We start from the raw sequence: 56,336 nt of genomic DNA on the forward strand, positions 1-56,336 counted from the left end.
CAGGGCGGGCGGGGACCACGTAGGCTCGGCGTACCGACATACGGACGTACCGAACCTCAGGAGTGACCGTGATTCCCGGTGGTGGTCAGCCCAACATGCAGCAGCTTCTCCAGCAGGCCCAGAAGATGCAGCAGGACCTCGCCCAAGCCCAGCAGGAGCTCGCGGCGACCGAGGTCGACGGACAGGCGGGCGGCGGCCTGGTCAAGGCGACCGTGACCGGCTCCGGCGAGCTGCGCGGCCTGGTCATCGACCCCAAGGCGGTCGACCCCGAGGACACCGAGACGCTCGCCGACCTGATCGTCGCCGCCGTGCAGGCCGCCAACGACAACGCGCAGCAGCTCCAGCAGGCCAAGCTCGGCCCGCTGGCGCAGGGCATGGGCGGCATGCCGGGCCTCGGCTTCTGAGGCCTCCGGGCGAGGGGCCTTCCGGGCACCTTCTCCCGCGGGGCTTTCGAGGCCCCTCCTCCCGTGGGCTTCTTAGGCTCGCTTTAAGCCACTACCGTAAGAATCAAGCACTCCCTTGAAAGGGCGTTCCGTGTACGAAGGCGTGGTTCAGGACCTCATCGACGAACTGGGCAGGCTGCCCGGCGTCGGTCCCAAGAGCGCGCAGCGGATCGCCTTCCACATCCTCCAGGCCGAGCCGACCGACGTACGGCGTCTCGCGCACGCGCTCCTGGAGGTCAAGGAGAAGGTCAGGTTCTGCGTGGTCTGCGGCAACGTCGCACAGCAGGAACAGTGCAACATCTGCCGGGACCCGCGCCGCGACCTGACCGTCATCTGTGTGGTCGAGGAGCCCAAGGACGTCGTGGCGATCGAGCGGACCCGCGAGTTCCGGGGGCGGTACCACGTCCTCGGCGGCGCGATCAGCCCGATCGAGGGCGTCGGCCCGGACGACCTGCGCATCCGCGAACTGCTCGCGCGGCTCGCCGACGGCAGCGTCACCGAGCTGATCCTCGCGACCGACCCGAACCTGGAGGGCGAGGCCACCGCGACCTACCTGGCGCGGATGATCAAGCCCATGGGACTCAAGGTCACCCGGCTCGCGAGCGGGCTGCCGGTCGGCGGCGACCTGGAGTACGCCGACGAGGTGACTCTCGGCCGTGCCTTCGAGGGGCGGAGGCTGCTAGATGTATGACGACCGGGACGGCGCGCTCTCAGGGAGGCTCCTCGATGTCTGACCCCACGCTCCACGCGATCACGCAGAACCCCGACGACTTCGCGGTCCAGATCGCCGACTCCATCGAGAGCTTCATCGTCGCGACCGCCGAGGTCGCCAAGGGCGACGAGCCGGACAGCGCGGTGCCCTTCCTGCTCCTGGAGATCTCGCAGCTGCTGCTCGCGGGCGGGCGGCTCGGCGCGCACGAGGACATCGTCCCGGACGAGCGGTACGAGACGGACACGGGTCCCGAGCCCGACGTGGACGACCTGCGCATGCGCTTCGCCGTGCTCCTCGAACCGGTCGACGTCTTCTCGGAGGTCTTCGACCCGTACGAGCCCCGCAAGGCGCCCGTCCCGGCCCGGATCTCCGACAACCTCGCCGACATCGTCACCGACCTGCGGCACGGCCTGGCCCACTACCGGGCGGGCCGGACCAGCGAGGCCCTGTGGTGGTGGCAGTTCTCGTACTTCTCCAACTGGGGCCCCACCGCCTCGGCCACCCTCCGCGCCCTCCAGTCCCTCGTCGCCCACGTCCGCCTCGACCAGCCGCTCGCGGCCCTCGACGGCCTCGACACCGACGAGGACCTCACCGAGGACGACCTCGCCGAGGAGGCGGGCCGCGTGATGGCGCAGGAGATCGGCGCACCGCTGGGCCTCAGGACTCTCAAGAACTGACGGACCGCGCCGCCCGGCCCCTGCCGCTCGACCGGGACCGGACCCTGGCCCGGGAGCTCCTCCGCGACTGCCAAGTCGTCACGGGGGAAGGCGAGTTGATGGAGAACGTCCGACAACTCGCCCATGAACCTCTCCCGTCGGGGGACCGTGTCCCGCATCATGGTCGTATGGCAGCAACCGCTCCCTCGAAAGCCCTCCTCCGGAGCGGAATCGGCGTGGCCACCGCCGGAGTTCTCGCTCTCCTCGTCGTCGCCTTCGTCGACCTCGGGACGGCCGATCAGATCGCCAGCGTGACGGGTGTCGTGCTCGCCCTCGCCGGGCTGGGGCTCTCGCTCTGGGCGCAGTTCGGGCGCGGTGGTGGCACCCGCGTGGAGGCCTCCGGCGCCCGGTCCGTCGCCGCCGGCGGGAGCATCGGGGTCGTCGTCACCGGTGACGGCGCGCGGACCCCGGCGGCGCCGCCCGCCGCGCCTCCCGCCTCCCCGCCCGCCGCCCCCACCGGCGGCACGGCCCCCACCGGCGGCACGGCCCCCACCGGGCCCGTCACGGCCTCCGGCGAGCGTTCCGTCGCCGCCGGCGGGGACATCGGGAGCGTGACGACGGGGGACGCGTGAGCGGGGGCGGAGACGGGGTCGTCTCCGCCTCGGGGGACCGCTCCGTCGCGGCCGGCGGGGACATCGGGTGGGTGCACACCGGTGACCGGGTGACCGCCCTGCCGCCGGCGGCCCTGGTGCCGGTGATCTGCCCGCCCGGACTCGTCAACGTGCCCCGCAGGTCCGCCCACTTCGTGGGGCGCGACGAGGAGGGCGTCCTGCTCGACGGGGAGTCGGAGACCGTCGTGATCATCGGCCTCGGCGGAGCGGGGAAGTCCTCGCTCGCCGCCCGCTGGGCCCTGCGGCAGGCGGCGCACCGCAACCCCGTCTGGTGGATCACCGCGGAGAGCCGCCCGGACGTGGACGCCGGGCTCGCGGGCCTCGCCGCCGCGATGCAGCCCGCGCTGATCGACGTACTCCCTCAGGAGGCCCTGCGCGAGCGGGCCCTGCAGTGGCTGTCCGCCCACGACGACTGGCTGCTCGTCCTCGACAACGTCACCGACCCGGGTGATGTGGCGGACCTCCTGGCCCGGGCCGGCCGGGGGCGGATCGTCATCACCAGCCGGACGACGGACGCCTGGTACGGGATCGGGCGCGTCCTCACGCTGCCCGTGCTGCCGGCCGACGAGGCCGTCGAACTGTTCACCCGGGTCGCCACCCATGTCGGCCCGCGTGACACCACCGGGGCCGAGCAGCTCTGCGAGACCCTCGGACAGCTGCCGCTCGCCGTCGAGATCGCCGCCGCGTACTGCGGCCGCACGGCCACGAGCCCGCTCGACTACCACGCGGAGCTGGCCCGGAGCCGCGGGCTCGGCAACGCGGAGGAGGCCGTCGTCCGGGTTCTGAGAGTCACGCTCAACAGGCTCTCCGCCACGGTCGAGTACGCCTCCGGGCTGCTCCGGCTGCTCGGCTGGTTCGCCCCCGACCGGATTCCCGCGATGCTCCTGCCGCCGTTCCCCGGCATCCGGGAGGCGCTCGGGGAGCTGGCCGCGCACAGCATGATCACCCTGCACGAGGACGGTTCGGTCTCCGTCCACCGGCTCGTACAGGCCATCGCCCGCCGGCCGGCCCCCGGGGACGTACCCGGGCGGCCGGGGATGCGCGAACGCATGCGATCGCTCGCGGAGACGGCGCTCGCCCAGGCCGCCCCGCCGGACATCGGGGAACCGGCCCAGCGGGAGGCGTGGCGGGTGCTGCTGCCGCACGTCGAGGCGTACCTGCGGCACACGGACCCCGCGGGGGACGGCGAGTACCTGTTGCCGGTGCTGGCCGGCGCGGGCGCGTACCTGAGCCTGAACAGGCTGTACGAGGAGTCGGCCGCGGCGTACGAGCGGACGCTGGCCGGCTGTGAGCGGCTGTTCGGCACGGACGCTCCCGTCCTCCTGGAACTGCGCGGCGCGCTGTCCGAGAGTCTCGCCTCGGCGGGCCGCGCGGACGAGGCGATCGAGATGGCGACCGTGACGGTGCGCGGCATGACCGAGAAGCGGGGAGCCGACGACCCGATGACGTTCAAGGCGCGGTCCTGCCTCGCGACGGCCCATGCCAAGGCCGGGCTGACCCACCGGGCGATCGCCCTGAAGGAGAGCGTGCTGGGGGACATGATCCGGGTCCTGGGCCCCAGGGACCCGGAGACGCTGGCGGCCTACGCCGGGCTCGCCGGGATCTACCAGGACGCGGACAGGACCCTCGAGGCCCTCGCGCTGAGCGCGTACGCGGCGGGCGAGATGAGCCTGCTCCTCGGCGAGGAGGACCCGGAGACCCTGATCGCCCGGATCAACCTGGTCGGCCTCTACGTGGGCGTCGGGGCGATCGAGCAGGCCCGTGCCGGATACACGGAGCTGCTGTCCGTCTGCGCCCGTGTCCTCGGCGAGGACCATCCGTACACCGTCCACGTGCGCGAGGCGCTCGACGCGCAGGGGCCGGGCGACCCGCTCGGTGCGAAGAACGAGCGCACGGTGGAGTGGTGGGTGCACGGCGGAAAGCCCGGGCAGGGGCCGGAATGATCACGTGGTGAGCACCGTGTCTCACCATCCGATATCACGTAGGCGTTCGCCGGTCGCTCGTTAGACTGAGCCGATCGCAGCGCCGGCTGCGGCACACACCGAACGAGGAGCGCACGTGGGCCTTGTCGTGCAGAAGTACGGAGGCTCCTCCGTTGCCGATGCCGAAGGCATCAAGCGCGTCGCCAAGCGAATCGTGGACGCCAAGAAGAACGGCCACCAGGTGGTCGTCGTGGTTTCCGCGATGGGCGACACGACGGACGAGTTGATCGATCTCGCCGAGCAGGTATCCCCGATCCCCGCCGGGCGTGAGTTCGACATGCTGCTGACCGCGGGAGAGCGGATCTCCATGGCCCTGCTGGCCATGGCGATCAAAAACCTGGGCCACGAGGCCCAGTCCTTCACGGGCAGCCAGGCAGGTGTCATCACCGACTCCGTCCACAACAAAGCGCGCATCATCGATGTCACGCCGGGCCGGATCCGTACCGCCCTCGACGAGGGCAACATCGCCATCGTCGCCGGCTTCCAGGGCGTGTCCCAGGACAAGAAGGACATCACCACGCTGGGGCGTGGCGGTTCCGACACCACGGCCGTGGCGCTCGCCGCCGCGCTCGACGCCGAGGTCTGCGAGATCTACACCGACGTCGACGGCGTGTTCACGGCCGACCCGCGCGTCGTGAAGAAGGCGAAGAAGATCGACTGGATCTCCTTCGAGGACATGCTGGAGCTCGCCGCCTCCGGCTCCAAGGTGCTGCTGCACCGCTGCGTCGAGTACGCGCGCCGCTACAACATTCCGATCCATGTGCGCTCGTCCTTCTCCGGACTGCAGGGCACCTGGGTCAGCAACGAACCGCAAGGGGATCAGAAGGTGGAGCAGGCCATCATCTCGGGTGTCGCCCACGACACCTCCGAGGCGAAGATCACCGTCGTCGGCGTGCCGGACAAGCCGGGCGAGGCCGCGGCCATCTTCCGGGCCGTCGCCGACGCCGAGATCAACATCGACATGATCGTGCAGAACGTGTCCGCGGCCTCGACCGGCCTCACGGACATCTCCTTCACCCTCCCCAAGGCCGAGGGCCGCAAGGCCATCGACGCCCTGGAGAAGGCGAAGAGCGCGATCGGCTTCGACTCGCTGCGCTACGACGACCAGATCGGCAAGATCTCCCTGGTCGGCGCCGGTATGAAGACCAACCCGGGCGTCACCGCGGACTTCTTCCGCGCGCTCTCCGACGCGGGCGTGAACATCGAGCTCATCTCGACCTCCGAGATCCGCATCTCGGTCGTCACCCGCGCCGACGACGTCAACGAGGCCGTGCGCGCCGTCCACAGCGCCTTCGGCCTGGACAGCGACTCGGACGAGGCCGTCGTCTACGGAGGCACCGGCCGATGACGCCGAAGCCGACGCTCGCGGTCGTCGGTGCGACCGGAGCCGTCGGCTCGGTGATGCTCCAGATGCTCACGCACCACGCGGACGTCTGGGGCGAGATCCGTCTTCTCGCCTCCCCGCGCTCGGCCGGCCGCAAGGCCGCCGTCCGCGGGGAGGAGTGCGAGATCCTCGCACTGAGCGAGGAGGCCCTGGACGGCGTCGATCTCGCGCTCTTCCTGGTGCCCGAGACGGTGGCTGCCCGCTGGGCGCCCGTCGCCGCCACCAAGGGTGCCGTCGTCGTGGACACCTCCGCCGCCTTCCGGGCGGACCCGGACGTCCCCCTCGTCGTCCCCGAGACCAACGCCCACGCGGCGCGCGTACGCCCCCGGGGCATCGTCGCGAGCCCCGGCAGCACCACCCTCGCGCTGATCGTCGCCGTGGGCGCCCTGCACGCCGAGTTCGGTCTCACCGAACTGGTCGTCACCGCCCAGCAGGCCGCCAGCGGCGCCGGCGCCGGGCGGGCGGGCGTCGAGGCGCTCCGCGCGCAGCTCGGCCTGGTGGCCGGCCGCGGCGACCTGGGCACCCAGCCCGGAGACGTACGACGGGCCGTCGGCGAGAACACCGGGCCCTTCGACGGACCCCTCGCGCTCAACGTCCTGCCCTGGTCGGGCACGGCGGGCGCCGACGGGGCCTCCTCGGAGGAGGAGCGCGTCCGGGACGAGACCCGGCGGATCCTCGGGCTCCCCGCCCTGCGGGTCGCCGCCACCTGTGTGCGCGTGCCCGTCGTCACCGGGCACTCCGTCTCCGTGCACGCCCGCTTCGAGCACCCCGTGCCGCTCGCGCGCGCCAACGAGATCATCGCGACCTCCCCCGGGGTCGTGCTGTACGACGACCCCGCCGCCGGAGACTTCCCCACCCCCGCCGACGTGGTCGGAACCGATCCCGCCTGGGTCGGCCGGGTGCGACGTTCCATGGACGACGAGCGGGCGCTCGACTTCTTCGTCTGCGCCGACAATCTGCGCAAGGGAGCGGCCCTCAACGCCCTCCAGATCGCGGAATCCGTTGTCACGGCTTTGTAGGATCTGTGAACGACCTGTGAGCAAATAGGCGTCAGATACCTATTGAACTGCGGTGATGCCGTGGTCGACGATGCTCTTTGCCCTTGCTGCAACCAGCGGTTGGGTCGGGGGCGTCTCTGCGTGCACCCACTCGTCGTGTGGCGCGGGACACGCTGTGAAAGCGGGGCACCGGGGGAGAACGGTTACGCATGAGGACAAACGACTCACCGTCAAAAAGGGTGGCGTACGCGTACAACCCTGCCGGGGGGAAGCGTGTCCAACAGGCGTGGCAGAGGTACTCGACATCGCGACCATCGCCCCGCTGCGCGGCGCGGGCGGCACGGCGATGCTCCCCGCGCGGAGCGTCGGCACGGTCCCCGTACGCGGCTCCGCGGTCAGCGCGTTCAGAAGGCAGCGCGCTCTCGGTGGCATGCCGGTGATCGCCCCCGTGCCCACCGGATCCCGCGCGAGCGCGGTGGACGGCATCCCGTCGCCCCGGTCGAGCGCCGAAGGCGCCTCGACGGCCGGGACCACCGTCGACCATCTGACCGAGACCTACCGCGCCCACTACCGGTCGCTGCTCGGTCTCGCGGCGCTGCTCCTCGACGACACGGCCTCCTGCGAGGACGTCGTCCAGGAGGCCTTCATCCGCGTCCACTCGGCGCGCAAGCGGGTGCGCGAGCCCGAGAAGACGCTCGCCTATCTGCGCCAGACCGTCGTGAACCTCTCCCGGTCCGCGCTGCGCCGCCGCATCCTCGGACTCAAGCTGCTGTCCAAGCCGATGCCGGACATGGCCAGCGCGGAGGAGGGGGCGTACGACCAGCTGGAGCGCGAGGACCTCATCAAGGCGATGCGCGGACTCCAGCGGCGCCAGCGTGAGGTGCTCGCCCTGCGGTACTTCTCGGACATGACGGAGGTTCAGGTCGCCGAGGCGCTCGGGATATCCCTGGGTTCGGTGAAGGCGTACGGTTCGCGGGGCATCGCGGCGCTGCGCGTCGCGATGGGAGCGACGTCATGAGCGAGGCACCCGGCAAGGACGTCGAGAACGCCGAGCACGTCGAGCACGCCGAGAGCGCCGAGAGCACCGAGAACGCGGGGACTGGCGAGACCAACGGGACCGACGGGAACGGTGAGACCGGCGGGGACGTCGAAATCGGTGAGACCGACGGGGACAGCCAGACCGGTGAGACCGACGGGGACAGCCAGACCGGTGGGACCGGCGAGACCGACGGGGACGTCGAGACCGGCGAGACCGGCGCCCCGGATGAACGTGACGACCTGAGTGGACAGCGCATGGTGAACATCGAGCCCGGCCCCGGCGAGGGCGACGGGGACGACGAACTCGCGCTGCGGCGGCTGTTCCAGGGAGCCGTCTCCGGCCTGGAGCCCACTCCGGGCTCGCTGGAGCACCTGCGCCGGGCGGTGCCCGCGCGGCGCGCCCGCAAGCGGCAGGCCATCGTCGGCGCCGCCGCCGCCGCGGTCCTCATCGGGACGGCCGTACCCGCCTTCGTGCACGTCGCCGCTTCGGGCGGCATCTCCGCCGCCGGCAATCCGGTGAACGCCGGCCACGGCGAGGAGGCCCAGGGCGGCACCGGCACCGAGACCGGAGTCGAGGGCGGCCAGAGCTCCAAGGGGCCCGCGAGCAGCGTGTCCCCGAGCCAGGGCGCGGCCGACGGTTCCTCGGGCAAGCCGGAGCGGCCCGGACCCGGCGTGTCCGGCACCGGCCCGCGGCAGACCCAGGGCGCGGGCAGCGGTTCCCTGAGGTGCGGCGCCGAGCAGCTCGGCGTCAGCGGGGCGGGCGCCGGCGGGCCCGACGGCGAGGGCAAGGTGTACGGAACCTTCCGCATCACCAACATCTCTGGCCAGGACTGTGTCGTGGACGGCAGCGGTGTCGTCAGCTTCGAAGCCCGGGGCGCCGCCGACCCGGCGCGGATCTCGGTGATCCGGCACACCTCGGGGGACGGGGGCGGCGGGCTGCCCGACCCCTCGCAGGAGAGCTCCTCGCTCGTCCTCGGGCCGAGCGGCTCCTACGAGGTGAAGTTCGTCTGGGTGCCGAGCGAGACGTGCCCGACGACCGGCACCAGCCCGACTCCGACGACGCCTCCGCCGACCGAGCAGCCGACCACACCGCCGCCGACGGAGAACCCGACCGGTGGAAACACGGGCAACCCCGAGCCCACGGAGGGCGCGGGTTCGGGCGGTGGCGGCACCGACCCGGGGACCGGCGCGGAGGCGGGCGCGGGTGCGGACGCCGGCACCGGCGCGGCGCCCCAGCTGCTCCGTGAGGACGGCGGGCTCGCCGACGGCAGCGTCCTGGTCAGCCATGTCGCGGAGCCCGGCGGCCCGGCGGCGTCGGCGATCGTCCCCAACGCCTGCGCGGGCACCATCTACCGCACGGGGATCCTGGCCGGTTCCTGAGCCGGCCCGGCGCCTGAACGGAGCCGGCGCACGGATCCCTGATCCGGCGTACGGCTCCTGGCACGGCCCGCACGACTGGAGGGCCACCACAAGGCCCGGAAGCCGGGCCGGGCCCCCCACAGGGGCCTGGGCGAGGGCCAGGAAGCCCGGCCGGAGCCCTCACGGACCCGGTACCGGGCTCTACGAACCGCCACGGGCCCCGGCGACCCCCGGTACCGGCTCCACGACCCGGCAAGGGCTCCGCGGGAGACTCCGCGGAGCCGGCCCCTACAGGCCCAGCGCCTCGTCGCGGGACGCCTCCGCCTCGCGGCGCACGAGGCGGAACCACATGAAGAGAACGAATCCGGCGAAGACGAACCACTCCGCGGTGTAGCCCAGGTTCTGGAAGGCCTTGGCGTCCAGGCCCGTGCCCGCGGCGGCGGCGGCCGGGACCGGGGTGAGACCCGCGGGGGAGTCGGCGAGGGTGATCCAGGCGTCGTAGACGTCGTCCGTGACCACGTTCACCAGGGCCGCCGCGCTGATCATGCCCAGCTGCCCCTCGGGCAGCCCGCCGGGCCGGTGGGCACCCTTGCCGCCGCCGTTCTCCGAGGCCTGGAGCGCGCCCACCACCGTGACCTCGCCGGACGGCGGGGCGGGGACCTTCCCGCCCGTGGGCAGCCAGCCCCGGACGACCGGCAGCGACCGGCCGCCGTCCGTCCGCAGCAGGGTCAGGACGTAGCTGCCGGTCCGGCCGTCCAGATCGCGGTCCGGGACGAGGAACTGCTCCCCGAACCGGCCGCGCGCCTCCGCCGGCCGGCCGGAGGTCTCCTGGTCCACCGGGAGCAGGGAGTCCAGCGGCTCCGCCTGCCGTGTGCTCGCGGCGGGCCGCTTCTCGGCCTTCTCGTGGGTGTCGACACGATCCTCGAACTTGCCCAGCTGCCAGGTCCCCATGAAGACGCAGAACGGGATCGCCAGCAGGACGAAGACGTTGATCCCCCACCAGCGGGGCGTTCTCAGGAACCGGTACACGCCCCCACCGTACGCAAGCGGCCCCCGCCCACCGTCGGCCGGGTCCCGTCCGTCCTGATCGGGCGGGACCCGGAAACACCCCCTAGCGGGCGCCCAGGTGCTTCGCCGCGAACGCCAGGTCCAGGCCGACCTGCTTGATCCGCTCCTCCACCACGAGCGAGCCGTGGCCCGCGTCGTACCGGTAGACCTCGTGGACCGCGCCCCGGGCCACGAGCCGGTCGACGTAGTTGTCGATCTGGCGGATCGGGCAGCGCGGATCGTTGACTCCGGCCGAGATGTGCACCGGGGCCTTCACCTCGTCCACGTACGTCAGCGGCGACGAGGCCGCGTACCGCTCGGGCACCTCCTCGGGGGAACCGCCGAGCAGCGTCCGGTCCAGCGCCTTGAGGGCCTCCATCTCGTCCTCGTACGCCGTGACGTAGTCCGCGACCGGGACCGCCGCGAGACCGACCGCCCACGCGTCCGGCTGCGTACCGAGGCCGAGGAGGGTGAGATAGCCGCCCCAGGAGCCGCCGGACAGGACGAGCCGTGCCGGATCGGCGAGGCCGCTGTCCACCGCCCACACGCGGACCGCTTCGATGTCCTCCAGCTCGATCAGACCGACCCGGTGCTTGAGCGCGTCGGTCCACTCCCGTCCGTACCCCGTCGAGCCCCGGTAGTTGACCCGCACCACCGCGTACCCGTGGTCCACCCAGGCCGCCGGGCCCGAGGCGAAGGCGTCGCTGTCGTGCCACGTGGGCCCGCCGTGGACCTCGAAGACCGTCGGGAAGGGGCCCTGGCCCCCGGGCCGCTGCACGAGCGCGTGGACCCTGCCCCCGGGGCCCTCCACCCACACGTCCTCCACCGGGACCGACGGCGGGGCCTTCGGGCCGGGCGGGTCGAGGACGACGCCGCCGGCCGTGGAGCGCACCACCGGCGGCTCGGCCGCCGAGGACCACAGGTACTCCACGCTGCCGTCCGGCCGGGCCGTCGCGCTCGACACCGAACCGGCCGGGGTCTCCACCCGGACCAGGGCGCCGGTGGCGATCTCGTACCGCCACAGCTCGCTGCGGGCCTCGAAGCTGTGCACGACCAGCAGCCCGGATCCGTCCGGATACCACTCGGCCGACACATCGCCCGGCAGGTCCAGCGCGAGGTCCGTCTCGGTGCCCGCCGCCACGTCCCAGAGCATCGGCTCCCAGCGGCCGCGCCGCTGGTGTCCGACGAGCAGCCGGGTGTCCCCGGTCACCGGCGCGAAGCCGAGCACCGCGAGCCCCAGCTCCTCCGTGCCGCCCTTGGTGTCGTCGAGCTCGGCGAGCACGCTCGCGTCCGAGGCGCGCAGCACCCGCAGCGCCGAGTGCATCGCGTCCCCGTGCTCGGTGTGCTCGACCGCGATCAGCGCGCCGTCGTGCGACAGGTCGCCGACACCGGCCGACTCCCGGTGCCGGTAGATCTCGACCGGGGCGCCGGCCCCGGGCCGTACGAGATGGATCGTCGAGCCGTCCTCGTCCGTGGAACGGCCCACCAGGAGCGTGCCGTCCCGGCCGATGGCGAGCCCCGCCGGGTAGGAGGCGTCGAGCCCGGGCACGGCCGGCTCGTCCGCGCCGCCGCCGAACGGCTGCCGCATCCACACCCCGAACTCGTCGCCGTCGGTGTCCGCGAACCACCAGATCCAGGCGCCGTCCGGCGACAGCGTGCCGTCCGTCGTGCCGTTCGGCCGGTCCGTGACCTGCCGCTGCTCGCCGCTCGACCGGTCCCAGGCGTACAGCTCGTACGTCCCCGTCGCGTTCGACACGAACAGCGAGCGGTCCGGGGCCTCCTCGGCCCACTCGGGCAGGGAGACACGCGGCGCGCGGAAGCGCTGCTCCCACACGGGGGTCGGGTCGGTGAGCTCGGCGTTCTTGCTCTCAGTCATGGCATCCATGATGCTCCGCGCGGCGGACAATCGGGTCGCGTCGCCCCCAACCTGTGGATAACCTCGCCGACATGTACTCCCCGACGCCCGAAGACTGGCACGAGGCCAACCGCGCACGGTGGGACGAACGCGTCCCGATCCACGCCGCGAGCGACTTCTACGACCTCGACACCTTCCGCGCGGGCAAGGACGCCCTGCGGGACTTCGAGCTCGCGGAGGTCGGTGACGTCACCGGACGCTCCCTGCTGCACCTCCAGTGCCACATCGGCCTCGACACCCTCTCCTGGGCGCGCCACGGCGCCTCTCAGGTCGTCGGCCTGGACTTCTCCGAGCCCGCCGTCGACACCGCCCGCTCGCTCGCCGCCGACCTCGGCCTCACCCAGGACCGGGCGGCCTTCGTCGCGGCCGATGTGTACGACGCCGCCGAGGCCGTCCCGGACAGCGCGTACGACATCGTCTACACCGGCTGCGGGGCGCTGAACTGGCTGCCCGACATCGAGCGCTGGGCCGAGACCGCCGCCTCGCTCGTCGCCCCCGGCGGCTTCCTGTACGTGGCCGAGTTCCATCCGATCACCGACTCGCTCGACGACGAGACCGGCAGCCGGATCGTCCACGACTACTTCGTCCGCGACCCCTGGGTGGACACCAGCCCGGGCACGTACGCCGAGCTCGACGCCGCCACCGTCCACAACCGCAGTGTGGAGTGGGTGCACCCGGTCGGAGAGGTCGTCACCGCGCTCGCCGGGGCGGGTCTTCGGATCGAGTTCCTGCACGAGCACGACGCCTCGCTGTACCCCCGCTACGGCGCGCTCCAGCGGCACGAGGACGGCTACTACCGCTTCCCGGCGGACCGGCCCCGCATCCCGATGATGTACTCGATCAAGGCGTCCCGACCGGCCTGAACCGGCTCCGGCCGTCTGCGCCACCGGCCCGGAAGAGCCATCCGCCGTCGGCGCCCCCGCCGCACGAACCGGTGGTGCTACGGCAGTCTGATGACGGCGCGCCCGCCCGTGAGGTCCACCGTCGAGCGGTTCGGCGGGGCGCCGTCCTCCTCGTCGTCACGGAGGACCAGGGCGCTACGGCGCTCCTTGAGCTCGTTCTGCTTGCCCTGCGAGAACGTCGCGTGCAGCTGCTCGAAGCCGGTCGACGAGATCTGGCCGCCGCGCTTCCCGCGGCCGCTCATGCGCAGGATCTGGTCGGCGAAGGCCACCACGGTCAGCAGGATGACCAGACCGGGCAGCGTCACGAACACGGCGAACTCCATGCCCTCCATCAGACCATGCCCCGTCCGGGCGTGTCAGGACGCACATGGTGCGTCCTTCGCCCGTCCGGGCCGAGCACCTGGGCGCCGATCTTGTGGGTGCGCAGCGAGAGCGCGGTGCCCGCGATCCGGAGCGCCGGGGCGGCCCGTACGAGCGCCGCCGTGACGTCGTGGAGTTCGTCGACGGTCCGGAGCCACAGGGCGACGGCCAGGTTGTGGGGGCCGGTGACGGAGGTAACGAGACGGGTCTGGCGCAGCCGGCCCAGTGCCGCCACCGTCGTCGGCACTTCGAGCGGCGGTACGTCGGTCGTGACCATCGCCCACACCGGGCGTCCGGAGAACCTCGGCGCCGGCAGACAGTGGTGGTGGAGGACGCCGCCCGCGGTGAGGGCGTCCAGCCTCCGCCGTACCGTCGACTCGCTCGTGCCGCACTGCCGGGCCAGTTCGGCCGCGCTGCGGCGGGCGTCCCCCGCCAGCTCCGCGACCAGCCGGTGGTCGAGCTCCGTGAGGTTCGGCGGGGTGCCCACGCGCGCGCGTGCCCGCCGGTCCCCGCCGGTGATCTCCGTGAGGAGCTGGACCTGCCCGGGGGTGAGCTGTTCGATCCGCGACCGGTAGGGGCGGTTGTGCAGCCGGGTGACGACCTGGGTGCGGGCCCGGAGCACGCCGGGCAGCCGCCGTACCCGTCCGGCGAGATAGGCGTCGAGGGCGTACAGGTCGGGGCAGACCACGAGCAGGACGAGATCGGCGTCGCCGGTCACCTGGTGGACGCCGAGGGTGCACGGATCGCCCGAGACCTCGGTCGCGGTGGTCTCCGCGGCGCCCGCGACGCATTCCAGCTCGACCCAGGCGTAGAGCATCGCGTCGGTGCCGCTGCGGGCGGCGAGCAGTGAACTCCAGGCGTATCCCCCGGCCGTGAGGTGCTCCCAGCGCCGGGCCAGGGTGTCCGGACTCGCCCCGAGCGCGGCCGAGAGCTGGGTCCAGCTGGCGCGCGGGGCTATCTGCAGTGCGTGGATCAGCGACAGATCCGCCTCTCCCAGGACGGATTCCCCGGTACTCATTTCCCTCCCTGGTCGATCCCCGGCAAACCGCGGGTGTGGGTTCCAGGGCGCCCCAGGATGTGAACCGGAGGCATATGCATTCAAGCCGTCATGGCGCGGGTACGCCATTGACTCACGCATAACTCACACATGGGAGAGGACGGGGGATGGGGTACATGGACATCGGCAGGCCGCCGGAGGCCGGTGAACCCGCCGGGAACGGCGGGCTCGAAGAGAGCAGGGAGCCGCCCGTGACAGGGGTCGCGTGGATCGGCGCGGAGGGCACGCACCCGAGCGGCACGGAGGGGCCGTATCCGAGCGGCGCGGAGGGGTTGTACCCGAGCGGCACCGAGGGACCGTGCTGGAACGACGCGGAGGGGCCGTACCCGAGTGGCGCCGAGGGGACGGGCGGCGAACCGGTCCTGCTGTGGGGCGAGCAGGTGAGCGCCGACCAGCTCGCCGCCGCCGAGCGCGGATACGCCCGCTGCGGGCTCGCCGAACGACTCCTGTGGGAGCGGCTTTCCGTCTTCGAGGGCGCCTTCGGCCGGGATGCCGTCCGTACGGTGTGCGCCTCCGGGGCCCTGCCCCCGGGGAAGATCACGGTGGTCCTGGAACGGCTCGCTCCGCACGCCCTCCTCCCCGTCGACGACCTCTTCGACGGCGAGAACGACGTCCCCCGCTACTGGATGCCGCACCCGATGAGGGCCGTGGGCGCCCGCCGGCTCACCGAACGGGGCGACCGCCGGTCCCTCGTCCTGCGCCACCGGCGATGGTGCGTCAAGCTCGCCCGGCGGGCCGCCGACTGGTGGCAGAGCGGCCGGCAGCTCGACGCCCGTGACCTCGCCCTGCGCGAACTCCCCGACCTGGCCGCCGCCATGGACCCGACGACGGCGCCGCTCTCGGCGAGCGACGAGGCCGACGCGGCCGTCGAGATCACGGTCTCCCTCTGGTTCCTGTGGGTGGCCTGCGGCCGGGCCGCGGAGGGCCGGACCCGGCTGCGGCACGCCCTGTCCCTGCGTACCGGCCCCCCGTCGGCCCGCGCCCTGTGGCTCGCCGCCTTCCTGGAGCTGGAGTCGGGCCGTCCCGACGACGCCGACCCGCTCCTCGTCCAGGCCTGGGCGGCGGCCGTACGGGACGGGGACGACCAGGCCTTGGGCCTGCTCGCCCATCTGCGGGGCGCGACCGCCCTCTACCAGGGCCGTACGCGCGCGGCGGCGGACGAATTCCGGGAAGCCCTCGCGCTGATGGGGGAGTACCCGGAGTTCGGGCCGACCCGGCACGCGTGCTGGGTCGGCCTCGCCCTCGCCCTGTGCAGGACCGACCCCGAGGCCGCGCAGGAGGCGCTGGACCAGGGCGACCTGGACCGCGAGAGCCGCTGGTCCCGGGCGGGCCGTGATCTGTGCGCCGATGCCTGGTCGTATGTCGTGCGGGCCGAGCTCGCCGCCTGGGACGGCGAGCTGGAGCAGGCCGCCGCATACGCCCGGCGGGCGCTGCGCAAGCATCTGCGCATGGGTTCGGCCGCGGGAGCGGCCGGCGCGGCGGAGCTTCTCGCCCAGCTGCGGCTGTCGGCGGGGGAACGGGACGAGGCGGCCCATCTGCTCGGCGCGGTCGACCTGTTGCGGACGTCCGTCTTCGACGCGTCGTACCGGCCCGCGGAGTACTGCGTGACGACCCGGGCCCGCAGCGAGCGGGCTCTGCGGGCGCTGCTCGACGGCAAGGAGCTGCGGTACGCGTACGAAGAGGGTGCGAGACGTGGCCTGTTCTCCCTCGCGGGCGAGGCCTGACGGGCCTCCCTCGGGTCGAGTCCCGGCCGGTCCCGGCAGGTCCCTGACATTCACCGCCCGTTGTCGGTCGCTCTGTCTACGATGCCGTCATGTGGTTCGCCTTCGCCCTGGCCGCGGTCTTCCTGCTGTTCTTCGGCGTCGGTGTGCGGCGGGACCGGCGCCGCTTCGGCAATGCCGTGCTCCTCGGCCTCGCCGTCACCTTCCTCGGCATCGGACTGATCGCGGGGATCGACGACGCCCCGCCCGGAGTCGCCGAGACCGTGATGCTCGTCGTGCTGCTCGGCCTCGGCCTCGGCCCGGTCGTCCTCGCGGGACTGCTCACCGCGAACGGCGTGAAGATGGTCCGCAAGGAGGGCAGGAGCCCCGCCAACCTGCTCTCGCTGCTCGCCGGGCTCGGCATGTTCGGGGTGATGATCCTGGCCGTGGCGGCCGCCGCCACCGGGTCGTGGGCCCTGAACATACTGGTCGTCACCACCCTCTTCCTCCTCGGCTACGTCTCCTTCCTCTTCGTCTGCTTCGTCGGCTACGCGTTCCTCTACGGCCGGATGCGGATCCGCCGCGACGCCGACTACGTCGTCGTCCTCGGCTCCGGACTGATCGGCGGCCGCCGGGTGCCCCCGCTCCTCGCGAGCAGGCTGGACCGGGGACGGGAGGTGTACGAGAAGCTCGCCGCGCACGAGCGGCGCGACGGCGTCGCCCCCGTCCTCATCACCTCGGGCGGGCAGGGCCCCGACGAGGAGCTCCCCGAGTCGCACGCGATGGCCGACTACCTCGTCGAGCGCGGTTTCCCGGCGGAGGCCGTGGTGCGCGAGGACCGCTCACGCACCACCGAGGAGAACATGCTCTTCAGCAGGGAGCTGATGGAGCGGGAGCGGCCCGGGGCCTCGTGCGTGATCGTCACCAACAACTTCCACGCCTTCCGGGCCTCCCTGCTGGCCCGCAGGGCGGGCATGGACGGCCAGGTGGTGGGCTCGCCGACCGCCGCCTACTTCTGGCCGTCGGCGACCATCCGCGAGTTCGTCGCCGTCTTCCTCCAGTACAAGGTGGTCAACCTCGGGATCTGTCTGACCCTGATCCTGCTCGGAGTGCTCGCCTGGGCGAGCCGCTGAGGGCCCTGCCGGGTCATCGGTGCCTCCTCTCCCGGCGCCGCCGCGTGCGGCGCCCGCTCACGGGGTGACGATCGGGAAGTCGGTGTCGGGCGTCGTCACGTACGAGAAGAGCCGTGCCAGCAGGGCCGGGTCGCCGTCCATCCCGATCCCGAGCTCCTGGACGTCCCGGCCGGCGAGCAGTCCGAGAAGCCGCGGCTTGTCCAGGGTCAGGGTGAGCCCGGCGGGCGTCCGGGGTTCGCCCTCCACGGTCCGGTGGGTGAGGGCGCCGTTGTGCAGGGTGAGGCGGCGCCGGCCCTCCTCCGGGAACACCAGGTCGAGGGTCAGCTCCTCGTCCCACGCGCGCGGGCCGTCGATCCGGATGGCGATCGAGTCGATCAGCATGGGCACGGTCAGGGCCATCGCCATCTCGGGGTTGGTCATGTCGACCATCTCGCCGGAGACGCCGTGCCGGAGCTCCTGCGCGGAGGTGAGGTAGAAGTTGCGCCAGGGGCCGTTCTCGGCGCCGTACCCCAGTCGCTCGTAGACCCCGGCGAGCGCCTCCTTCGCGTCCCGCCGCACGTCGGCGTCGTCCGGCTCGGCGAAGACCAGATGGTTGAGCAGGGTCGCGGCGAACCGCAGATCGCCCCTCTCGGCGTACGCGCGGCCCTTGGCGAGGGTCTCGGCGGGGCCGCCGGCCACGGCCACGTACCGCCGCGCGAGCTCGGCCGGCGGGTGCTCCCACAGATGGGCCACGTTTCCGTCGAACCAGCCGAGGTAGCGCTGGTAGATCGCCTTGGTGTTGTGGTTCAGGGAGCCGTAGTAGCCGCGTGCGTGCCAGGACGCGGCGAGCGCGGGCGGCAGCTCGATCCGCTCGGCGATCTCCGGGCCCGTGAGGCCCTCGTTGAGCATCCGCAGCGTCTGGTCGTGCATGTACGCGTAGAGGTCGCGCTGTTCGGCCAGGAACCGCACCACGTTGTCGTGGCCCCAGGTCGGCCAGTGGTGGGAGGCGAAGCCGACGTCGTACCGGCCGTGGAAGTACTCGATCGCCTCGTCGAGGTACGCGGCCCAGATCCGGGAGTCGCGGACGACCGCCCCGCGCAGGGTCAGGATGTTGTGCATGTTGTGCGTGGCGTTCTCGGCCAGGCACAGGGCGCGGTGGTCGGGGAAGAGGAAGTTCATCTCGGCCGGGGCCTCGGTGCCCGGCGTCAGCTGGAAGACGATCCGCACCCCGTCGACCGTCTCCTCCTGGCCGGTCTCCGTGATGTCCACGGTCGGCGGGATCAGGCTGATGGTGCCGATGGAGGTGGTCGAGCCGAGCCCGGCGCCGATCTGGGCGTCCGGGGCCTTGGGCAGATTCGCCCCGTACATGTAGCTCGCGCGGCGGGTCATCGCATTGCCCGCGTACACGTTCTCGCTGACCGCGTGCTCCAGGAATCCGGCGGGCGCGAGGATCGGCACGCCCTCCTCGGTCCCGTGCGGGAGCACGCCGCGGGCGCCGCCGAAGTGGTCGCCGTGCGAGTGGGTGTAGATCAGCCCGGTGACCGGGCGGTCCCCGCGGTGCGCCCGGTAGAGCGCGAGGGCCGCGGCGGCGGTCTCCGTGGAGATGAGCGGGTCGATGACGACGATCCCGCGCTCGCCCTCGACGATCGTCATGTTGGAGAGGTCGAGCCCGCGCACCTGGTAGATGCCCTCGGTGACCTCGTACAGGCCCTGTCGGGTGCAGAGCTGGGCCTGGCGCCAGAGACTCGGATGCGCGGTGTCGGGGCAGTCCGCCTTCAGGAAGCCGTAGACGTCACCGTCCCAGACCGTGCGGCCCGCGGCGTCCGTGATCACACCCGGGGCGACGGAGCCGAGGTAGCCCCGGTCGGCGTTCTCGAAGTCGGTGGTGTCCTCGAAGGAGGGCAGGGTGTCGCTCATGGACCGGGGCTCCGTTCCGCGCGGGCGGTGATCGGCGTACCGGTCCATCTGAACACCGGGCCGGTACGGCCGCACTCCGGCGGGAAACGGCGCGGGGGGCGGGCAGGAGGCGCGCGGGAAACCGCGCCGGGTCCGCGGAAGCGGCGGGAGCCGCGGTCCGTACCTACTCTGGAGGTACGGAGGTCCCCCATGAGCCGACGGCACCACTTCCACATCGACCACCTCGGTCACTCGGTCTCCGCGACCGTCCAGACCGGGCACAGGTCCGTCGTCGAGATCCTCGTCGACGGCAAGGAGACCGGTCACACCCCGATCAAGGACGACGGGCCGGTCACCGTCCCGGTCGAGCTGCCGACCGACCCGCCGACCGAGGTGACCGTACGGGCGACCCCGGGGCCGGGCGAACCGAGCTGCCAGCTGCTCGTGCCGGACGGCGGGGAGCCGCGGGAGATGGCGCCCAGGCCGTACTGACGGGACCCGGGGGGCGGCGCCGGTACGGCCGGGCCCCGGCCGGCTCAGGAGAGCCAGGCCATCCCGATGATCAGGAAGACGACGAAGGCGATGGCTCCCGCCACGGCCGCCGTCTTGCGGGGACGGCGCCGGGAGAGCTCCGCGAGCCCGCCACCGGCACTGGACGGCTTCTCCCGCCGCCGGGAGGCGGGGGCACCGGTGGAGGTGGGTCTGTGCCCCTGACCGGGCGCGGATCTGTGCCCCTGACCGGGCCCGGACGCGGGCATGGGCGCCGACGGCGGCAGCGGCGCGGGCCGGGCCGCGGCGGCCGGCGCCGGGCCCGTGGTGCGGCCCGTGGGGTGGTGCGGCGCGTGGGGCCGGTGCTGCGCCGGGGCGGGCTGCTGCGGGTAGGCGCGCCAGGCGCCCGAGGAGAACCAGTCCGCGATGGCCTGCGCCGTCGGCCGCTGCTCCGGCTGCTTCGCCAGCAGGCTCAGCAGATACGTCTCGAACTCGGGCGGCAGCGCCACACCGAGCCGGCCCGGGGGCATCGGGGCGGTGTCGATGTGCTGGTACAGCAGGGCCGTCGCCGTGTCCGCCCGGAACGGTGGCCTTCCGGTGAGGAGCTGGTAGAGCACACAGCCGAGCGAGTACACGTCAGAGGCGGGCGAGGCGGGCTGCCCGAGCGCCCGCTCGGGGGCCAAATAGAGCCCCGTGCCCACGATCTGACCCGTCGTCGTCAGCGCCGCGGAGGGGTCGTCGACGAAGCGCGCGATGCCGAAGTCGGCCAGCTTCACCGTCCCGTCGGCGTCGACCAGCAGGTTCCCCGGCTTGATGTCCCGGTGCACGACACCCTGACGGTGCGCGGCCGCGAGTCCGGCGGCGGCGTGCGCGGCGACCACGGCGACCCGCTCGGCGGGCAGGACCAGCGGATCGGAGGGGCTGCCCGCGAGGCTGTCGCCCTCCACCAACTCCATGACGAGGAACAGCTTTCCGTCCCACGTCCCGAAGTCGAAGACGCCCACCACGTGCGGGTGGCTCAGCCGGGCGGCGGTCTGCGCCTCCAGCCGGAACCGGTCGGCGGCGGAGGGGTCGGTCCCGTGCGCCAGCATCAGCTTCACGGCGACGTCCCGGCCGAGCACCTCGTCGGTGGCCTGCCACACCTCGCCCATACCGCCCCGACCGATACACACATGAAGCCGATATCGGTCCGCGACCAGCACCTGGAGACCACCCTTTCGACGATCGATCAACTTGACGGAAGGGAACCAGCGTAGAGCCGTCGGACCACGCGCTTCGCCGCGCTCCCCCCTCCCGGCGCCCACCCGGTGCACCGCACCCCTGATGCGGGTGAACGGAAGGTGTCGCCGGGAGTTAGCATCGCGGCCCGGAGCGAGTTCCGGTGAACAGGAACGGAGGGGGTCGTGGCGCGACCTCGTGTGGGTGTGGCGGTACTGACGATGGGCACGCGCCCGGCCGAGCTGGGAGCGCTGCTCGACTCCGTGGCACGGCAGGACGAACCCGCGCACCGGATCGTCGTCGTCGGCAACGGCACCGGAACCCTCCCGGAACTCCCCGAGGGGGTCACCGGAGTCGAACTCCCCGAGAACCGGGGTGTGTCCGGCGGCCGGAACGTCGCGATCGAGACGCTGCGCGCCCTCGGGGACATCGACGTGCTGGTGGACCTCGACGACGACGGCCTGCTCGTCGACACGGACGTCTTCAGCCGCCTGGCCGATCTCTACGAGGCCGATCCGTACCTCGGCGTCGTGTCGTTCCGCATCGCCGACGAGACCGGCGAGACGCAGCGGCGCCACGTTCCGCGCCTCGGGGCGAAGGACCCGATGCGCGGCGGGGAGGTCACCACCTTCCTCGGCGGCGGCCACGGCCTGTCGATGCCGATGCTCGACGAGATCGGCGGCTGGCCGGAGGAGTTCTTCTTCACCCACGAGGAGACCGACCTCGCCTGGCGCGCCCTCGACGCGGGCTGGAAGGTCGTCTACGAGCCGAAACTGCTCCTGCAGCACCCCAGGACCAGCCCGGCCCGGCACGCCGTGTACTACCGGATGACCGCCCGCAACCGCGTCTGGCTGGCCAAGCGCAACCTGCCGGCCCTGCTCGTCCCGGTCTACCTGGGCGTCTGGACCCTGCTCACCCTGGCCCGCACCCGTTCCCTGCCGGGCCTGGCGTCCTGGTTCGCCGGCTTCGCGGAGGGCGTCCGCCGCTCCTGCGGCCCCCGCCACCCCATGCGCTGGTCCACGGTCCGCCGCATGACCCGCCTGGGCCGCCCGCCGGTCATCTGACACGCTCCCGGCCACCGGCGATCCGGCACACCGGGCCGATGCCCACCCTCGGCCGATGCCCACCCGCGGCCGCCGCCCGCCCCACGGGCGGCGGCGGCCGGGAGGCGCCCGGTCGCGCCTTTCCCCGGAAACCACTCAGGGGCCTGATCCGATGTCTCGGATCAGGCCCCTGAACTGGTCTTACGGCTGTCGGGGTGGCGGGATTTGAACCCACGACCTCTTCGTCCCGAACGAAGCGCGCTGCCAAGCTGCGCTACACCCCGATGTCGCTGCTTTGTTGTTCACGTCGCGGCGACATCGATTACTTTAGCCCACGCGCGCGCTGAGACGAAATCCGGTTTTCGGGGGGCGCGGCGCAGGTCAGGGCGGAGGCCCGGGAGGGCGAGCCGCCGGACGGGTGAGGGGGAGACCTCAGCCGCGGGACGTCAGGGTCAGGAGGGTGACTTCGGGCGGGCAGGCGAAGCGGACCGGGGTGAACCGGTTGGTGCCGCAGCCCGCCGAGACGTGCAGGTAGGACGTCCGGTCGGCGACCGTGTGGGTGGAGAGCCCCTTCACCCGGTCGGTGTCCAGGTCGCAGTTGGTGACGAGCGCCCCGTAGAAGGGGATGCACAGCTGTCCGCCGTGGGTGTGTCCGGCGAGGATCAGCTCGTACCCGTCGGCCGTGAAGGCGTCGAGCGAGCGCAGGTACGGGGCGTGGACCACGCCCATCGTGAAGTCGGCCGTGGCGTCGGGGCCGCCGGCCACCCGCTCGTACCGGTCCCGCTTGATGTGCGGGTCGTCGACGCCGGTGAAGGCGAGATCCGCCTGGGGCAGCTTCAGCCGGCCCCGGGTGTTGGTGAGGTTCACCCAGCCCGCCGCGTCGAAGGCGTCCCGCATCCCCTCCCAGGGGTTGTGGACGGCGCCGACGGCGGGCTTGTTGCCGTTGAGGCCGTGGCGGCCCTGCGCCTTCTCCATCAGATAGCGGGCGGGGTTGCGCAGCCGGGGCCCGTAGTAGTCGTTCGACCCGAAGACGTACACGCCGGGGAACTCCATCAGCGGGCCGAGCGCGTCGAGCACCTCCGGGACCGCGTCCGGGTCGGAGAGGTTGTCGCCGGTGTTGACGACGAAGTCGGGGCGGAGCCCCGCGAGGGACTGGAGCCAGGCCCGCTTCTTGTGCTGGCCGCTCACCATGTGGATGTCGGAGACCTGGAGGACCCGCAGGTCGCTCATGCCGGGAGGAAGCACCGGGACCGTCACCCGGCGGAGCCGGAACGAGCGTGCCTCGAAGCCGGCCGCGTAGACGAGTCCGGCCGCGGCCGTCGCCGTGAGACCTGCCGTGATCTTCAGGGGGATCCCGTACCGTGCGCGCATTCCCCCATCGTCGCAGACCCGGGGAGCGTAAATGCGCGGGCGGGTGGGGCGGGGGACCTGCCACACTTGGGCTCATGACCACGCTCAAGGAGAAGCTCAAGGCCGACCTCGACGCCGCGATCAGGGGGCGCGACGAACTGCGCTCCTCGACCCTGCGGCTGACCATCACCGCGATCACCATGGAGGAGGTCGCGGGCAAGTCCAAGCGCGAACTCTCCGACGACGAGGTGCTGAAGGTGATCGCCAAGGAGGCGAAGAAGCGCCGCGAGGCCGCGGACGCCTTCACCCAGGGCGGTCGCCCGGAGTCCGCCGAGCGGGAGCGGGCCGAGGGTGTCCTCCTCGACGCCTACCTGCCGAAGCAGCTCAGCGACGAGGAGCTCGACGGGATCGTCGCGGCGGCCGTCGAGGAGGCGAAGGCGGCGGGCGCCGAGGGCCCGCGTGCCATGGGCGCCGTCATGAAGATCGTGAGCCCGAAGGTGGCCGGTCAGGCCGAGGGCGGGCGGGTCGCCGCCTCCGTGAAGAAGCTCCTCGCGGGCTGACCCCCACGGGACAGGGATACGAGGAAGGGCGCCCCACTCGGTGGGGCGCCCTTCCTCGTGTTCTGGGTGTTCCGGGTGTTCCGGGTGTTCCGAAGGCTCCGAGGGTTCGGAGCGTTCGGGAGTCGCTACGGCGTCAGCGGTTTCCGCCGCGGCCGTTGTCGTCGCCGGGTCCGCCGATCACGCCCGGCGGGAGCGTGATGCCGGGGAACGGGTTGGTGTCGCCCGGCTTCCCGTCGCGCGGCTTACGGGGCTTGTTGGGCTTGTTCGGGCCCTCGTCGCCCTCCTTCTCCTTGTCCTTGGGCTTCTCGGCCCGGGGCACGGAGATGGGGGCGAAGCCCGGCGTCTCGGAGGCGTTCAGGGCGCCCGTCATCGCGATCTTCCAGATCGGACCGGGGAGGCAGCCACCGCAGACCTTGTCGTAGTACTCGCCGCCGATGTTGAGGTCGTACATCGACTTCTTCTCGCCGACGTCGTCGCCGACCCAGACGGCGGTGGAGAGGTTCGGGGTGTAGCCGACGAACCAGGCGTCCTTGCGGTCGTTGGTCGTACCGGTCTTGCCCGCGTTGTCGCGGTCGCTGAGGCCGGCCTTGGTGCCGGTGCCGTCCTCGACGACGCCCTTCAGCATCTGGTTGATCGTGTCGGCGGTGCGCTCGCTCATCGCCCGCGAGCACTTGGTCTGGGGCACGTTGAGCTTGTCGCCGTTGGCGGCCTTGACCGACTCGATGGCGACCGGGGTGCAGTACATGCCGCGGTTGGCGAAGGTCGCGTAGACGGTCGCCATGTCGAGCGGGGTGCTCTCCTGGGCGCCGAGGGTGATCGAGGGGAGTTCCTTGACCTTCTTGCCGAGTTCGCGCTCGTAGCCGACGTTCTTGGCCATCGTGATCGTCTCGCAGAGGCCGGCCATCTGCTCCAGCTTGGCGAAGTACGTGTTGATGGACTTGCCGAGGGCGCTGGTCATGTCGAAGGAACCCTCCTCCGACTTGAGCTCGTTGCCGATCTCCCAGTTGGCGTACCCGGCCGGCTTGCCGTCGCAGCGGGTGTAGTCCTGCTCCGGGATGTTGATCTTCCACGGGGTGTCGAAGGACTGCGCCGGGCTCAGCCCCTTCTCCAGCGCCGCCGCGGCCGTGATCGGCTTGAAGGTCGAGCCGACCTGGAAGCCGTACGTGGTGCCGCCCATCTTGCTGCCCACGGCGAGGTTGAGCGTGGTCTGGTTCTGCTTCTGGTCCAGGCCGTACGGGCGGGACTGGCCCATCGACAGGATCTTGCCGCTGCCGGGCTGCACCTGCACCACGGAGGCGGCGACCGGGTCGTTCTTGTAGATCTTCGCGACGGCGGCCTCGTTGGCGGCGGCCTGCGCGCGCGGGTCGAGCGTGGTCTTGACGGTGAGACCGCCCAGGTTCCACAGCTTCTGGCGCTCCTCGGCCGTCTTCCCGAAGACCGGGTCGGTGAGGATCGTCTTGCGGACGTAGTCGCAGAAGAAGCCGGCGCCGTCGACGGCGGTGATGCAGCCGTTCTTCGGGGACTTGACCTTCAGCTTGAGCGGGGACTCCTTGGCCTTGTCCGCCTCGGCCTGGCTGATGTCCTTGACGTCGGCCATCCGCTGGAGGACCACGTTGCGGCGCTTGGTGGCTTCCTGGATGTCGTTGATGGGGTCGTAGCGGCTCGGCGACTGGACGAGGCCGGCCATCATCGCCGCCTCTCCCAGCGTCAGGTCGGCGGCCCGCTTGGAGAAGTACCGCTGGGAGGCGGCCTCGATGCCGTACGCCTGCTGCCCGAAGAACGTGATGTTGAGGTAGTTCTCCAGGATCTTCTTCTTGCCCAGCTCCTCCTCGACCTGGATCGCGAACTTCAGCTCGCGGACCTTGCGGCCGATGGTCTGCTGGGTGGCCTGCGCGACCTTCTCGGGGTCGTCACCGGCCTCCTCGACGAAGACGTTCTTCACGTACTGCTGGGTGAGGGTGGACGCGCCCTGCGCGACCCCGCCCGACTGCGCGTTGCGGTTGATCGCGCGCAGCACGCCCTTGAGGTCGATCGCCCCGTGCTCGTAGAAGCGACCGTCCTCGATCGCGACGATCGCCTTCTGCATGTACGGCGAGATCTTGTCCAGCGGGACGACCTTCCGGTCCCGCGAGTACACCGTGGCGAGGAGACCACCCTCGGAGTCGAGGATCGTGGTGCGCTGACTCAGCGGTGGGGTCTTCAGGTTGGAGGGGATCTCGTCGAACCCCTCGACCGTGCCCTTCGCGGCCAGACCGAGTGCCCCGGCCGCGGGCAGGGCGATGCCCGCCAGCACGGCTCCGGAGAGCACACTGACACCGAGGAACTTGGCGGCCTGCTGGGTCCCGGTCAGACCACCGCCCGAGCGCTTCTTTGCCATGGGGGCAGCCTACGTTCTCATTCGCCGGACACACGTATATGCCTTGGCCTAAGCTGCTCCCAACTGTCACAGCAGTGTGGTCTGGCATCAAGACCCGGGTGTGACATCGACATGAATTCCCGTGACCCCGAAACATGGGGACTTCATGTCCGATTCCGGCCCATGCGTCACACGGTGTCCGAAATGGAGCCGTGAAAGAACGGCATATCTGCGCGGTATGTCCGCTATCACACGCATGTCCTTCGATCACTCCCCTGGGTGATCTGACGCGCACGCATAGTCCGTTCGGGCCATCCAAGATTGGGCCCGAAGGGGGTGTTGCGCTGTGCCCACCTTCCGTAACGTCCCAACTGGCAGCGGTGAATATGCCGCTGCCGCCGTGGGGGAGCCTCGATTCGGGAGAGGACGGCGCCGGTATGGGCTGGGTAGCTGACTGGAGTGCGCAGGCGGCCTGCCGCACTACCGATCCGGATGAACTTTTCGTGCAGGGAGCGGCACAGAACAGGGCAAAGGCGGTGTGCACCGGATGCCCGGTGCGGACCGAGTGCCTCGCCGACGCCCTCGACAACCGCGTGGAGTTCGGTGTGTGGGGCGGCATGACGGAGCGCGAGCGACGCGCCCTGCTGCGCCGCAGGCCGACCGTCACCTCGTGGCGCCGGCTCCTGGAGACCGCGCGCACGGAGTACGAGCGGGGAGCGGGCCTGCTGCCCGTGGCGATCGAGGACGACGCGACGTACGAGGCGTACGCCGCGGTGGGTTAGACCCCGGTCCGGCCCTTTCGGGCCCGGGGCGGAGCTGTTCGTACCGAGGTCGGGACTTCTCGTACCGAGGGTCGGGCTGGTCGTGCCGAGGGTCGGAGTACTCGGACCGGGAGTCCGGCTGCTCAGGCCGAGGCGGTCCGCCCGGCCGAGAGCCGGTCACCGATGGCCCGCAGCCCGGCGAGGTCGTGCACATCGCCGGGCAGGGCCGCCACTTCGGTCACCGCCACCTCGGGGTGAAGCGCGGTGAAGCGGTCACGCGTGCGCTGCTCACGCGAGAGCACCCGCATGCGCTCGGCATGCAGGTGCAGAAGTCCCGCGGTGAGATGTCGTACGTCCACGTCGGATTCCTGTGCCGGGTCGGCTGTGGGGGCAGCCTCGGGTACGGGAGGTGCGGCGGCGGTGGCGAGGTCGGACTGCTCGTGCTCGGTGGCCGGGGAGCCACTGCGCTCAGTCTTCCCGCCCCTCTGATCCACAATGCGCCCCTCCTCAAGATTTTCCGCGGCCGCTCGGGCCCGCTCGGCCGACAGCCGGGCGGCGCCACTGCCGTGGACGCGGTTGAGGACCAGACCGGCCAGCGGCATCCCCTCGGCGGCCAGCCGCTCCACGAAGTACGCGGCCTCGCGCAGCGCGTCCCGCTCCGGTGTGGCGACGACGAGGAAGGCCGTGCCCGGGGCCTGGAGCAGCCGATACGTGGCGTCGGCGCGCGTCCGGAATCCGCCGAACATCGTGTCCATCGCCGCGACGAACGTCTGCACGTCCTTGAGGAACTGACCCCCGAGCAGCTTTCCGAGGGTCCCCGTCATCATCGACATGCCGACGTTGAGGAACTTCATCCCCGCCCGGCCGCCCACCTTCGCCGGCGCCATCAGCAGCTTGATGAACTTCCCGTCCAGGAAGGACCCGAGCCGCTTCGGCGCGTCCAGGAAGTCCAGCGCGGAGCGGGACGGAGGGGTGTCCACGACGATCAGGTCCCACTCGTCGCGCGCCCGGAGCTGGCCCAGCTTCTCCATCGCCATGTACTCCTGCGTACCGGCGAATCCGGCCGACAGGGACTGGTAGAAGGGGTTGTCCAGGATCGCCCGCGCCCGGTCCGGATCCGCGTGCGCCTCGACGATCTCGTCGAAGGTCCGCTTCATGTCCAGCATCATCGCGTGCAGTTCGCCGCCGTCGGAGCCCTTGATCCCCTCGACCTTGCGCGGGGTGTTGTCGAGGGAGTCGATCCCCATCGACTGGGCGAGACGGCGGGCCGGGTCGATGGTGAGGACGACGACCCGCCGGCCGCGCTCCGCCGCCCGCACGCCGAGCGCCGCGGCCGTGGTCGTCTTGCCCACGCCGCCCGCGCCGCAGCAGACGATGATCCGGGTGCCGAGGTCGTCGATCAGCGGGTCGAGATCCAGGACGGGGACGGCGTCCAGCCCGTTCCCCCCGGGAGCCGGGTCGAGCCCGATCCCGGGCCCGGAGCCCGCCGCGGCCTTCTCCGTCACGCGCCCACCCCTTGCTTCCGCAGTTCCTTCGCCAGCCGGTAGAGCCCCGCGATGTCCGCCCCGTCCCCCAGGAAGGGGAGTTCGTACGAGGGCACGCCGATCTCGTCGAGGACCGCTCGCTGCGTCCGCTCCAGCTCCACCCGCCGGGCGTGCTCGGCCGCCTGGTCGAGAAGCGGCTCGACCAGCGTCGTGCCGCCCGTGACGCCGGCGGAGGCGAGCGCCCGCGCGATCGCGTCCCGGTGGTCGCCGGAGGCGGCCCGTACCGCCGCCTCGTCGAGGACGTGCGGCCGGACCATGTTCACCACGACCCGCCCCACCGGCAGTTCCGCCGCGCGGAGTTCCGCGATGCCGTCCGCGGTCTCCTGGACCGGCATCTCCTCCAGCAGGGTCACCAGATGGACCGCCGTCTCGGGGGACTTGAGGACCCGCATGACGGCCTGCGCCTGGTTGTATATCGGGCCGATCCTGGCCAGGCCCGCCACCTCGTCGTTGACGTTGAGGAAGCGGGTGATGCGGCCGGTGGGCGGCGCGTCCATGACCACGTGGTCATAGGTGTGTCCGCCGTGCTTCTCCCGCCGGCGGACGGCCTCGCAGGCCTTGCCGGTCAGCAGGACGTCCCGTACGCCCGGCGCTATCGTCGTCGCGAAGTCGATCGCGCCGAGCTTCTTCAGGGCCCGCCCCGCACTGCCCAGTTTGTAGAACATCTGGAGGTAGTCGAGGAGCGCGCGCTCGGCGTCGATCGCCAGCGCGTACACCTCTCCGCCGCCGGGGGCGACGGCGATCTTGCGCTCCTCGTACGGAAGGGCTTCCGTCTCGAAGAGCTGTGCGATGCCCTGTCTGCCTTCGACCTCGACGAGGAGGGTGCGCTTGCCCTCCGTCGCGAGGGCGAGGGCGAGGGCGGCGGCGACCGTCGTCTTACCGGTACCGCCCTTGCCGCTGACGACCTGGAGCCTGCTCACGCTGTCGAGCCTAACCACTGGCGGCGCCGCCCAATCAGGAGGCCGCCCCTGAGAAGCTCCCTAGGGGGAGCTTCGGGGGCCGCCTCGGAGAGCCGCCCACCGGCAGCGGATACAGTCGCCTCCATGACCAAGTGGGAGTACGTCACGGTGCCGCTTCTGGTGCACGCGACCAAGCAGATTCTGGACACCTGGGGCGAGGACGGCTGGGAGCTCGTCCAGGTCGTGCCCGGACCGAACAACCCCGAGCAGCTCGTGGCCTACCTGAAGCGGGCCAAGTCGTGAGCGGGGCCGTCGAGGCGAAGCTCGCCGAGCTGGGCCTGACCCTGCCGGCGGTCGTGCCGCCGCTGGCCGCCTACCAGCCGGCCGTGCAGTCGGGCGTGTACGTCTACACCTCGGGCCAGCTCCCGATGGTGGGCGGCGAGCTCCAGCTGACCGGCAAGGTCGGCGCCGAGGTCACCGCCGAGGAGGCCAAGAAGCTCGCGGCCACCTGCGCGCTGAACGCCCTCGCGGCCGTGAAGTCGGTCGCCGGTGACCTGGACCGGATCAAGCGGGTCGTGAAGGTCGTCGGCTTCGTCGCCTCCGCCCCCGACTTCACCGGGCAGCCGGGCGTCATCAACGGCGCCAGCGAGCTGCTCGGCGCGGTCCTCGGCGACAAGGGCGTGCACGCGCGCAGCGCCGTCGGCGTGACCGTGCTGCCGCTCGACGCCCCGGTCGAGGTCGAGGTCCAGGTGGAGCTCGTCGAGGCCTGACCCCTCGTACGCAGGTCACGCGGGCCGGTTCCGCCCTCCGGGGAAGGACCGGCCCTCGTGCATTCAGGTGGTTGCGCATAGCATCCGGCCATGTCGAATGGTCAGTGGTACCCGCCCGAGTGGCCCGACCGTATCCGCGCCCTCGCCGCCGGTGAGCTCACCCCGGTGGCCCCGCGGCGCGCCGCCACCGTCCTGCTCCTGCGGGACGGGGCCGCCGGACCCGACGTCCACATGCTGCGCCGACGCGCCTCGATGGCCTTCGCGGGCGGCGCGTACGCCTACCCCGGCGGCGGTGTCGACCCGCGCGACGAGCATCCGGTGCGCTGGGCCGGGCCCTCGCTGGAGGACTGGGCGGCCCGGCTCGGCCTCGACGACCCCGCGCAGGCCCAGGCCGTGGTCTGCGCCGCCGTACGCGAGACGTACGAGGAGGCGGGCGTCCTGCTCGCCGGGGAGACCGGGGACGAGGTCGTCGGCGACACGACCGGCGAGGCGTGGGAGCGGGACCGGGAGGCGCTCGTCGCCCGGGAGCTGTCCTTCGCCGACTTCCTGGACCGGCGCGGGCTCGTGCTCCGTTCCGACCTGCTCGGCGCGTGGGCCCGCTGGATCACGCCGGAGTTCGAGCAGCGCCGGTACGACACCTGGTTCTTCGTGGCCGCGCTGCCGGCCGGGCAGCGCACCCGTAACGCCTCCACGGAGGCCGACCGGACCGTCTGGATCCGCCCGGCGGAGGCCGCGGCCGGCTACGACCGGGGCGAACTGACGATGATGCCGCCGACGATCTCGACCCTGCGCACCCTGGAGCGGTACGGGACGGCTGCCGAGGCCCTCGCGGGGGCCTCGGAGCAGGATCTGGCCCCCGTGCTCGCGCAGGCGCGGCTGGAGGGCGACGAGCTGGTCCTGAGCTGGCCGGGCCACGAGGAGTTCACCAAGATCATCCCCAGGGGAGGTGCGTGATGAGCGACGCCGCCGCACTGCCGGGGCAGCCCCGCGGACTCGTGGTCTCGGGTCCCGCGACCGCCCGCGCCGTGAACGTCCTGGCGCCGAACCCGTCCGCGATGACCCTCGACGGCACCAACACCTGGCTCCTCTCCGAGCCCGGCTCCGACCTCGCCGTGGTCGTCGACCCCGGTCCCCTCGACGAGACGCATCTGCGGCATGTGATCGAGACCGCCGAGAAGCTCGGCAAGCGGGTCGCGCTGACCCTGCTGACCCACGGCCACCCGGACCACGCGGAGGGCGCGGGCCTCTTCGCCGAACTGACCGGGACAGCCGTACGGGCCCTCGACCCGGCGCTGCGGCTGGGTGACGAGGGGCTCGGCGCGGGGGAGGTGGTGAGCGTCGGCGGCCTGGAGGTGCGGGTCGTTCCGACGCCCGGCCACACCTCGGACTCGCTCTCCTTCCACCTGCCCGCGGACCGGGCGGTGCTGACGGGAGACACGATCCTGGGGCGCGGGACGACGATGGTGGCCCACCCCGACGGGCGTCTCGGCGACTATCTGGACTCGCTGCGGCGGCTGCGCTCGCTCACCGTCGACGACGGGGTGCACACGGTCCTGCCGGGGCACGGGCCGGTTCTGGAGGACGCGCAGGGGGCCGTGGAGTTCTATCTCGCGCACCGGGCGAGCCGGCTCGCCCAGGTCGAGACGGCGGTCGAGAACGGCCACCGGACGCCGTCGGAGGTCGTCGCCCATGTGTACGCGGACGTGGACCGCTCGCTGTGGCCGGCGGCGGAGCTGTCCGTGAGGGCGCAGCTGGAGTACTTGAAGGGCCGCGGTCTGGTCTAGGAGCGCCGGCAGGGGAGCGGCCGGCAGGGGGAGCGGCGGGCCGGTCCGGTGCGGACGGCGCCGGTCCGGTGTACGGGGCGTCACGATCCTGTCCCGAGGGGGACCCCGGCCCTGTGGAGTTCTTGACCCGTGTTTTACGCTCCGCTTACTTCTGGCCGTAGCTTTCGGGGGGAACGCCCGTGTTCGTCATCGCCATCCTGCTGCTCATCGCCGCAGTGGTGCTCTTCTTCGTCGCCCGCTCCAACGACTCGAAGGGACTGAAGCTCGGCGCCCTCGGCGCGGTGGTCGCAGGTCTCTTCTCGCTGGTCGCGAGCATGACGTACGTGATCAGCGCGTACGAGGTCGGTGTGCCGGTGGCCTTCGGCAAGGTCGGCTCGCCCATGACCTCGGGCATGCACGTGAAGTCGCCCTTCACCGACGTCACGACCTTCTCCACCCGCCCCGTCGACCTCAACCTCTCCGACAAGGACGTCGTCGAGGTCCGCTCCTCGCAGGGCGGCGTCATGTACGTGGAGGTGACGGTGAAGTGGGCCGTCGTCCCGAACAAGGCCGTGGAGCTCTACAAGCTCGCGGGCAGCGAGGACTCCATCCAGCAGCGCCTCGTCTTCCCCGACAGCCGCGAGATCGTCCGCAACGTGTTCGCCCGCTACACCAGCGAGCAGGGCTACGCCTCCGACCGCGAGAAGATCAACGCCGAGATCGGCACCCTGATCAAGGAGCGGCTGACCCCGCGCGGCATCGACGTGACCACCGTCAACCTGCGCAACGTGAAGCCCTCGGAGGCCCTCCAGGGCCAGATCGACCGCAAGATCCAGCAGCAGCAGGCCACCGAGCGCGCCACCGAGGCCGCCCGCACCGCCAAGGCGGAGGCGGACCGGCGCCGGATCGAGGCGGAGGGCATCGCCCGCGCCAACAAGATCCTCAACGACTCGCTGACGGACCGGGTCCTGGCGAACCAGTGCATCGACGCGTTCAAGGAGGCCGCGGCGAAGAACCCGGTCTACGCCGTGCCCTGCGGGAACGGTTCCTCCACCCCGGTGATCGTGGACGGCTCGAAGCGCTGACCCGCGGGAGGACACGCGAAAGGCCGCCCCGGTCCGTATCGGCCGGGGCGGCCTTTCGTGCGTACGCGTACGGGAGTGCTCGGCGCGAGGGCTCAGCGCGAGCGCTTCGCGAGGCGCTCCACGTCCAGCAGGATCACGGCGCGGGCCTCCAGGCGCAGCCAGCCGCGCTGGGCGAAGTCGGCGAGCGCCTTGTTGACCGTCTCGCGGGAGGCGCCGACCAGCTGGGCCAGCTCCTCCTGGGTGAGGTCGTGGACGACGTGGATGCCCTCCTCCGACTGCACGCCGAAGCGGCGCGACAGGTCGAGGAGCGCGCGGGCCACACGGCCCGGGACGTCGGAGAAGACCAGGTCGGACATCTGGTCGTTGGTCTTGCGCAGCCGGCGGGCGACCGCGCGCAGCAGCGCGGTGGCCACCTCGGGGCGGGCGTTCAGCCAGGGCTGGAGGTCGCCGTGGCCCAGGCCGAGCAGCTTGACCTCGGTCAGCGCGGTCGCGGTCGCGGTGCGCGGGCCCGGGTCGAAGAGCGAGAGCTCACCGATGAGCTCGCCGGGACCGAGGACGGCCAGCATGTTCTCGCGGCCGTCGGGGGAGGTGCGGTGCAGCTTCACCTTGCCCTCGGTGACCACGTACAGGCGGTCACCGGGGTCGCCCTCGTGGAAGAGCGCGTCGCCACGGGCGAGCGTCGCCTCACTCATCGAGGCGCGCAGCTCGGCGGCCTGCTCGTCATCGAGCGCCGCGAAGAGCGGGGCGCGCCGCAGAACGTCGTCCACGAGTTCTCTCCATACTGTCGACCTGCTCAGGGGACCTGCGTCCCATGATGCCGGACGTACAAAACAGTGCGATCAATCACAACAAGTTTGACGTACCGAGCCGCCCGACCGTACGTCAGGGGCCCGATTGGGGGCTGATCGGCCACGCCCGGGGCGGATGTCGGTGGTGGCCCCTAGGCTGGCCGGGTGTCCAACTCGCCGGTGAGAGCGCAGGCCAAGGGGGCTGAAAGAGTGTCGGCCGAAGGTAATTCCGCTGTGGGCGAACACGGCGTGTCCAAACGGGCGAAAGCCGCAAATCGGAAGGCGGCGAAGCCCGAGTCGCGGCTCGCGATGGTCCGTAGAGCCCGCAAGATCAACCGCGAGCTGGCCGAGGTCTTCCCGTACGCCCATCCGGAGCTCGACTTCCGCAACCCCTTCGAGCTGCTCGTCGCCACGGTCCTCTCCGCACAGACCACCGACCTGCGGGTCAACCAGACCACCCCCGCCCTCTTCGCCAAGTACCCCACGCCCGAGGACCTCGCCGCGGCCGTGCCCGAGGAGGTCGAGGAGCTCATCCGCCCCACCGGCTTCTTCCGCGCCAAGACCAAGTCGATCATGGGCCTCGCGGCCGCCCTCAGGGACGACTTCGGCGGCGAGGTCCCCGGCCGCCTCGACGACCTCGTCAAGCTCCCCGGCGTCGGACGCAAAACCGCCTTCGTCGTCCTCGGAAACGCCTTCGGAGTCCCGGGCATCACCGTCGACACCCACTTCATGCGGCTCGTCCGGCGGTGGAAGTGGACCGAGCAGGAGGACCCGGTGAAGATCGAGGCGGAGATCGCCGAGATCTTCCCGAAGAGCGAGTGGACGATGCTCTCGCACCGGGTGATCTTCCACGGCCGCCGCATCTGCCACGCCCGCAAGCCGGCCTGCGGCGCCTGCCCCATCACCCACCTCTGCCCCTCGTACGGCGAGGGCGAGACCGACCCCGAGAAGGCGAAGAAGCTGCTCAAGTACGAGATGGGCGGCTTCCCCGGCCAGCGGCTCGACCCGCCGCCCGGCTACCCGGGCCGACCGGCACCGCCCCTGGGCGCGAGCGGCTGAGCCCGATCGGCGAGAGATCCGGCCGCGCGGGATCCGGCCATGGGGGATCCCGCGGCGGAAGATCACTCCGTGAGAGATCCAGAGGGAACGAACGCGCACACCGATCGCGTTGTGAACCACGGGGGTGCCTATGACGCGCACTGACGAAGAGATCCACGGGCCCGGCACCGGCGGGCTGCTCAGCCGGGACGGGCTGCCCGACTGGCTCGGGCCCGTCGACCGGGCCGCCCGCACGGTCCGGCCCGAGCAGCTGAGCCGCTTCCTGCCGCCCGCGAGCGGCGCCGGGCGCCAGTCCGCCGTCCTCGTCCTCTTCGGCGAGGGCGAGCGCGGCCCCGAGCTGCTGCTCATGGAACGCGCCGGCAGCCTCCGCTCGCACGCCGGACAGCCCTCCTTCCCCGGCGGCGCCCTCGACCCCGAGGACGGCGACACGGCGGACGGCGGGCTCCTGCGCGCCGCCCTCCGCGAGGCCCGGGAGGAGACCGGACTCGATCCCGCGGGCGTACAGCTCTTCGGCGTCCTGCCCCAGCTCTACATCCCGGTCAGCGGCTTCGTCGTCACCCCCGTCCTCGGCTGGTGGCGCGCCCCGAGCCCCGTCGACGTCGTCGACCCCGGCGAGACCGCCCGGGTCTTCACCGTCCCCGTGGCGGATCTCACGGACCCCGCCAACCGCGCGACGGCCGTCCACCCGAGCGGCCACCAGGGCCCCGCGTTCCTCGTCGCATCCGCGCTGGTCTGGGGTTTTACCGCCGGAGTGATCGACCGGCTGCTGCATTTCTCCGGCTGGGAGCGCCCCTGGGACCGGTCCAAGCAGGTCCCGCTCGACTGGCGCTCATGACAGGCTGATCCCCGGCGGACTGGCTGATCCCCGGCGACCGGAAACGAATCTGCGAGGCAATTGACGGTGAACGTGCTGGACATCTTGTTGCTGCTCGCCGCCGTGTGGTTCGCGATCATCGGGTACCGCCAGGGTTTCGTGGTCGGCATCCTGTCGGTGGTCGGGTTCCTCGGCGGCGGTCTCGTCGCCGTTCTGCTGCTCCCGATCCTCTGGGACCAGCTGACCGACAACAGCGAGGTCTCGACGACGGCGACCGTCGTCTTCGTGATGGTGGTCATCGTCTGCGCCTCGGTCGGCCAGGCCTTCACCACCCACCTCGGCAACAAACTGCGCCGGCACATCACCTGGTCACCCGCACGCGCCCTCGACGCCACCGGCGGCGCCCTGGTCAACGTCGTCGCGATGCTGCTCGTGGCCTGGCTGATCGGCTCCGCCCTCGCCGGCACCACACTGCCCACCCTGGGCAAGGAGGTGCGGACCTCCAAGGTGCTGCTCGGCGTCTCCCAGGTGATGCCGGATCAGACCTCCACCTGGTTCGCCAACTTCAGCTCGACCCTGGCCCGCAGCGGCTTCCCCCAGGTCTTCAGCCCCTTCGCCAACGAGCCCATCACCGAGGTCCAGCCCCCGGACCCGGCGCTCGCCGGCAGCCCCGTCGCCGCCCGCGCCCAGCGCTCCATCGTGAAGGTCGTCGGCACCGCCCAGAGCTGCGGCAAGGTCCTCGAGGGCACCGGTTTCGTCTTCGGCGACCGCCGGGTCATGACCAACGCGCACGTGGTCGGCGGCGTCGACGAGCCGACCGTCCAGATAGGCGGCGAGGGCAAGCTCTACGACGCCAAGGTCGTCCTCTACGACTGGCAGCGCGACATCGCCGTCCTGGACGTGCCGAACCTCAAGGCCACACCGCTGGCGTTCACCGAGGAGGACGCCCGCAGCGGTGACGGCGCCATCGTCGCCGGATTCCCGGAGAACGGCTCGTACGACGTGCGCTCGGCGCGCGTCCGGGGCCGTATCAACGCGAAGGGCCCCGACATCTACCACCGCGACGAGGTGCGCAGGGACGTGTACTCGCTGTACACGACGGTCCGCCAGGGCAACTCCGGCGGGCCCCTCCTCACCGAGGACGGCGAGGTGTACGGCGTGATCTTCGCCCGCTCCCTCGACGACGCGAACACCGGCTACGCCCTGACGGTCGACGAGATCCGCGAGGACATCGAGCTCGGCCGGACCGCGGACCAGCAGGTCGACACCCAGTCCTGCGCCCTGTGACTCCCGGGGCCGCCCGTCCCACCGCACCAGGGGGTGTCGCGTCGATCACGCCGCAAGCCGGGCGTGATCGACGAGACACCTTCTAGGCGGTGTCGCGGGGATGCCGGAGCCGGGCCGAGACCCAGCGGGCCCGGCGGCGGAGGATGCGCGAGATACCCACCCCTTGCGCCGTGTGGGTGCCGCCGGGGTCCGGCGGTCCACTCCCCTCGCGGGAGCCCGGCCCTGCGGCCGGGCGGCGGTTGCGTGCTGTCGTGTCACCGTAGTCGTGCGTCCAGCCCATACTTCGACGTCTGCCCGGGGCCCAAGGTCGGTAACCGCCCGGGGACCCGCCAATTGGAGTATGCGCGAGGCACATGGCCGTTCGAAGGAAGTCCGTACGCCCCGGAGCGGGGAGAGGGACCGTCAGCGGTCGGGCTCGGGGTCCTTCAGCCAGTTGACGAGCTCCGTGGAGAAGGCCGCCGGGTCCTCCTCGTGCGGGAAGTGCCCGAGCCCGTCGAAGAGCCTCCAGCGGTACGGCGCTTCCACGTACTCGCCCGACCCCGCCGCGCTCCGGGTCCGCATCACCGGGTCGAGGGAGCCGTGCAGATGGAGCGTCGGCACCCGCACCGGACGCTTCATGCGCCGGTTGAACTGGATGCCGTCGGGGCGGGCCAGCGAACGCACCATCCAGCGGTACGGCTCGATCGAGCAGTGCGCCGTCGACGGGATGAGCATCGCCCGCCGGTACACCTCGATCGCCTCCTCGTCCGAGGTGAGCCGGGGCTGCGGACCCGACCAGTCCCGGACGAGCTCGCCGACCAGCGCGGCGTCGTCCGCGACGAGCTGACGCTCCGGTACCCACGGCCGCTGGAAGCCCCAGATGTGCGAGCCGGCCCGCGACTGGGCGAAGTCGGAGAGCATCGCCGCACGCCAGCGGCGCGGGTGCGGCATCGAGGAGACCACGAGCCGGCGCACCAGCTTCGGCCGCATCACGGCCGCCGTCCAGGCCAGATAGCCGCCCAGGTCGTGCCCGACGAGCGCGGCGTCCGGTTCGCCCAGGGAGCGGATCACGCCGGTGACGTCGAGGGCCAGGTTGGCGGGGTCGTAACCCCGGGGGGTGCGGTCGCTGCCGCCGACCCCGCGCAGGTCCATCGCGACGGCCCGGAAACCGGCCTCGGCGAGGGCGGGCAGCTGATGGCGCCAGGTCCACCAGAACTGCGGGAAGCCGTGCAGGAGCAGCACCAGCGGGCCGTCGCCCATCTCGGCGATGTGGAAGCGGGCACCGTTGGCTGCCACATCGCGATGGGTCCACGGCCCGTCGAGCCGTACGGGCCCGCCGTTGCTGCTCTCGGAAAGGGTCATACGGACGAGCGTGCCACAGCGGAGGCGTTGTCCAGCGCCTTGTCCAGGGCCTTCGACGGCTCGGGACGCGGGTGGGGCTTGACCGTGGAGAGCACGGCGGCCGTCTGCTTGGCCGAGGCGATGGACTTCTCCGGCGGCTTGACCTTCTTGAACTTGGCGTACGCGAGGAGGCCGAGCACCCCGGCGAACAGCACGTTCGCCGCGAACGAGAGCAGGAAGCACCAGACGAGGTTCCAGCCCCCGTTGCCGTTGTGCCCGCCGGTCCAGGTGTTGATGGCGTACGCGAGGGCGAAGCTCAGCATCGGCAGCGAGAACAGCAGCACGACCGCGGCGGCGATGCCGGCCGCGCTTCCGATCGCGCCTCGCTTGACGTCCTGCCTGATCTCGGCCTTCGCCAGGGCAAGCTCGTCGTGCACCAGCGCGGACATCTCGGCGGTCGCCGAGGCGACCAGCTGGCCGAGGCTGCGCTCGGTTCCGTCGTACGGGTCGCTCATCGCTGCTCCCTCTTCTCTTCTGCGGTCCGAGTTCTCTTCTACGCGGTCCGACTCAGATCATGCCGGACGGTCGGCCCCGTCGCGCGGTGCCCCCGCCAGTTGGGCGCGCTCACGGTGTTCGGCGGCCTTCTTCTCGTAGATCTCGGCCATCCGCAGGTGGTAGTCCGGATTGTCCTGCTCGTAGATGTCGGGGATGCCGTCGTGGTCGTCGTCGCGCTCCTCGTCGGAGACCAGGGCCTGGTACTTCCGGACCCGCAGCTTCAGCAGGACGGAGGCGAGGACGGCCGCGATGAGCGAGCCGATGAGGACGGCGGCCTTCACCTCGTCGGTGAGGACGGGATCGTCGGCGAAGGCGAGTTCGCCGATGAGCAGCGAGACGGTGAAGCCGATGCCGGCGAGCGTGGCGACGGCGAAGACGTCCGGCCAGGCCAGGTCGGGGTTGAGCTCCGCCCTGGTGAAGCGGGCGGCGAGCCAGGTGCCGCCGAAGATGCCGACGGCCTTGCCGACGACGAGGCCGAGGACGACGCCGAGGGTGACGGGCTGGGTGAACACGTCGTGGATCGCGCCGCCGGAGATGCTCACCCCGGCCGAGAAGAGCGCGAACAGGGGCACGGCGAGACCGGCCGAGATCGGGCGGACGATGTGCTCGATGTGCTCGCCGGGGGAGTGCTTCTCGCCCTCCCGGGTGGTGCAGCGCAGCATCAGGCCCATGGCGACACCGGCGATGGTGGCGTGGACGCCGCTGTTGTACATCAGGCCCCAGATGACCAGGGCCAGCGGAACGTACACGTACCAGCCGCGGACCTCCTTGCGGAGCAGCAGCCAGAAGAGGAGGAGTCCGGCGAAGGCGCCGCCGAGAGCGGCGAAGTTCAGGTCGCTGGTGAAGAAGATCGCGATGATCAGGATGGCGAAGAGGTCGTCGACGACGGCGAGGGTGAGCAGGAAGGCGCGCAGGGCGGAGGGCAGGGAGGTGCCGATGACGGCGAGGACGGCGAGGGCGAAGGCGATGTCGGTCGCGGTGGGGACGGCCCAGCCGTCCATGGAGCCGTTGCCGACGGCGTTGACCAGGGCGTAGACGAGGGCGGGCGCGGCCATGCCGCAGAGCGCGGCGATGACGGGGAGCGCGGCGGCCTTGGGGTCGCGCAGTTCGCCCGCGACGAGTTCCCGCTTGAGTTCGATGCCGGCGACGAAGAAGAAGATCGCGAGCAGTCCGTCGGCGGCCCAGTGCTGGATCGACAGGTCGAGGCCGAGTGCGGCGGGGCCTATGTGGAAGTCGCTGACGGTCTCGTAGCTGTCGCTCAGCGGGGTGTTGGCCCAGATGAGGGCGATCACGGCGGCGAGGAGGAGCAGGACCCCGCCGACGGTCTCGGTGCGCAGGGCGTCGGTGAGGTAGCGCCGTTCGGGCAGGGAGAGACGGCCGAGGAACTTGCGGTCGGTCGGTGCGGGCGCGGCCACGGGGAAACCTCCGGTCGGTGGGCAGGGCAGAGCACATGCCGACCAGACTTCCCGGCGCACCTAGGTTTTCCTGTCGCGTCCTTGACGCGGTCCTTACGGTACCTAACGAGCGGGGGTTGCGTCCGGCGAGATCCACTTTAGGCAGTTTCATCCCCTTCGTCCCGTCGGGTCGGGCCAAGCGGAACGCCCGCCCCGAGCGTCTCGGAGCGGGCGTTCGCGTCGTACGGGCCGTTCTCAGTCCTCGCTGGACGTGGTCGGCAGCTGGGTCTGGATGAGCGACATGACCGAGGAATCGGTCAGGGTGGTGACGTCGCCCAGCTCGCGGTTCTCCGCCACGTCACGCAGCAGACGGCGCATGATCTTGCCCGAGCGGGTCTTCGGCAGCTCCGCCACCGGCAGGATCCGCTTCGGCTTGGCGATCGGGCCGAGGGTCGCACCGACGTGGTTGCGCAGCTCGGCCACCAGGTTCTCGTCCTCGCTCGCCGAACCCCGCAGGATGACGAAGGCGACGATCGCCTGACCGGTCGTCTCGTCGGCGGCGCCCACGACGGCCGCCTCCGCGACGGACGGGTGCGAGACGAGAGCCGACTCGACCTCGGTGGTCGAGATGTTGTGGCCGGAGACGAGCATGACGTCGTCGACCCGGCCGAGCAGCCAGATGTCGCCGTCCTCGTCCTTCTTGGCCCCGTCACCGGCGAAGTACTTGCCCTCGAAGCGGGACCAGTACGTGTCGATGTACCGCTGGTCGTCGCCCCAGATGGTGCGGAGCATCGACGGCCACGGCTCGGTGAGGACCAGGTAGCCGCCGCCGCCGTTCGGCACCTCGTTCGCCTCGTCGTCGACGACGGTCGCGGAGATGCCCGGCAGGGCGCGCTGGGCGGAGCCCGGCTTGGTCTCGGTGACGCCCGGCAGCGGCGAGATCATCATCGCGCCGGTCTCGGTCTGCCACCAGGTGTCCACGATCGGGGTCTTGTTCGCGCCGATGTGCTCGCGGTACCAGACCCAGGCCTCGGGGTTGATCGGCTCGCCGACCGAGCCCAGCACGCGGAGGCTGGACAGGTCGAACTTCGCGGGGATGTCGTCGCCCCACTTCATGAACGTGCGGATCGCGGTGGGCGCCGTGTAGAGGATCGTGACGCCGTACTTCTGCACGATCTCCCAGAACCGCCCCTGGTGCGGGGTGTCCGGGGTGCCCTCGTACATGACCTGCGTCGCGCCGTTGGCCAGCGGGCCGTAGACGATGTAGGAGTGCCCGGTGACCCAGCCGATGTCGGCGGTGCACCAGTAGACGTCGGTCGCCGGCTTGAGGTCGAAGACCGCGTGGTGGGTGTAGGCGGCCTGGGTGAGGTAGCCGCCGGAGGTGTGCAGGATGCCCTTCGGCTTCCCCGTGGTGCCCGAGGTGTAGAGGATGAAGAGCGGGTGCTCCGCCTCGAAGGCCTCCGGGGTGTGCTCGGCGGACTGGCGGGCGACGATGTCGTCCCACCACACGTCGCGGCCCTCGGTGAAGGCGGTGTCCTGACCCGTACGGCGGACCACGAGGACGTGCTCGACCTGCGGACACTTGGCGACGGCCTCGTCGATGGCCGGCTTGAGGGCGCTCGGCTTGCCGCGGCGGTAGCCACCGTCCGCGGTGACGACCAGCTTGGCGTCGGCGTCCTGGATGCGGGAGGCCACGGCGTCGGCCGAGAAGCCGCCGAAGACCACCGAGTGGGCGGCGCCGACGCGGGCGCAGGCCAGCATCGTGATGGCCGCCTCGGGGATCATCGGCAGGTAGACGGCGACGCGGTCGCCCTTGCGGACACCCAGCTCGGTCAGGGCGTTGGCCGCCTTGGAGACCTCGTCCTTCAGCTCGGCGTAGGTGATCGCGCGGCTGTCGCCCGGCTCGCCCTCGAAGTGGATGGCGACCCGGTCGCCGTGGCCGGCCTCGACGTGCCGGTCGACGCAGTTGTACGCCACGTTCAGCTCGCCGTCGGCGAACCACTTGGCGAACGGCGGGTTCGACCAGTCGAGGGTCTCGGTCGGCTCGGTGGCCCAGGTCAGGCGCTTGGCCTGCTCGGCCCAGAAGCCCAGCCTGTCCGCCTTGGCCTGCTCGTACGCCTCCGCCGTCACGTTGGCGTGCGCGGCCAGCTCGGCGGGCGGCGAAAATCGACGCTCTTCCCGAAGCAGATTGGCCAGGCTTTCGTTGCTCACGACATCTCCCTTTCCCAGGGCGTCCTCTGTGCGTATGTGTCCCGCGTCATACCTCATCAGTCAGATGCCCGGGTGACAAGAGTCTCCAGGGAATTGGTTTAGACCTGTGAGTCGTACGGCGTGCGGGGGCCCCTTCTTCCCGAGCGGTGGGAGAAGGGGCCACACAGTCTCACGGACGGCGGGAGCGGAAGGTTCAGGACGCGCCGCCCCGTTCCCGCTCAGGGCGCGCGGCCCGGTTCCAGCTCAGGGCGCGCGGCCCGGTTCCCGGTCGGGACGCGCCGCCCCGTTCCCGGCGGGGACGCGCCGACGTCTCCCGGTCAGGAGGCGCGCGCCGTCTCCCGGAGAGCCGTCGGCATCACCTGGGTGAAGACGTCGTCGTAGCTGTGCACCTCGTCCGTCCCGGAGAGCAGATACGCCTGCGCCTCGCCCACATGGAAGTACATGCCGTGCAGCGTGAGCGTGCCCTCGGCGAGCCTCCGCGCCACCGGCTCGTACGCCCGCAGGTGATCCAGCTGCTGGACCACATTGGTCAGACAGAGCTGCTCGACCGCGTCGGCCGGAAGCCGCCCGGAGATCCGGGCCCAGGCGTGGCGCCGGCTCGCCATCCGCTCCAGGCTCGGCCGGCCGTGGCGCAGCCAGCGGCGGAGCGGGGTCGGCGGGTCGTCGGGACCGCCGTTCAGCAGGGCCTGCATCGCGCCGCAGCCGGAGTGGCCGCAGACGGTGATCGACTCGACCCGCAGCACCTCCACCGCGTACTCGATCGCCGCGGCCACCGAGTCGTCGCCGCTCTCCTCGCCCGGGAGGGGGACGAGGTTGCCGACGTTGCGCACGGTGAAGAGGTCGCCGGGGCCGCTCGATGTGATCATGCTGGTCACCAGGCGGGAGTCGGCGCAGGTCAGGAAGAGCTGCGAGGGGGTCTGCCCCTCCCGCGCGAGCCGGGCGAGCTCGTCCCGCACGAGCGGGGCCGTGTTCCGCTGGAACTTGCCGATGCCGCTGGCCAGATGGAGGCCCGTCGTGCGCCGGGGTTCGAGGGGTGCCGCGGTCTCCTCGGGCCCGCCGGTCCCGTCCGCCGTCGGCTGTTCCCCGCACTGGTGGTTGTGCCACGGGGTCCAGGGGCGGCAGCAGATGTGTGCGGCGGAGGCCGAGGCGGTGGAGGCCGGCGGCTCGGCGATCCGGGCGCCGGACGGGCCGGTCGTCTCGACCGTGCCGCCGTGGGCGAGATGCCCCGCGGTCCAGTCGCTCAGCGTCTCGTAGGCGGCGTGGTCCATGAAGGATCCGTCCAGTTCGACCACCACGTCGGAACCGTGGGGCAGTTGGTGCAGGGCCCGGCTCAGCCGGGGGACGGCGAGAAAGGTCAACTGGCCTCGTACGTGCAACAGCTGGCGCCCGTCCCGCTCCTCGCGGGTGATCCGGGTGCGGGTGAGCCGGTGCAGGGCGACCGCGATGGCCACGGCGATCCCGAGGGCGACGCCCTCCAGGATGCCGACGAGGACGACTCCGGTCACCGTCACGACGTAGACGACGACCTCGCGGTGCCGGGTGACGGTACGGATGTGGGTGATGCTGACCATCTGGATGCCCACCACCATGACCAGGGCGGCGAGGGCGGGCAGCGGGATCAGGTCGAGCACGGGGACGAGCAGCAGGGCCGCGAGCACGATCCACAGGCCGTGCAGCATCGTGGAGGCGCGGGACACCGCGCCTGCCGAGACATTGGCGACGCTGCGGACCGCGACCCCGGCGACCGGGAGCCCGCCGAGCGCCCCGGAGACCACGTTGGCCGCGCCCTGGCCGGCGAGCTCGCGGTCGAGGGCGGAGCGCGGGACGCCGTGGCCGCCGTCCGGACGGTTCGCGACCAGCTTGTCGACCGCCACGGCGGAGAGCAGTGACTGCACGCTGGTGACCAGGGTGATCGTGAGGACACCGGCCGCGATGCCGAGCACCGGGCCCTCGGGCAGGCCCGGCAGCGCGTGACTGCTCCAGGACGGCAGGTCGACACGGGGGACGGCGAGCCCGGCGAAGGCCGCCACCGCCGTCGCCCCGGCCACCGCGACGAGCGCGGCGGGAACCTTCCGTACGAGCTGCCCGGCGCGGCCCGGAAGCTTGGGCCAGCACAGCAGTACGGCCACGGTGAGGGCGCTGATGGCGAGTGCCGCCGGATGGATGTCCGCCAACTGGGAGGGCAGGGCCAGGACGTTGTCGACGGCGGAGCTCTGGGGGGTGCTGCCGAGCACGATGTGGAGCTGGGCGAGGGCGATGGTGACGCCGATGCCGGCCAGCATGCCGTGCACGATCGCGGGCGAGACGGCGAGCGCCGAGCGGGCCACCCGGAGGGCGGACAGGCCGAGCTGGGCGAGACCGGCCAGCACGGTGATGGCGCAGGTGGTGCGCCAGCCGTAGAGGTGGATGAGCTCGGCGGTCACCACGGTGAGGCCGGCCGCGGGGCCGCTCACCTGGAGCGGGGAGCCGCCGAAGCGGCCGGCGACCAGGCCGCCGACGGCGGCGGCGACCAGGCCGGACTGGAGCGGGGCTCCGGTGGCGAGCGCGATGCCGAGCGAGAGCGGCAGGGCGATCAGGAAGACAGCGACGGAGGCGGACAGATCGGCCCCGGCGACGCGGAAGCGGCGGGGCCGCTCCGGCGGGCTGTGGGGCCGCTGGACGCGGGGTCGGGTGGTGGTGCGGTCGGGGGTGCAGAGGGTCATTCCCGTCTCCTCCGGGCAGCGCGGTCGCGGTTCGTGCGGGACGAACGTGGGGGCTCGCGGCCGTGGGTCACGGCATGCAGCGGCGGGATTCCCGACGGGATCCCGCCAGGGGCGAGGATCAACGCTCGGTAAATGGATCGTAATGGAGAGTAAAGTCTCCGGCATTATTTTCGGGGCAAACAGGGCAATGATTCACCGGTTCCGGTGAAGGGCGAACGGATTGCCGCTTGTCGTTTCATCTCTCCGGTCGTCGCGGTGCGACGTTGACGCCGCTCGCACGGAACCGAGGAGAGGTGGGCGGATGACAGCCGCCGGGAGAAGGACCACTGCCCAGAGGAAGGCACTCGCCGCCGGTGCCCTCACCGTCGCCCTGATCACCGGCCTCGCCGGCTGCTCGGGCTCCGACGGCGGCGCCACGAAGGCCGCGCCGGGCGGCGCGGGCGCCAAGAAGCCACCGGCCGCCGCCCCGCCGAACGCCGTCCGCCTGATCGGCGACGGCTCCACCGCCTACACCGGCGCCCAGCCCCGCCAGCCCGTCTGGCAGAAGCTCAAGCCGGGCGAGACCCCGCCGCAGTTCGTCGTCTTCTCGTGGGACGGCGCGGGCGAGGACAGCCAGAAGCTCTTCTCCCACTTCCGCGAGGTCGGCAAGAAGTACGACGCCACCATGACGTACTTCCTCAGCGGCGTGTACCTGCTGCCCGAGGAGAAGCGGGAGCTCTACGACCCGCCGCAGCACAGCACCGGGCGCTCCGACATCGGCTTCAACGACACCGAGGGCATCCGTGCCACCGTCCGCGAACTCCGCGGGGCGTGGCAGGACGGCAACGAGATCGGCACCCACTTCAACGGGCACTTCTGCGGCGCCGACGGCGGTGTCGGGACCTGGTCCGTCGAGGAGTGGAAGAGCGAGATCAAGCAGGCCAAGTCCTTCGTCAAGAACTGGAAGACCAACTCGGGGCTGCGCGCCGAGCAGCCGCTGCCCTTCGACTACGACAAGGAGCTCGTCGGCGCCCGCACCCCCTGCCTCGAAGGCCGGACGAACTTCGTCCAGGCGGCGGCCCAGCTGGGCTTCCGCTACGACACGAGCGGCGTCAACGACCAGATCTGGCCCAAGAAGGACCTCGGCGTCTGGGACCTGTCGCTCCAGCTCGTGCCGGTCCCGGGCCGTGCCTTCCAGACGCTGTCCATGGACTACAACTTCCTGGTCAACCAGTCCCCGGGCACGACACAGGGCGACCCGTCCCAGCGCGAGTACTGGGGCGACCAGATGCGGGACGGCCTGGTGCAGGCCTTCGAGCGCTCCTACCGGGGCAACCGCGCGCCGCTCATCATCGGCAACCACTTCGAGTCCTGGAACGGCGGCACGTACATGCGGGCCGTCGAGGAGACCATCGCCACGGTCTGCGTGCAGAAGGACGTCAAGTGCGTCTCCTTCCGCCAGCTCGCCGACTGGCTCGACGCCCAGGACCCGGACGTCGTCGCCAAGATGCGCACCCTGAAGGTCGGCGAGGCCCCGCCGGCCGGCTGGAAGACCTTCCTCGCCCCCCAGCCGGCGGCTCCGGCGGCCTCCGCGGCCCCCGCGGGCGCCCCGGCGGCACGCGCCGGGCAGGCCGCACGGCACTGAGCCGTTCGGCGGTGAGCCCCGCCCGGGGTTCGTGGTGCCGCGTCGGACTCCGTCCGCCGTTCGGTGGCCGGGCCGTCAGCCGAGCCGGGCGGTCAGCGGCTCGCCCAGCGTGAACCCGGGGTCGACCTGCGCCGCCAGGTCGGCCCCGGTCTTGGCGTTGCCCCAGCTCTCCGCGTTGCGCAGGTGGAAGTGGACCATCTGGCGCGTGTAGCGCTCCCAGTCGCGGTCGGCGTACGAGTCGTCCGCCGCGTCCTGGAGGGCCTGGAGGGACATCCGGTTCTCCGCCTCCAGGAGCTCGAAGCGCGGCGGGTGGCCCTTCTCCATCGCGCGGACCCAGTCCGAATGGCCCACCGTCACGAGCAGGTCCTCGCCGACCTCCGCGCGCAGGAAGTCGAGGTCGTCCTGGCCCTGCACCTTGTTGCCGACGACCTTGAGCGCGACGCCGAAGTCCCGCGCGTACTCCTTGTACTGACGGTAGACCGATACGCCCTTGCGGGTCGGCTCGGCGACCAGGAAGGTCATGTCGAAGCGGGTGAAGAGGCCGGAGGCGAAGGAGTCCGAGCCCGCGGTCATGTCGACGACCACGTACTCGTCGGCCCCGTCGACCAGGTGGTTGAGGCAGAGCTCCACCGCGCCGACCTTCGAGTGGTAGCAGGAGACCCCGAGGTCCGACTCCGTGAAGGGGCCGGTCGCCATCAGACGGATCTCGCCGTCGTCGAGCGGGACCGTCCGCGCGCACGCCTCGTACACCGGGTTCTCCTCGCGGACCCGCAGCAGCCGCGAACCCTCCCCGGGCGGCGTCGTCTTGATCATGGTGTCGGCGGAGGCGATCCGCGGGTTGCTGCCCCGCAGGTACTCCTTGATGAGCGGCAGGTGCGCGCCCATCGCGGGCAGCGCGGCGGCCTCCGCCTCGGGCAGGCCGAGCGCGGCGCCCAGGTGCTGGTTGATGTCGGCGTCGACGGCTACGACCGGGGCTTCGTTGGCGGCGAGGTGGCGGATGAAGAGCGAGGACAGCGTGGTCTTGCCGCTGCCGCCCTTCCCCACGAAAGCGATCTTCATGTTCACCTAGGGTAGTGGCATGAACGCGGCGCGTGGTCGCGATGCGTGAAGAAGACCACTCCATCGTGGGGTGGGCCCCGGGGGCGCGTAGCCTCCCTACTTATGAGTACGCACGCCTCTGACCCCTTGGCCGCCCTCGGCTCCCTGCCGGGCGTCGCCGACGCGGTGGACTCCGTACGCAAGGCCGTCGACCGGGTCTACGGCCACCGCGTGATGCGCCGCCGCAGCAACGAGATCTCCTCCGAGGCGGCCCTGCGCGGCGCGCGCGGCTCGGCCGCCCTGTCGGGCGCCGACTGGGCCCTCGAAGAGGTTCGCCGGCGCAGCGACTTCAGCGCCGACCCCGAGGCCCGCACCGTCGGCGCCGCCCTGCGGCTGGGCTCCGAGGCCGGGCAGCTGCTCTCCATCTGGCGTCAGTCGCCGCTGCGCGTCCTCGCCAGGCTCCACCTGGTCGCCGCGGGCGATCCGGGGGAGTCGGTGGGGCGGCCCCGGCTGGACGGCGAGACCGTCGACGAACCGCTGGTCACCGCCCCGGTCCCGACGCCCGCCGAGGTCGCGGGACGACTCGACGGCCTGGCGGAGCTGATTGTCGCGGGCGGCGAGGCCCCGGCGCTGGTGACGGCCGCAGTGGTCCACGGCGAACTCCTCGCGCTGCGCCCCTTCACCTCGTACAACGGCCTGATCGCGCGGGCGGCGGAGCGGATCGCGCTGGTCGGCAGCGGTCTCGACCCCAAGGCGATCTGTCCGGCGGAGGTCGGTCACGCGGAGCAGGGCCGGGCCGCGTACCTCGCTGCGTTCGAGGGGTACCTGTCGGGGACCCCCGAAGGTGTGGGCGGCTGGATCGCGCACTGCGGGCGCTCGGTCGAGCTGGGTGTCCGTGAGTCGACGGCCGTGTGCGAGGCGCTTCAGCGCGGCGCGGCCTGAGGGCCGACAGTCGCGGCCGGGAGAAGGATTCCGGCGGAGAGACAACGAATCCGGGCCCCTCGCGGGGCCCGGAACGGGTTGCGGCGGCACCAGTTCTGGTACCGCCGCTGGCACGTCTACCCAGTTACCATGCGTCCTCGAATATGTGCCCATCAGGCCGGGAACTTTGCCCGTGGCCTGGTGCGGCTGGCCCGTAATCGACGGGTCGACGTCGCGTGGGTGCTCGGTTTCTGTGCTAGGTCCGTGGGGCCTTCATGCTCAACAGGTGATCCTCTCGGATGTCCTCGGTCTCGCGGGCCTGATTCCTTTCTACTCCTGTCGGAGTAGAAGCGAAAGTGCTGGCTCCACTTCTCTGCTCATCGCTCAAATTCGGGCAAAGTCATCCGCGAGCCGTGTGGGCGAGTGCGGCATGCCGTCGCCGGGCGGCGTACCAGACGAGTCCGGCCCCCACGGCCGCCGCACCCACGGCCGCCGCCGCGACGAGAGTGGGCCGGGGCGGCATCCGGAATTCGGGCAGTCGCTGCTTGAGCCGTACCGGCTTCTCGAAGGCGAGAACCGGCCATTCCCGCGCCACGGCCTCCCGGCGCAGCGCCCGGTCCGGATTGACCGCGTACGGATGTCCGACGGCCTCCAGCATCGGGATGTCGGTCGCCGAGTCGCTGTACGCGAAACAGCGCGAGAGGTCGTAGCCCTCCGACTGCGCGAGCTCCCGGACGGCCTCGGCCTTCGTCGGCCCGTAGGCGTAGTACTCCACCTCACCGGTGAAGCAGCCGTCCTCGCCGACCACCATCCGGGTGGCGACGACCCGGTCGGCGCCGAGCATCTCCCCGATCGGTTCGACGACCTCGGCGCCGGAGGTCGAGACGATCACGACATCGCGGCCGGCGGCGTGGTGCTCCTCGATGAGGGAGGCGGCCTCGTCATAGATGATCGGGTCGATCAGATCGTGAAGGGTCTCGGCGACGAGCTCCTTCACCTGGGCCACGTTCCAGCCTTTGCAGAGCGCGGAAAGATATTCACGCATCCGCTCCATCTGGTCGTGATCGGCCCCACCTGCCAGGAAGACGAACTGGATGTACGCCGTCCGCAGGGCGGCGCGGCGGCTGATCAGTCCTCCCCGGTAGAAGGACTTGCTGAAGGTCAGCGTCGAAGACTTCGCAATGACCGTCTTGTCCAGGTCAAAGAAGGCGGCTGTGCGCGGCAAGGAGTGGTTTTCCACAAGCCTGAGCATAGGTGCCCGCCATTCGGCGTACGCTCGGGCGCGTGGGTTTGCCTGAGAAGGCCCTCGGGTACACCATGGAAGTCACGGATCGTTCGCGACCGTGCTAACCCGGTCCGACTCCTCCCCCCCCGAGTCGGCCGGAGAGACGACCCCCGCTCTCCCCCCCGGCGGGGGTCGTCGCATGTCCGGAGCCGTTTTGGCGCTGTGGGACATCGTCCGCTCCCTTCCTTCCGGCCGTCGGCCGCGCTTCGGCCCGAACTCCGCCCGACCCTCGATTCATCACTCACGGTAACCGTGAGGCTGCGTTCCGGGCAGTCCCCGGAGGGGTGACGAAGATATTCACAGGGCTTCGGATATCCACAGTTTTTCGGCAAGATCCCCAGGATTTTCGGTACGGCCCCACGGTGATTCCTGTCGCGAAGTTCGCGAACGGCAGGAATCACCAGAGGGGCGTGCGGCATGGAGACATCCACGACTTCCGGGGCCAGGGGTACGGCACGGGCCTCGGCACCGAGCGGGCTCGAGGCCCCCGGCACCGACGAACCGCGCCGCACGGGGCCGCTGATCGTCACCGAGGACCTCGGGCTGCTCGACGACCTCCTGCGGCTCTGCGCCGCGGCCGGCGTCGAACCCGAGGTGCACCACCGGGTCCCCGAGCGACGGGCGGGCTGGACCGATCCACCGCTCGTCCTGGTCGGCGCCGACGCCGCGGCCCGCTGCCGGGGAGCGGCCCGCAGGCCGGGCACCCTGCTCGTCGGGCGCGAGCCGGAGGACCCGGGGGTGTGGCGGCTGGCCGTCGAGATCGGCGCCGAGAGCGTGCTGCGGCTGCCGGACGCCGAGAGCGTCCTCGTCGACCGCATGGCCGACGCGGCCGAGGGCGTGGGCCGACAGGCGCTGACCGTCGGGATCGTCGGCGGCCGCGGGGGCGCGGGCGCCTCCACCCTGGCCTGCGGCCTCGCGCTCGCCGCCGCCCGCACGGGACGGCGCACCCTGCTGGTCGACGGCGACCCGCTCGGCGGGGGGCTGGACGTGTTGCTCGGGGGCGAGCGCCAGGAGGGCAGACGCTGGCCCGACTTCGCCGCCTCGAAGGGCCGGCTGGCCGGCGGCGCCCTCGAGGAGTCCCTGCCGTCCGTGCGGGGAGTCCGGGTGCTCAGCTGGGGCAGGGAGCCCGCGGCGCCCGTCCCGCCCGATGCCGTGCGATCCGTGCTCGCCGCGGCCCGCCGCCGCGGCGGGGTCGTGGTGGTCGACCTGCCGCGAGGAGCGGACGCGGCGGTCGGCGAGGCGCTGGCCCAGCTCGATCTCGGACTGCTGGTCGTGCCGGGCGAGTTGAGGGCCGTCGCGGCCGCCCACCGGGTGGCCTCGACCCTTTCCGTGGGGGTGCGCGACCTGCGGGCCGTGGTCCGTGGGCCGTACGCGGCCGGGCTCGACGAGCGGTGGGTCGCCGACGCGCTGCGACTGCCTCTGGCCGGTGAACTCCCCTACGACCCGGGGATCGTGGCGGACCAGGACGCGGGTGTGCCGCCGGGTGCGGAGCCGCGCGGGCCGCTCGGCCGGTTCTGCGACGCCTTCTGGGCCCACGCGCTCGCCTCCGGCGGTGCGGCATGACGGGGGGCGCGGGGTTCGGCGGCGCGGGGGCCGGTGGCGCGGGGCTGCTCGACGCCGTGCGCCAGCGGCTCGCGGCCAGCGGGGCCGAGCCCACCCCGGCCCGGGTCGCGGCGGCACTGCGGGCCCAGGGCAGGCTGCTCGGGGACGCGGAAGTGCTCGGGGCCGCCGAGGAATTGAGGTGCGAACTCATCGGCACCGGCCCGCTCGAACCCCTGCTCGCCGACCCCGCCGTCACCGACGTCCTGGTCTCGGCACCCGACCGGGTGTGGGTGGACCGCGGCGCCGGACTCGAACGGGCCCCGGTGTCCTTCCCCGACGCCGCCGCCGTGCGCAGGCTCGCCCAACGGCTCGCGGCGGTGGCCGGCCGCAGACTCGACGACGCCCGTCCCTGGGTGGACGCGCGGCTCCCCGACGGCACCCGGATGCACGCGGTGCTGCCGCCGGTGGCCGTCGGCTCGACCTGTCTGTCGCTGCGGGTGGTGCGTCCGCGCGCCTTCACCCTGGAGGAACTCACGACGGCCGGCACGGTGCCGCCGGACGGCGCCCCGATCCTGCGCGCGCTGATCGACGCCCGGGTGTCGTACCTGGTCAGCGGCGGAACGGGGACGGGGAAGACGACGCTGCTCGCCTCCCTGCTCGGCCTGGTGGGGGAGCGGGAGCGGATCGTCCTCGCCGAGGACTCGGCGGAACTGCGGCCGGACCACCCGCACGTGGTCCGCCTGGAGGCCAGGCCGGCGAACCAGGAGGGTGCCGGCCTCGTGACCCTGCGGGACCTGGTCCGGCAGGCGCTGCGGATGCGGCCGGACCGGCTGGTGGTCGGCGAGGTCAGGGGTCCGGAGGCGGTGGATCTGCTCGCCGCTCTCAACACCGGCCACGAAGGCGGCTCGGGGACGGTCCACGCCAACACCGCGGCGGACGTACCGGCACGGCTAGAAGCCCTGGGGACGGCGGCCGGGCTCGACCGGGCCGCCCTGCACAGCCAGTTGGGAGCCGGTCTGTCGGTGGTGGTCCATCTGGCGCGGGACCGGGACGGGCGGCGGCGGATCGCCGAGGTGCACGTCCTGGAGCGGGACCGGGACGGCCTGGTGCGGACGGTTCCCGCGCTGCGGTGGGGCGCGTCCGGGTTCGCGCGGGAGCGGGGCTGGGAGCGGCTGAGGTCGTTGATCGGAGGGGGATCGTGATGACGGCGGAGCCGGTGCCGGTGGGTTCGGTGGTCCATGGGGCGGCGCTGCTCTGCGCGGTGCTCTCGGTGTGGTGGGCGGTCGAGCGGCGGCGCGAGGAGGGAAGGGCGCGGGCGGTGCTCGCGGGCCGGGGTCCCGACGCGGGCCGCGGTCGCTCGGTGCCGTGGGCGGTGGTGGCCGCGCGGTGGTGGGCCGTGGCGCGGAAGCGGCGGGCGTGGCTGTGTCTCCCGGTGGCGGGGGTTCTCGCGCTGCTCGGGGAGTCGCCGCTGCCGTTGGTGGCGGGGTTGGTCGCGGTACCGCTGGTGCGGCGGCGGCTGCGGGCCGCCGGCCTGCGGAGGGAGAGCGAGGCGCGGGCCGAACGGGTGGTGGCCCTGTGCGGGGCCGTCGTCGGGGAGCTGAGGGCCGGATGGCAGCCCGCGCAGGCCCTGTCCTTCGCGGCCCGGGAGACGGGTGCGCTGGGAAGGGAAGAGGCCGCGGTGCTCGCGGCGGCCCGGTTCGGCGGTGACGTGCCGGAGGCGTTGCGGAGGGCGGCAGGACAGGACGGCGCCGATGGACTCGCCGGCATGGCGGCCTGCTGGCAGGTGGCCGTGGACGGGGGCGCGGGCCTCGCCGCCGGGCTCGACCGGCTCGAAGCGGCGTTGCGGGACCACCGCGAGCAGCGGGAGCGGTTGCGCGCCGAACTGGCCGGTGCCTGGGCGACGGTGGCGGTTCTCGCGGTGCTGCCGCTGGCCGGTGTCGCTCTCGGCGCGGCGCTCGGTGCCGACCCGCTGCGGGTGCTGCTGCACACACCGGCGGGCCTGGGCTGCCTCCTCGTGGGCGGGGCCCTGGAAGCGGCGGGGCTGTGGTGGGCCGCGCGGATCGTCCGGGGAGGGGAGCGGGAGTGATCGAGATCGTGCGGCCCGCGGCACTCGTGGCCCTGGCGGTGGTCTGGTGCGCGCTGGGTGTCCGCGAGGTGGTGCGCGGGCGACGGGCGCGGGGGACGCGACGGCGGTTGAGGAGCCTGCTTCCGGCTCCGGCGCAAAGGCCCCCGAAGGTCCGCTCCGGGCCGCCGCCGTGGGTGGGGCGCCGGGTGGCGGCCCTCGGAGCGGTCGGCCTCGGCTGGGCGCTGTTCGGAGCCGTGGGAGGAGTGGCGGCCGGGGCCCTGGCGGTGGTCGTGGTGAGACGGGGGTCGGCGAAGCGGGCTTCCCCGTCCACCGACGACGAAGAGGCGGTACGGCACCTTCCGCTGGCCGCCGATCTGCTGGCGGCCTGTGCCTCGGCCGGGGCCGGGCCGGGCGAGGCGGCGGAGGCCGTCGGCCGCTCCCTGGGCGGTCCGTTGGGCGAGCGTCTGGCCCGTACGGCGGCGGAGCTGCGGCTCGGCGGTGAACCGGCCGAGGTGTGGCGGAGGTTCGGCGCGTTGCCGGGCGCCGAGGGGTTGGCGCGCTGCATGGAGCGGTCCGGTTCCTCGGGAGCACCCGCGGCGGAGGCCGTCGCACGCCACGCGGCCGGGCTGCGGGCGGCCCGCGCGCGCACGGCGGCGGCCGGGGCACGCAGGGCGCAGGTACTGATCAGCGCGCCCGTGGGCCTCTGCTTCCTGCCCGCCTTCCTGGCGGTGGGGGTGGCCCCGGTGGTGATCGGCCTGGCGACGGGACTCCTGGACGGATGAACGGTCCGGCGCGCCGCGACAGGACGGGACGAAGCGCGCCGCGCAGGGCGAAGCACGACGAGATGCGAAGAGCACAGCAAGCACCAAGAGCACAGCAAGCACGACGAGCACGACGAGACACGACGGACCGAGGAGGTCGGCATGGCAGGCAGGGCGGACATGACGGGCAAGGCAGGCACGACGGGCGGGGCGGCGGTGCGGGACTGGTGGCGGGTGCGGCGGGAGGCCGTGCGCCGCGACGCGGGAATGACCACGTCCGAGTACGCGGTGGGGACGATCGCCGCGGCGGGGTTCGCCGCGGTGCTCTACAAGATCGTGACCAGCGAGGCGGTCTCGGGGGCGCTGGAGTCGGTGATCGGGAAGGCTCTCGATGCGCCGTTCTGACCGGGGTTTCGTGACCGTGGAGGCGGCGATGGTGCTGCCCGTCCTCGCCCTCTTCACGGTGACCCTGCTCTGGGCGCTGGCGGCGGCCGCGGCGCAGATCCGTTGTGTGGACGCGGCGCGGGCCGGGGCGCGGATCGCGGCCCGTGCCGAGCCCGTGGCCGCCGCGGAGGCGGCCGCGCGGGCGGCCGCACCTGAGGGAGCCCGGGTCTCGGTGACGCGGTCGGGGGAGCTGTGGAGGGTGACGGTGGAGGCCGTGGCACCGGGCCCCCGGGGCATGGGGGTGACCTTGAGGGCGGACGCGGCGGCCCTCGCGGAGGACACGGCGCTCGCGGACACGGGCGTGGACGGGGAGGCGTACGCGGGGGCGGCGGGGAGCCGGGACCCCGGGGGGTCGTCGTGACGGCCGGCGCCGAGGACGGCGGCGGGACCCGGATCGGCACCCGGGCCGGCAACCCGGGAGGCGCCGGGCTCCCGGGCGGTGATCGGGTCCGTCGCGGTCCGCGGGCCGATCGGGGGGCGGCGACCGTCTGGGCGGCGTTCGCGGCCTGTGCGCTCTGTGTGGTGTTCGGGGCGGTGCTCGCGCTCGGGCAGGCGGTGGCGGCCCGGCACCGGGCCGGCGGGGCCGCCGATCTGGCGGCGCTCGCCGCGGCCGACCGGGCGCTGTGGGGCGAGGCCGAGGCGTGCGCCGTCGCCTTCCGGGTGGCATCCGCGCAGGGTGCCGAGTTGGTGGGGTGCGCGGTGCGGGGCGAGCTCGCCGAGGTGACCGCCCGGGTCGTACGCGGTCCCTACCGGCCGGAGGTCAGGTCGCGGGCGGGGCCTCCGGAGACGCCGGTTCGGCCGGCGGGGCCTCAGGGGCCTCCCGCAGGATCTCCGTGAGGAGGCGCACCGCGCCGCGCTTGTGGAGCGGGTCGTTGCCGTTGCCGCACTTCGGGGACTGGATGCAGGAGGGGCAGCCCGCCTCGCACTCGCAGGAGGCGATGGCCTCCCGGGTGGCCGTCAGCCAGGCGCGGGCCGTGTGGAAGGCCCGCTCGGCGAAGCCCGCGCCCCCCGGGTGCCCGTCGTACACGAAGACGGTGGGCAGCAGGGTGTCCGGGTGGAGCGGTACGGAGACGCCGCCGATGTCCCAGCGGTCGCAGGTGGCGAAGAGCGGCAGCATGCCGATGGAGGCGTGCTCGGCGGCGTGCAGGGCGCCCCCGAGGATCTCCGGGGTGATCCGGGCGGCGTCGAGCTGGTCCTCGGTCACCGTCCACCACACGGCCCGGGTGCGCAGGGTGCGGGGCGGCAGGTCGAGCTTGGTCTCGCCGAGGACCTCGCCGGTGATCAGACGACGGCGCAGGAAGGAGACGACCTGGTTGGTGACCTCGACGGAGCCGTAGCAGAGCCGGCCGGCTCCCCAGGGGATCTCGGTCTCGGTGTCCAGGACGGCGATGGAGGTGGTGTCGCGGGCGGTGGTGGAGTACGGCGGGACGGCCTCCTCCACGAGGGCCACGGAGTC

At 72.2% G+C, this 56,336-nt stretch carries 53 protein-coding genes and 1 tRNA gene (1 of these 54 only partly in view); 33 read left to right on the forward strand and 21 right to left on the reverse strand.

Annotated elements, in window-relative coordinates:
- Window positions 1-68: 68 nt before the first annotated feature.
- The 9 genes from IE311_RS14425 (at window position 69) to IE311_RS14465 (ending at window position 9,264) form a co-directional block, all read left to right on the forward strand.
- On the forward strand, window positions 69-404 hold the full coding sequence (locus IE311_RS14425; protein WP_189832216.1) for a YbaB/EbfC family nucleoid-associated protein: 336 nt from the start codon (window positions 69-71) through the stop codon (window positions 402-404).
- Window positions 405-534: 130 nt separating this feature from the next.
- Entirely contained in the window at window positions 535-1,134 is a 600-nt protein-coding gene (recR, locus tag IE311_RS14430) for a recombination mediator RecR (protein ID WP_189832070.1), read from the forward strand.
- A gap of 35 nt (window positions 1,135-1,169) precedes the next feature.
- Window positions 1,170-1,832, forward strand: coding sequence for a DUF5063 domain-containing protein (locus tag IE311_RS14435; RefSeq protein WP_189832071.1), 663 nt, complete (start codon window positions 1,170-1,172; stop codon window positions 1,830-1,832).
- A gap of 167 nt (window positions 1,833-1,999) precedes the next feature.
- Window positions 2,000-2,443 (forward strand): hypothetical protein, encoded by a 444-nt coding sequence (locus IE311_RS14440; protein ID WP_189832072.1) that lies wholly within the window; start codon window positions 2,000-2,002, stop codon window positions 2,441-2,443.
- The gene (locus IE311_RS14445; protein ID WP_189832073.1) at window positions 2,440-4,425 is read left to right on the forward strand and encodes a tetratricopeptide repeat protein; all 1,986 of its coding nucleotides are present in this window, start codon (window positions 2,440-2,442) and stop codon (window positions 4,423-4,425) included. The genes IE311_RS14440 and IE311_RS14445 overlap by 4 nt, the downstream gene beginning before the upstream one ends.
- Before the next feature lie 115 nt (window positions 4,426-4,540).
- Complete coding sequence (locus IE311_RS14450; protein WP_189832074.1) at window positions 4,541-5,812, forward strand: aspartate kinase; 1,272 nt, start codon at window positions 4,541-4,543, stop codon at window positions 5,810-5,812.
- Window positions 5,809-6,867, forward strand: coding sequence for an aspartate-semialdehyde dehydrogenase (locus IE311_RS14455; RefSeq protein WP_189832075.1), 1,059 nt, complete (start codon window positions 5,809-5,811; stop codon window positions 6,865-6,867). The genes IE311_RS14450 and IE311_RS14455 overlap by 4 nt, the downstream gene beginning before the upstream one ends.
- 265 nt (window positions 6,868-7,132) lie before the next feature.
- Complete coding sequence (locus IE311_RS14460; RefSeq protein WP_189832076.1) at window positions 7,133-7,864, forward strand: SigE family RNA polymerase sigma factor; 732 nt, start codon at window positions 7,133-7,135, stop codon at window positions 7,862-7,864.
- Entirely contained in the window at window positions 7,861-9,264 is a 1,404-nt protein-coding gene (locus tag IE311_RS14465) for a hypothetical protein (protein ID WP_229901921.1), read from the forward strand. The genes IE311_RS14460 and IE311_RS14465 overlap by 4 nt, the downstream gene beginning before the upstream one ends.
- Before the next feature lie 267 nt (window positions 9,265-9,531).
- Here the strand turns inward: IE311_RS14465 and IE311_RS14470 are convergent, their stop codons facing one another.
- Together IE311_RS14470 and IE311_RS14475 are read right to left on the reverse strand one after the other, a co-directional pair.
- Window positions 9,532-10,272, reverse strand: a complete 741-nt coding sequence (locus IE311_RS14470; protein WP_189832077.1) for an SURF1 family protein — start codon at window positions 10,270-10,272, stop codon at window positions 9,532-9,534.
- A gap of 82 nt (window positions 10,273-10,354) precedes the next feature.
- Window positions 10,355-12,175 (reverse strand): S9 family peptidase, encoded by a 1,821-nt coding sequence (locus IE311_RS14475; RefSeq protein WP_189832078.1) that lies wholly within the window; start codon window positions 12,173-12,175, stop codon window positions 10,355-10,357.
- Between the two features lie 62 nt (window positions 12,176-12,237).
- Here IE311_RS14475 and IE311_RS14480 point away from each other — a divergent pair, with 62 nt between their 5' ends.
- Window positions 12,238-13,068 carry a class I SAM-dependent methyltransferase gene (locus IE311_RS14480; protein WP_189832079.1) on the forward strand — a complete coding sequence of 277 codons (831 nt, stop codon included), beginning with the start codon at window positions 12,238-12,240 and terminating at the stop codon, window positions 13,066-13,068.
- Window positions 13,069-13,145: 77 nt separating this feature from the next.
- On the opposite strand, the gene IE311_RS14485 is transcribed toward IE311_RS14480, so the two are convergent.
- On the reverse strand, window positions 13,146-13,430 hold the full coding sequence (locus tag IE311_RS14485) for a DUF6191 domain-containing protein (protein WP_189832080.1): 285 nt from the start codon (window positions 13,428-13,430) through the stop codon (window positions 13,146-13,148).
- 8 nt (window positions 13,431-13,438) lie between these two features.
- On the reverse strand, window positions 13,439-14,485 hold the full coding sequence (locus IE311_RS14490; protein WP_189832081.1) for an Lrp/AsnC family transcriptional regulator: 1,047 nt from the start codon (window positions 14,483-14,485) through the stop codon (window positions 13,439-13,441).
- A 155-nt stretch (window positions 14,486-14,640) separates the two neighbouring features.
- On the opposite strand from IE311_RS14490, the gene IE311_RS14495 reads away from it, so the two are divergent.
- Both IE311_RS14495 and IE311_RS14500 read left to right on the forward strand, forming a co-directional pair.
- Entirely contained in the window at window positions 14,641-16,248 is a 1,608-nt protein-coding gene (locus IE311_RS14495) for a tetratricopeptide repeat protein (protein WP_229901922.1), read from the forward strand.
- A gap of 89 nt (window positions 16,249-16,337) precedes the next feature.
- Window positions 16,338-17,357: a YdcF family protein gene (locus tag IE311_RS14500; RefSeq protein ID WP_189832082.1), complete on the forward strand. Its 1,020-nt coding sequence runs from the start codon at window positions 16,338-16,340 to the stop codon at window positions 17,355-17,357.
- Window positions 17,358-17,414: 57 nt separating this feature from the next.
- Here IE311_RS14500 and IE311_RS14505 read toward each other — a convergent pair whose 3' ends face one another.
- Entirely contained in the window at window positions 17,415-19,253 is a 1,839-nt protein-coding gene (locus IE311_RS14505; RefSeq protein WP_189832083.1) for an alkyl/aryl-sulfatase, read from the reverse strand.
- Window positions 19,254-19,442: 189 nt separating this feature from the next.
- On the opposite strand from IE311_RS14505, the gene IE311_RS14510 reads away from it, so the two are divergent.
- Window positions 19,443-19,724 carry a hypothetical protein gene (locus tag IE311_RS14510; protein ID WP_189832084.1) on the forward strand — a complete coding sequence of 94 codons (282 nt, stop codon included), beginning with the start codon at window positions 19,443-19,445 and terminating at the stop codon, window positions 19,722-19,724.
- Between the two features lie 44 nt (window positions 19,725-19,768).
- On the opposite strand, the gene IE311_RS14515 is transcribed toward IE311_RS14510, so the two are convergent.
- On the reverse strand, window positions 19,769-20,872 hold the full coding sequence (locus tag IE311_RS14515) for a serine/threonine-protein kinase (RefSeq protein WP_229901923.1): 1,104 nt from the start codon (window positions 20,870-20,872) through the stop codon (window positions 19,769-19,771).
- Between the two features lie 252 nt (window positions 20,873-21,124).
- Here IE311_RS14515 and IE311_RS14520 point away from each other — a divergent pair, with 252 nt between their 5' ends.
- Window positions 21,125-22,003, forward strand: coding sequence for a glycosyltransferase family 2 protein (locus IE311_RS14520; protein WP_189832085.1), 879 nt, complete (start codon window positions 21,125-21,127; stop codon window positions 22,001-22,003).
- A 189-nt stretch (window positions 22,004-22,192) separates the two neighbouring features.
- Here IE311_RS14520 and IE311_RS14525 read toward each other — a convergent pair.
- Window positions 22,193-22,266, reverse strand: a tRNA-Pro gene (locus IE311_RS14525).
- 148 nt (window positions 22,267-22,414) lie between these two features.
- Window positions 22,415-23,353, reverse strand: coding sequence for a metallophosphoesterase (locus IE311_RS14530; RefSeq protein WP_189832086.1), 939 nt, complete (start codon window positions 23,351-23,353; stop codon window positions 22,415-22,417).
- Between the two features lie 74 nt (window positions 23,354-23,427).
- Here IE311_RS14530 and IE311_RS14535 point away from each other — a divergent pair, with 74 nt between their 5' ends.
- Window positions 23,428-23,892 carry a GatB/YqeY domain-containing protein gene (locus tag IE311_RS14535; protein WP_189832087.1) on the forward strand — a complete coding sequence of 155 codons (465 nt, stop codon included), beginning with the start codon at window positions 23,428-23,430 and terminating at the stop codon, window positions 23,890-23,892.
- A gap of 133 nt (window positions 23,893-24,025) precedes the next feature.
- Here IE311_RS14535 and IE311_RS14540 read toward each other — a convergent pair whose 3' ends face one another.
- Window positions 24,026-26,269 carry a transglycosylase domain-containing protein gene (locus tag IE311_RS14540; protein ID WP_189832088.1) on the reverse strand — a complete coding sequence of 748 codons (2,244 nt, stop codon included), beginning with the start codon at window positions 26,267-26,269 and terminating at the stop codon, window positions 24,026-24,028.
- Between the two features lie 416 nt (window positions 26,270-26,685).
- Here IE311_RS14540 and IE311_RS14545 point away from each other — a divergent pair, with 416 nt between their 5' ends.
- Complete coding sequence (locus IE311_RS14545) at window positions 26,686-27,030, forward strand: WhiB family transcriptional regulator (protein WP_015034550.1); 345 nt, start codon at window positions 26,686-26,688, stop codon at window positions 27,028-27,030.
- A gap of 122 nt (window positions 27,031-27,152) precedes the next feature.
- Here the strand turns inward: IE311_RS14545 and IE311_RS14550 are convergent, their stop codons facing one another.
- Complete coding sequence (locus IE311_RS14550; RefSeq protein ID WP_189832220.1) at window positions 27,153-28,478, reverse strand: ArsA family ATPase; 1,326 nt, start codon at window positions 28,476-28,478, stop codon at window positions 27,153-27,155.
- A gap of 32 nt (window positions 28,479-28,510) precedes the next feature.
- The gene (locus tag IE311_RS14555) at window positions 28,511-29,473 is read right to left on the reverse strand and encodes an ArsA family ATPase (RefSeq protein WP_189832089.1); all 963 of its coding nucleotides are present in this window, start codon (window positions 29,471-29,473) and stop codon (window positions 28,511-28,513) included.
- 123 nt (window positions 29,474-29,596) lie between these two features.
- Here IE311_RS14555 and IE311_RS14560 point away from each other — a divergent pair, with 123 nt between their 5' ends.
- The 5 genes from IE311_RS14560 (at window position 29,597) to IE311_RS14580 (ending at window position 33,070) form a co-directional block, all read left to right on the forward strand.
- Window positions 29,597-29,755 carry a DUF4177 domain-containing protein gene (locus IE311_RS14560; RefSeq protein WP_015034547.1) on the forward strand — a complete coding sequence of 53 codons (159 nt, stop codon included), beginning with the start codon at window positions 29,597-29,599 and terminating at the stop codon, window positions 29,753-29,755.
- Window positions 29,752-30,222, forward strand: coding sequence for a RidA family protein (locus tag IE311_RS14565; RefSeq protein ID WP_189832090.1), 471 nt, complete (start codon window positions 29,752-29,754; stop codon window positions 30,220-30,222). Before IE311_RS14560 ends, IE311_RS14565 begins: the two co-directional genes overlap by 4 nt.
- A gap of 90 nt (window positions 30,223-30,312) precedes the next feature.
- On the forward strand, window positions 30,313-31,176 hold the full coding sequence (locus tag IE311_RS14570; protein ID WP_189832091.1) for an NUDIX hydrolase: 864 nt from the start codon (window positions 30,313-30,315) through the stop codon (window positions 31,174-31,176).
- Entirely contained in the window at window positions 31,176-32,006 is an 831-nt protein-coding gene (locus IE311_RS14575; RefSeq protein WP_189832092.1) for an MBL fold metallo-hydrolase, read from the forward strand. Before IE311_RS14570 ends, IE311_RS14575 begins: the two co-directional genes overlap by 1 nt.
- 179 nt (window positions 32,007-32,185) lie before the next feature.
- Window positions 32,186-33,070: a prohibitin family protein gene (locus tag IE311_RS14580; protein ID WP_189832093.1), complete on the forward strand. Its 885-nt coding sequence runs from the start codon at window positions 32,186-32,188 to the stop codon at window positions 33,068-33,070.
- Between the two features lie 92 nt (window positions 33,071-33,162).
- Here the strand turns inward: IE311_RS14580 and IE311_RS14585 are convergent, their stop codons facing one another.
- The gene (locus tag IE311_RS14585; protein WP_015034542.1) at window positions 33,163-33,837 is read right to left on the reverse strand and encodes a Crp/Fnr family transcriptional regulator; all 675 of its coding nucleotides are present in this window, start codon (window positions 33,835-33,837) and stop codon (window positions 33,163-33,165) included.
- A gap of 231 nt (window positions 33,838-34,068) precedes the next feature.
- On the opposite strand from IE311_RS14585, the gene nth reads away from it, so the two are divergent.
- From nth to IE311_RS14600, 3 genes are all read left to right on the forward strand, one after another.
- Window positions 34,069-34,917, forward strand: a complete 849-nt coding sequence (gene nth / locus IE311_RS14590) for an endonuclease III (RefSeq protein WP_373313855.1) — start codon at window positions 34,069-34,071, stop codon at window positions 34,915-34,917.
- 130 nt (window positions 34,918-35,047) lie between these two features.
- Window positions 35,048-35,752: an NUDIX hydrolase gene (locus IE311_RS14595; protein ID WP_189832095.1), complete on the forward strand. Its 705-nt coding sequence runs from the start codon at window positions 35,048-35,050 to the stop codon at window positions 35,750-35,752.
- Between the two features lie 66 nt (window positions 35,753-35,818).
- Entirely contained in the window at window positions 35,819-37,018 is a 1,200-nt protein-coding gene (locus tag IE311_RS14600; protein WP_189832096.1) for a MarP family serine protease, read from the forward strand.
- Between the two features lie 82 nt (window positions 37,019-37,100).
- Here the strand turns inward: IE311_RS14600 and IE311_RS36685 are convergent, their stop codons facing one another.
- The 6 genes from IE311_RS36685 to IE311_RS14625 form a co-directional block, all read right to left on the reverse strand.
- Window positions 37,101-37,298 carry a hypothetical protein gene (locus IE311_RS36685; protein WP_229901925.1) on the reverse strand — a complete coding sequence of 66 codons (198 nt, stop codon included), beginning with the start codon at window positions 37,296-37,298 and terminating at the stop codon, window positions 37,101-37,103.
- A gap of 122 nt (window positions 37,299-37,420) precedes the next feature.
- Window positions 37,421-38,359, reverse strand: coding sequence for an alpha/beta fold hydrolase (locus tag IE311_RS14605; protein ID WP_189832097.1), 939 nt, complete (start codon window positions 38,357-38,359; stop codon window positions 37,421-37,423).
- Window positions 38,356-38,853: a phage holin family protein gene (locus IE311_RS14610; protein WP_189832098.1), complete on the reverse strand. Its 498-nt coding sequence runs from the start codon at window positions 38,851-38,853 to the stop codon at window positions 38,356-38,358. The genes IE311_RS14605 and IE311_RS14610 overlap by 4 nt, the downstream gene beginning before the upstream one ends.
- A 57-nt stretch (window positions 38,854-38,910) precedes the next feature.
- Window positions 38,911-40,308: a Na+/H+ antiporter NhaA gene (gene nhaA, locus IE311_RS14615; RefSeq protein ID WP_189832099.1), complete on the reverse strand. Its 1,398-nt coding sequence runs from the start codon at window positions 40,306-40,308 to the stop codon at window positions 38,911-38,913.
- Window positions 40,309-40,542: 234 nt separating this feature from the next.
- Window positions 40,543-42,498 carry an acetate--CoA ligase gene (gene acs / locus IE311_RS14620; RefSeq protein ID WP_189832100.1) on the reverse strand — a complete coding sequence of 652 codons (1,956 nt, stop codon included), beginning with the start codon at window positions 42,496-42,498 and terminating at the stop codon, window positions 40,543-40,545.
- Window positions 42,499-42,815: 317 nt separating this feature from the next.
- Complete coding sequence (locus IE311_RS14625; protein ID WP_189832101.1) at window positions 42,816-45,200, reverse strand: SulP family inorganic anion transporter; 2,385 nt, start codon at window positions 45,198-45,200, stop codon at window positions 42,816-42,818.
- A 301-nt stretch (window positions 45,201-45,501) separates the two neighbouring features.
- Between IE311_RS14625 and IE311_RS14630 the strand changes: the two genes are divergently transcribed.
- Window positions 45,502-46,824 carry a polysaccharide deacetylase family protein gene (locus tag IE311_RS14630; RefSeq protein ID WP_189832102.1) on the forward strand — a complete coding sequence of 441 codons (1,323 nt, stop codon included), beginning with the start codon at window positions 45,502-45,504 and terminating at the stop codon, window positions 46,822-46,824.
- Between the two features lie 75 nt (window positions 46,825-46,899).
- Here the strand turns inward: IE311_RS14630 and IE311_RS14635 are convergent, their stop codons facing one another.
- Window positions 46,900-47,883: an ATP-binding protein gene (locus tag IE311_RS14635; RefSeq protein ID WP_189832103.1), complete on the reverse strand. Its 984-nt coding sequence runs from the start codon at window positions 47,881-47,883 to the stop codon at window positions 46,900-46,902.
- Between the two features lie 102 nt (window positions 47,884-47,985).
- Here IE311_RS14635 and IE311_RS14640 point away from each other — a divergent pair, with 102 nt between their 5' ends.
- Window positions 47,986-48,804: a Fic family protein gene (locus IE311_RS14640; protein WP_189832104.1), complete on the forward strand. Its 819-nt coding sequence runs from the start codon at window positions 47,986-47,988 to the stop codon at window positions 48,802-48,804.
- A 379-nt stretch (window positions 48,805-49,183) separates the two neighbouring features.
- Here the strand turns inward: IE311_RS14640 and IE311_RS14645 are convergent, their stop codons facing one another.
- Complete coding sequence (locus IE311_RS14645; RefSeq protein WP_189832105.1) at window positions 49,184-50,035, reverse strand: HAD family hydrolase; 852 nt, start codon at window positions 50,033-50,035, stop codon at window positions 49,184-49,186.
- Window positions 50,036-50,485: 450 nt separating this feature from the next.
- Between IE311_RS14645 and ssd the strand changes: the two genes are divergently transcribed.
- The 7 genes from ssd to IE311_RS14680 all read left to right on the forward strand — a co-directional run bounded on the left by ssd (window position 50,486) and on the right by IE311_RS14680 (window position 55,717).
- On the forward strand, window positions 50,486-51,631 hold the full coding sequence (gene ssd / locus IE311_RS14650; protein ID WP_229901926.1) for a septum site-determining protein Ssd: 1,146 nt from the start codon (window positions 50,486-50,488) through the stop codon (window positions 51,629-51,631).
- On the forward strand, window positions 51,628-52,812 hold the full coding sequence (locus IE311_RS14655) for a TadA family conjugal transfer-associated ATPase (protein ID WP_189832106.1): 1,185 nt from the start codon (window positions 51,628-51,630) through the stop codon (window positions 52,810-52,812). Before ssd ends, IE311_RS14655 begins: the two co-directional genes overlap by 4 nt.
- Complete coding sequence (locus IE311_RS14660; protein WP_189832107.1) at window positions 52,812-53,696, forward strand: type II secretion system F family protein; 885 nt, start codon at window positions 52,812-52,814, stop codon at window positions 53,694-53,696. The genes IE311_RS14655 and IE311_RS14660 overlap by 1 nt, the downstream gene beginning before the upstream one ends.
- Entirely contained in the window at window positions 53,693-54,457 is a 765-nt protein-coding gene (locus IE311_RS14665; protein WP_194732763.1) for a type II secretion system F family protein, read from the forward strand. The genes IE311_RS14660 and IE311_RS14665 overlap by 4 nt, the downstream gene beginning before the upstream one ends.
- Before the next feature lie 141 nt (window positions 54,458-54,598).
- Window positions 54,599-54,841, forward strand: coding sequence for a DUF4244 domain-containing protein (locus tag IE311_RS14670; RefSeq protein ID WP_229901927.1), 243 nt, complete (start codon window positions 54,599-54,601; stop codon window positions 54,839-54,841).
- Entirely contained in the window at window positions 54,828-55,241 is a 414-nt protein-coding gene (locus IE311_RS14675) for a TadE family type IV pilus minor pilin (RefSeq protein WP_229901928.1), read from the forward strand. The genes IE311_RS14670 and IE311_RS14675 overlap by 14 nt, the downstream gene beginning before the upstream one ends.
- Window positions 55,238-55,717: an Rv3654c family TadE-like protein gene (locus tag IE311_RS14680; RefSeq protein ID WP_229901929.1), complete on the forward strand. Its 480-nt coding sequence runs from the start codon at window positions 55,238-55,240 to the stop codon at window positions 55,715-55,717. Before IE311_RS14675 ends, IE311_RS14680 begins: the two co-directional genes overlap by 4 nt.
- On the opposite strand, the gene IE311_RS14685 is transcribed toward IE311_RS14680, so the two are convergent.
- Window positions 55,641-56,336: the final stretch of a DEAD/DEAH box helicase gene (locus IE311_RS14685; protein WP_189832108.1), read on the reverse strand. 1,800 nt of this gene lie beyond the right edge of the window; 696 of the gene's 2,496 nt are visible here — the last part of the coding sequence; its start codon lies off the right edge, out of view — the gene reads right to left on this strand; the stop codon is at window positions 55,641-55,643. The two genes, IE311_RS14680 and IE311_RS14685, sit on opposite strands and share 77 nt — an antisense overlap.

It is taken from the genome of Streptomyces zaomyceticus, from assembly GCF_014656215.1.
In the GTDB taxonomy this organism is placed as follows: Bacteria; Actinomycetota; Actinomycetes; order Streptomycetales; family Streptomycetaceae; genus Streptomyces; species Streptomyces zaomyceticus.

Excerpts from the sequence above, each read along its gene's own strand:
- IE311_RS14435 (WP_189832071.1), top strand. The coding sequence starts at position 1,170 with ATGTCTGACCCCACGCTCCACGCGATCACGCAGAACCCCGACGACTTC.
- IE311_RS14440 (WP_189832072.1), top strand. The coding sequence starts at position 2,000 with ATGGCAGCAACCGCTCCCTCGAAAGCCCTCCTCCGGAGCGGAATCGGC.
- IE311_RS14455 (WP_189832075.1), top strand. The coding sequence starts at position 5,809 with ATGACGCCGAAGCCGACGCTCGCGGTCGTCGGTGCGACCGGAGCCGTC.
- IE311_RS14465 (WP_229901921.1), top strand. The coding sequence starts at position 7,861 with ATGAGCGAGGCACCCGGCAAGGACGTCGAGAACGCCGAGCACGTCGAG.
- IE311_RS14475 (WP_189832078.1), bottom strand. The coding sequence starts at position 12,175 with ATGGATGCCATGACTGAGAGCAAGAACGCCGAGCTCACCGACCCGACC.
- IE311_RS14480 (WP_189832079.1), top strand. The coding sequence starts at position 12,238 with ATGTACTCCCCGACGCCCGAAGACTGGCACGAGGCCAACCGCGCACGG.
- IE311_RS14485 (WP_189832080.1), bottom strand. The coding sequence starts at position 13,430 with ATGGAGTTCGCCGTGTTCGTGACGCTGCCCGGTCTGGTCATCCTGCTG.
- IE311_RS14490 (WP_189832081.1), bottom strand. The coding sequence starts at position 14,485 with ATGAGTACCGGGGAATCCGTCCTGGGAGAGGCGGATCTGTCGCTGATC.
- IE311_RS14495 (WP_229901922.1), top strand. The coding sequence starts at position 14,641 with ATGGACATCGGCAGGCCGCCGGAGGCCGGTGAACCCGCCGGGAACGGC.
- IE311_RS14500 (WP_189832082.1), top strand. The coding sequence starts at position 16,338 with ATGTGGTTCGCCTTCGCCCTGGCCGCGGTCTTCCTGCTGTTCTTCGGC.
- IE311_RS14505 (WP_189832083.1), bottom strand. The coding sequence starts at position 19,253 with ATGAGCGACACCCTGCCCTCCTTCGAGGACACCACCGACTTCGAGAAC.
- IE311_RS14510 (WP_189832084.1), top strand. The coding sequence starts at position 19,443 with ATGAGCCGACGGCACCACTTCCACATCGACCACCTCGGTCACTCGGTC.
- IE311_RS14515 (WP_229901923.1), bottom strand. The coding sequence starts at position 20,872 with ATGGGCGAGGTGTGGCAGGCCACCGACGAGGTGCTCGGCCGGGACGTC.
- IE311_RS14530 (WP_189832086.1), bottom strand. The coding sequence starts at position 23,353 with ATGCGCGCACGGTACGGGATCCCCCTGAAGATCACGGCAGGTCTCACG.
- IE311_RS14535 (WP_189832087.1), top strand. The coding sequence starts at position 23,428 with ATGACCACGCTCAAGGAGAAGCTCAAGGCCGACCTCGACGCCGCGATC.
- IE311_RS14540 (WP_189832088.1), bottom strand. The coding sequence starts at position 26,269 with ATGGCAAAGAAGCGCTCGGGCGGTGGTCTGACCGGGACCCAGCAGGCC.
- IE311_RS14545 (WP_015034550.1), top strand. The coding sequence starts at position 26,686 with ATGGGCTGGGTAGCTGACTGGAGTGCGCAGGCGGCCTGCCGCACTACC.
- IE311_RS14560 (WP_015034547.1), top strand. The coding sequence starts at position 29,597 with ATGACCAAGTGGGAGTACGTCACGGTGCCGCTTCTGGTGCACGCGACC.
- IE311_RS14570 (WP_189832091.1), top strand. The coding sequence starts at position 30,313 with ATGTCGAATGGTCAGTGGTACCCGCCCGAGTGGCCCGACCGTATCCGC.
- IE311_RS14575 (WP_189832092.1), top strand. The coding sequence starts at position 31,176 with ATGAGCGACGCCGCCGCACTGCCGGGGCAGCCCCGCGGACTCGTGGTC.
- IE311_RS14595 (WP_189832095.1), top strand. The coding sequence starts at position 35,048 with ATGACGCGCACTGACGAAGAGATCCACGGGCCCGGCACCGGCGGGCTG.
- IE311_RS36685 (WP_229901925.1), bottom strand. The coding sequence starts at position 37,298 with ATGGGCTGGACGCACGACTACGGTGACACGACAGCACGCAACCGCCGC.
- IE311_RS14605 (WP_189832097.1), bottom strand. The coding sequence starts at position 38,359 with ATGACCCTTTCCGAGAGCAGCAACGGCGGGCCCGTACGGCTCGACGGG.
- IE311_RS14610 (WP_189832098.1), bottom strand. The coding sequence starts at position 38,853 with ATGAGCGACCCGTACGACGGAACCGAGCGCAGCCTCGGCCAGCTGGTC.
- IE311_RS14625 (WP_189832101.1), bottom strand. The coding sequence starts at position 45,200 with ATGACCCTCTGCACCCCCGACCGCACCACCACCCGACCCCGCGTCCAG.
- IE311_RS14630 (WP_189832102.1), top strand. The coding sequence starts at position 45,502 with ATGACAGCCGCCGGGAGAAGGACCACTGCCCAGAGGAAGGCACTCGCC.
- IE311_RS14635 (WP_189832103.1), bottom strand. The coding sequence starts at position 47,883 with ATGAAGATCGCTTTCGTGGGGAAGGGCGGCAGCGGCAAGACCACGCTG.
- IE311_RS14640 (WP_189832104.1), top strand. The coding sequence starts at position 47,986 with ATGAGTACGCACGCCTCTGACCCCTTGGCCGCCCTCGGCTCCCTGCCG.
- IE311_RS14645 (WP_189832105.1), bottom strand. The coding sequence starts at position 50,035 with ATGCTCAGGCTTGTGGAAAACCACTCCTTGCCGCGCACAGCCGCCTTC.
- ssd (WP_229901926.1), top strand. The coding sequence starts at position 50,486 with ATGGAGACATCCACGACTTCCGGGGCCAGGGGTACGGCACGGGCCTCG.
- IE311_RS14655 (WP_189832106.1), top strand. The coding sequence starts at position 51,628 with ATGACGGGGGGCGCGGGGTTCGGCGGCGCGGGGGCCGGTGGCGCGGGG.
- IE311_RS14660 (WP_189832107.1), top strand. The coding sequence starts at position 52,812 with ATGACGGCGGAGCCGGTGCCGGTGGGTTCGGTGGTCCATGGGGCGGCG.
- IE311_RS14670 (WP_229901927.1), top strand. The coding sequence starts at position 54,599 with ATGGCAGGCAGGGCGGACATGACGGGCAAGGCAGGCACGACGGGCGGG.
- IE311_RS14675 (WP_229901928.1), top strand. The coding sequence starts at position 54,828 with ATGCGCCGTTCTGACCGGGGTTTCGTGACCGTGGAGGCGGCGATGGTG.